The sequence below is a fragment of the Brevibacillus brevis genome (assembly GCF_900637055.1).
Taxonomy (GTDB): domain Bacteria; phylum Bacillota; class Bacilli; order Brevibacillales; family Brevibacillaceae; genus Brevibacillus; species Brevibacillus brevis.
The window spans coordinates 2,271,120-2,328,790 of record NZ_LR134338.1 but is presented as its reverse complement, the minus strand read 5'-3'; the positions used below and the strand labels follow the sequence as shown (position 1 = coordinate 2,328,790).

Genomic DNA, 57,671 nt, shown 5'->3' with positions numbered 1-57,671 from the left:
TTGCTCTTGTTCGAAGTGACGGTCCGGGACTGCTCTTTAGATGTCCACACAGATCCTTTTTTGTTTTTCTCTGCTTGACTTGCGGGTTTTGCTTGTGGAGATTTGGCCTTTACATTGATAGAGACCTTTACTTTGCTTTGAGTCTTACTTGACTTTTTGCTGTTGCTTTTTGAAACAGTAGAGCTTATTACCCGCTTTTTATTTCGACCAACGTGTTTTCGTGGTTCTGTTGTAACGAGTGGCGCTGATGGCGTAAAAGGAACATTTCCCGAAAATGCGATTCGAGTTCTGCGGGTAGTGCTGCTTTGTTCTGACTCTGCCCCTTTTTGCTGGCTTTCTTTCGATTTAATTGGCTTTTGCTCGGAAGTCGGAAGTGAAGCGGCTACCTGTTCGCGTGCAGGCTCCTTGATTTTGGACTCTTTGTCTTTGGATCCCTTGACCTTTGACTCTTTATCCTTAGACACTTTATCCTTAGACGCCTTATCCTTAGACACCTTGATCTTAGTAGACTTTTTGTCTTTCGGTTTCTCGACCAAAGCCTCTGTTGCTGGTGTAGACACCGCAACAGGTAAGAATTCCTTGATACCTGATGCCACCCTTTGCGGTTCTACCACTTCCGTTATTTGGTCATAGTTGCCAGGTTCGTATTTGCTGATGTCTTTCGCGAGCTCTGCCAATGCCGCATCTTTCGTTTTATCCCCCGTCAAAACTCGCTGCAGAATGCCTTCTGCTTCCGTCGACAAAAAGATCTCGGGATCATAAAACATCTCTTTGAGATGCTTATAAAATTCGTTTGGTACTGCCATATCATTTAAGAGCACTTCGAACGATTCGCGATCCAGTGGATTTGCCTTATGATAGGCTTCGATCATGCCGCGCATCCAGGTAACATCCCAGACTCCCATATCATCCATCGTACTGGTGATGAGCTTGCGCAAATCCCGAAACGGCAAATCGTATGACACGCCATCCAGGTCAATCACCCAAAGCCCTCCGGGACCATTTTGACCATTTGACCAGCCGTAATCCTGGTGCACCAATCCCCAGTGCGCCTCTCCCATTTTGATCATTTTCGGATAGGCAGATGTTTTTAATTTCTCTAAGGCTGCCCATGCTTGCTGTTCATAGTGATCGACGACGGCCAAAATGGATTTACTTGCTGGGGTTTCACTGTAGGCTTTCGCTACTTCCCGCATCCACCCGATTTTTTTGGCAATCTTTTGATAGTGATTGGGCCAACGATATAAGCGGGAAGAGTTTTTGGCTCCTGCGGGCGGAACATAGCCTTTCGAATGACGATGGAATTCACCAAGACCATAGCAAAGCTCTTGCGCGCCTACCAAATCTACTTTTGTTGCCGGTTGCAAGGCAATCCAATCGGTAACAATCCAGAGTTTCCCGCCTTTTTCCACATAAAGACTGCCATTTCGGGCAGGAATCAGTGCTGGTACCCTTGCCCCCTGTTTGACGACGTATTCTTGGAAAGCCACACTATAGAGACTGCGTTCAGGCGTACGATGCAGTACCTTTAGGCTGCGCGGACCTTTATCTGTCTCGATGCGCCAAATAGCCCCGCCTTTGTCTGGCTTGGAAGTAATGAGCGTACGACTCTTCACCGACATGTCATACTCTTTGATCACTTGTTCTGCGATCGCATCTACTTCCGGTGGCACTGTCAAATCCCAGTTAGCCGGCGTTTCCACATTCCCTTCTCGGGTATCCCATGGCTTAATCACATAGTGTTCCATTCCATTCCCCCCACACTTCTGTGGTGATGCCTTCGTCCTTCTCCATAAGCTATTCGCTCTGTTCTTTTCTCGAACCGGACAAATATCATTGGGAGTCTGCCAATTCGTTATTCGCACAGGGATAAAGTCTCGCAAAAAAACAGCTTGACTCCTCGCATGGTAGCTATAGTCAAGCTGTTCGTGTTAAATCATCAGCAATTCGCGTATTTCTTGCTCGGTTAAAGATGAGATTGCTTCTTGCCCCGGTGTAATGATTTCCTCGATCAAGTTTTTCTTTTTTTGTTGCAGCTCGTACATCTTCTCTTCGACCGTTCCCTCTGCAACAAGCCTGATCACTTGAACGACGTTTTTTTGTCCGATGCGATGGGCACGATCAGCTGCCTGTTGTTCCACAGCGGGATTCCACCACAGATCATACAAAATCACGGTGTCCGCTCCCGTCACATTCAATCCTGTTCCCCCAGCTTTCAAAGACATGAGAAACAAATCCCGCTCTCCCTCGTTAAATCGGTTGCACAAATCTAGTCTCTCTGCTACTGGCGTCTGTCCATCCAGATAGAAAAACGGGACACCGTGATACCCCAGCTCGCGTCCGATTATCCCTAGCATCTCCGTAAATTGAGAAAAGAGCAGAACGCGCTTCCCAGCGTTTTTGCATTCACCGATAATCTCGAATAGCTGTTCGAGCTTGGCTGACCCTCCGTCATACTCTTTGACGAACAACGCTGGATGACAACATATTTGCCGCAGTCTCGTCAAGCCTGCGAGAATTTTGATCCGATTTTTTTGAAAACCTTTATTGTACAGGTGCTTCACTGTTTCCTGTTGGAGCTGCGCCAAGTAGGCCACATACAGTTTTTTCTGTTCTGGCAAGAGTCTTGCGCTTTGCAGTGTTTCAATTTTGGCTGGCAATTCCTTCAGTACCTCGGTCTTGAGCCTGCGCAATAAAAATGGACGCGTCCGCTTCGCAATCGTCTCTCGCGGCAATTCGAGAAATTCCTTTCGTGCCGGAAAAAGCTCAGGGAAAACAGCATCGTAGATGGACCACAGCTCCTCTACCCTGTTTTCCACAGGTGTTCCTGTAAGGGCAAAGCGATGCTTGGCTTTTATACGCTTTACTGTCTGAGCTGTCTGAGTGACATAGTTTTTGAAGGTCTGCGCTTCATCCAAGATCAAGGTGTGGAAGGAATGCTCCTCGAACTTGGCATGATCACGACGCAGGAGCGGATACGAAGTAATGAGCACATCGATTTCTGACAGTTCGTTTACGATTTGATTCCGCTCTTCCTTCGTGCCATCCACAATAACGCTACGGATATTTGGCGCGAACTTTTTGATTTCATTGTGCCAATTGTATAAAAGAGAGGCAGGAGCCACGATAATCGCTGGGAGCTTTTGTTCTCGGATTTCGGGCAGAACAGAGAGAAGAAAGGTTATACTTTGCAATGTCTTCCCCAGGCCCATATCGTCTGCGAGAATTCCCCCAAAGCCGTAGTGTGCCAGTGTTTTCATCCATTGATAGCCAAACTTCTGATAATCTCGAAGTGTCCCCTGCAAAGACTCGGGTACTGGAAAGTCCAGATTATCAGGGTTACGCATATTCTCCAAAAACTGGCGCAATGATTTGCCTAGCTGAACAGACTGTCCCTGCATAGGTATATCGAGCAAGCGCAGCCCGCGAAAAGCAGGAAGTTGAAAACCACTTCCCATTTGCTCAGCATATTGCATGCCCATCTCGTCTAGGAAACGATTGATTTGCTCAAATTCCTTTGTCTCAAGCGGCAGAAGCGCTCCATTCGACAGCCGATGATATCTGCGCTTTTCTTCTACCGATTGGATCACACTTCGGATCTCGGACTCGGGTATTCCATCCATATCAAAGCGAAAATCCAGCCAATTTGTTCGCTCATCGACATCCACTTTTACTTTTGGTGGTAGATGGAGAGGCTGAATCCTGATTTTTACGGAAGTTGTCGCGTATACCTTTAACAGCTTTTCCAGCTTAGGGACGACGTGGTAAAGGAAGTCGTACTCAGCTTCCTCGTCATCTAGAAAATACCCTCCTTCCGTGCGGGTAAAGGCACTTTCCTCCATCAGCTCTAAAATCTGCCGCTCCTTCTCCCCGTCACGCATCAAAATCAGCTCACTGCCACGTTGCCCTCCTCCTTCATACCCTTCCAGCGGATTGATGACGATATCACCATATTGAAACTCAAGCCCCGCCAGCAGCCGGTCCCTTACCCTGTCCAAATACAGCTTGGCTTTTAACTGGAATTGCACGACTCGTTCCGAGACAGCCTTTGCAACTTGCACGTTCCCTAGTTTCATCAAGGCCGGGATAACCTGCACCATGAATGGCTCGATTTTTTCCGCGGGAATGTGAATCCGCTCACTGCTATGCGATTCTAACAAGTGCTTCAGCTCTGCCAAACTGTGGCATTGTTCCTTTGGCAGTCGGTGCCATTTGCCATCTACGAGCAACAATCCGTAAGCTTCCAAGACAGTGATTCGCTTGAATCCTTGGACTTCCAACTGATATTGATCAGTTTTTGTCTGGTCAAATTCGAAGTGGAGTGGTGGCGGCTCATCGATACATGCAAACGTTGGATACATTTGGTCATGATGCTGAAGGTGAACAGACGGTGCGGTAAGTAGCAAAGCAAATAATCGCTCCCAGGTAAATGGTGGAACAAGTAGAACCCGTTCCCCACCCACATGCTTCTGTTCCTGATAATGGTAGCTTGCTGTCTCTCGATATATTTTTTCCGTGCGGTAAATTTGCAGGAGTTCACGAAGGATGGCTTCATGCTCTGGCAAAAAGCGATGCAAATTCGGATCATAGGTAAATTGGCTAGAGAAACGATACACTTGCTGCTTATCGACCCGGTCTAAAAACGCGCGAATGTCCTTTACGATGTACAACCTCTTTGGCCCTAGCTTCAGCTCTATTCCGATCATGCTCTTGCGAAAGCCGTACGGTACGATTTTACATATGATTTCCAAGGCAAGCGTTGTTCGCGAATCCAGTAACACGCGATTATGGCTTGTCCGAATCGGCCGGTCCACGAACAAGCCGAACAGTCCCTCTGTCAGTTGGGAATCGGCCTGTGTTGTCATGCCTGCTTGTCTCGTTGCAAAGGAAGTGGAATAGCTGCCAGGATGCTCATCTACTTGCAGATCACGCATAGTTAACAACGATGCTGCGATATGTTGGCAGTAATGATCATACGACGCTAAAGTAGGGCAGCTGCACACGGCTGCCATGCCAGACTCGTCCAGTTCAATCGTGACTTGATAGTTATTTTTTCCTGCGTTCACTGTCGTTTTGATCCAGGCAGGCTCCTGTTGAAAATGCTCCACAAGCACGTTCCCAGAACGGTAAAAAGTCTTTCCTCTTTCATAAGAAAGGCGACCGCACCATTCTTTTATCGTTTGATGACTCACTTGAAAGCTCATTTTCTGTTCCATCCTCATCATGAAATATGTTTAATATTACAGAATGCAACAGAAAAAAGATACGCATGTACGCGTATCTTTTTTCAACCATACAAACGATTAGTCGTCGTCATCTTCGTCTTCGTCTTCATCTTCATCTTCGTCCTCGTCTTCGTCATCAGATTCCTCGTCATCAGATTCCTCGTCATCAGATTCTTCGTCATCATCGGATTCTTCGTCATCGGATTCTTCGTCGTCATCTTCATCATCTTCTTCATCACTGCCGAAGTACAAATGTCTCGTGGTACCATCTTCGTATTCGATTTTCACTTCCAATTCTTCTGCACCTTCGCCGATGGCATCACGTAATTGCTCCAACCATTCTTCCATGTAAACTACACCTCCTGGCTATAGATGATTACTTGGTATGCCAACATTTTTCTGTCGACTTTGATACTATATGACGCGTTCCTTTTTCTTGTATGGACAGTTGTCTCCTTACTCAAAGAAGTTTTTTACACAACTTGGAATACCGCTTCATTTGCGCTTCGGCCCTCGTTGCTGTTGCAGATGTACGTTTACATATTTGGAAGTAGACTGGACAAACTTTTGATGGAATCGACTTAAATACATCATGACTTCGCTACAGAAGGGAGAGCTTCTTATTGAAAAGACGATTTATCAAAAGCTTGTTGATCGGGATTAGCTTGTTGCTTACAAGTGCCTTGCCAGTTGACTCGATTATGGCCTCACCAGATCACCCGTACCATTTTGGATTTAAAAAGAGCAAAAATGGTCAGTTACCCTCTATCAACGAGGAAGGCTTTAAAGGCATTGTAGATCGTCACGGTGCGGTTTTTTTAGGAGATACCACGAAAAAAGAGCTTTACTTGACGTTTGATAACGGTTATGAAAATGGCTTTACGCCAAAGATTTTAGACACACTTCTCGCGAAAAAAGTCCCTGCCATTTTCTTTGTGACAGGTCATTTTGTGAAGGAACAGCCCGAGTTGTTAAAGCGAATGGCACAAGAGGGACATCTGATCGGCAACCATTCCTGGAGCCATCCCGATATGACAACCGTATCGAATCAGAAAATCAAAGACGAACTGACGAAAGTAAGCGATGCGGTCCAGCAGGTGACCGGACAAGCGAACATGCGTTACTTGCGACCTCCTAGAGGGATTTTCAGCGATCGCACACTTGCTGTAACCAAAGATTTGGGCTATACCAATGTCTTTTGGTCGGTTGCCTATAAGGATTGGGATACCAAAGTCCAGCGTGGGGCAAAATATGCCTATGATAGCGTGATGGCCCAATTGCATCCTGGGGCTGTTATTCTGCTCCATTCTGTCTCCAAAGACAATGCAGAGGCTCTCGGGATGATGATCGATGAAGCACGCAAGCAAGGCTATGAATTCAAGAGCTTGGATCAGCTTCCCAAAAAGTAGTACAAGCCCTTCCTTTGCAAGCAAAAACTCCCGCTGCTTCGCATGTGCAAAGCGCGGGAGTTTTTTGGTTTAGTCGCGATCCAGCAAGGATGCTCCAGCAATACCTGGATGAGTCATTTCAAATGGATCGAGAATCAAATCCAGTTCTTCTTCTGTCAGTACATTGTGTTGCAAGCACAGCTCACGCACAGACTTTCCTGTCAAAATGGCTTCGCGGGCAATGCGTGCAGCAGTCTCATATCCGAGATGAGGATTCACCGCAGTGATGACGCCTACGCTTTTTTCCACGTATTCTTTCATGCGCTCGCGGTTTGCTTCGATTCCTTCCAAGCAGTGACGCGTAAAGACATCGAATGCATTGTCCATAATGCTGATCGATTGCAGCAAGTTGAAGACAAGCACAGGCTCCATCACGTTCAGTTCTAGCTGACCTGCCTCGGATGCCAAACAAATCGTATGGTCATTTCCGATGACTTGAAACGCTACCTGGTTGATGAGTTCTGCCATGACAGGATTGACTTTTCCTGGCATGATCGAGGAGCCCGGCTGACGTGCTGGCAAGGAGATTTCTCCCAGTCCAGCTCGAGGTCCTGATGCCATCAAACGCAAGTCATTCGCGATTTTAGACATATTCATCATGCAAACTTTCAGTGCTGCTGATACTTCTGTGTACGCATCTGTGTTTTGTGTAGCATCCACGAGATGCTCCGCACCTGTCAGCGGGAAGCCTGTGATATCGGCAAGATGCTTGACTACTGTCGTAATGTAACGAGGGTCAGCATTCAATCCCGTTCCTACCGCAGTCGCTCCCATATTGACTTCGTACAAATGCTGACGAGATTGCTTGATACGCTTGATGTCGCGCTCAAGCACACGACGGTATGCTTCGAATTCTTGGCCCAAGCGAATCGGAACCGCATCCTGTAAATGCGTTCTGCCCATTTTAATGACATCATCGAATTCTCTTGCTTTTTGGCCAAATGCATCATGCATCTTATCCATCGTCACGAGCAGCTTTTCCAACAGGGTCAGTGTTGCAATATGAATCGCTGTCGGGAAAGCATCATTGGTCGACTGAGACATGTTGACATGTGTATTTGGACTTAAGTGGAAATAATCGCCTTTTTTCTCACCAAGCATCTCAAGACCGCGGTTCGCGATCACTTCGTTGGCATTCATATTAATAGAAGTACCTGCTCCGCCCTGGATCGGATCGACGATAAATTGATCATGCCATTTTCCTTGCATGATTTCTTCCGCCGCAGCAACAATCGCATTGCCTAACCGCGGATTCAATCTGGAAACTTCCATATTTGCCATCGCAGCTGCCTTTTTTACCATTGCCATTGCATTGATGAGGGAAAAATGAAGACGATACCCGGTGATTGGGAAGTTTTCCGTTGCTCGCATCGTTTGCACGCCATAATAAGCATCTACTGGAATTTGCTTCTCGCCAAGAAAGTCTTTTTCCACTCGAAACGTCTGTTGTTCCATTCTTATCAGACCAGCCTTCTAGGAATAATGGTTGCTACTTCCTCTCCATTCTATCATAGTTTATGCAGGAAGACTCATCCACCTGAAACACTCTTATTTGTTTTTACGTCTTATTATTTGTAGGTACCATTTCATACCAGACAGAATCGAGGGATACCATGAAAAAAATGCTTTTGCTGCTGTTGACGATCGGCTTGCTGCAAGGATGCACGAGTGGCACAGATAGCCCATCCACTCCAACAGAACAACAGAAGCCACCCGTTGCAGCCGAGCCCGAGACACCTGCTTCTGAGCCACCCGCAACCACGCAACCACCTACAACGCCTGAGAAGCCAACAACGGAACAACCAGCTCAACAGGAGACTGTCTATGCCAATGATATTTTCCGCAATGTCACTGTGAAGAAAACCGCCCAAGACACATTCGAAATCAAAGGACAGGCGCGCGTGTTCGAAGCTGTACTCAATTATGTCGTAGAAGATGGACATAACGAGTTGACGCAAGGTTTCGTGCAAGCTTCGACCGCTGCTCCTGATTGGGGAGATTTTACCCATACACTGAAAGTGAAAAAAGCGGAGCCGAACAGCACACTGACACTGATCTTGTTTGAAACAAGCATGAAAGACGGCAGCCGAAGAATGGAACTCATCATCCCGCTCCCGGAATAAGGCCTGCAAAAAAATCAGGCCCTCTCAATTAAAAAGAGAGGGCCTGATTGAAAGGGTCTATTATTAGATAGCAGTAGACAGTCAGTTGCCGTATGCCTTGCTTTACTTTTATTCGCCTTGTTCTTCCTTGAAGCATTCCATGCAGAGCGCACCATTGTTCTCGATTTCATACTCGGTCAAGCGAGCCTGGCAAGACTTGCATTGTTTTTCCGTGAGCACTAAGTTCAAGACTATATCTCCTCTCAATGATGTAACGTAGTCTATTTATATTATAACCAAAGATTTATATCAGAAAAATAGTTATCTGTTAAAATTTCGTGAATTTTCAAATATAAAAAATAATAAACAAAAAGGAGCTCATCATGACCTCACCCTATTTGTCACTTTTCCTGACAGGGGAGCCGTTTCGTCTGTTTTCCACTTCACACGTTATCACCTTGATTCTTGTGCTCTGTCTGGTCGTTCTCACCTATTTATTTCGGCAAAAGCTCCAAGCCCCGACAAATCGACTCGCCACACGTTACGTGCTCGCAGGTGTCTTACTTTTGTCAGAGGCTTGTTATCAGCTTTGGCATGTTTATACCGTGAGCTGGACAGCTGCCTACACATTGCCCTTGCAGCTGTGTAGCGTGACTCTCCTTCTATCTGCCGTGATGCTGATGACGAGAAGCTACGGGCTGTATGAGATTACGTTTTTTGCCGGGATTGGCGGTGCCATGCAGGCATTGCTTACACCCGAGTTGTTTTATCCATTTCCGCATTTTCGCTTTGTGCATTTTTTTGTAGCCCACGCAGGAATCATTCTTGCTTGCCTGTACATGACGTGGGTAGAAGGCTACCGTCCGACTGTCCGTTCGATTTGGAAAACGATGGGCTTTTTAAACCTGCTTTTGCTCGTCGCACTTTTCGTCAACCAATGGACGGGCGGAAATTATTTATTTGTCTCGCGCAAACCGGACAATCCCAGTCTGATTGACTTTTTGGGCCCGTATCCGTGGTACATCGTTTCGTTGGAAGGAGTAGCGCTCGCGTTGTTTTTCTTGCTGTACCTGCCCTTTGTCCGAAAGCAGCCACTGGCGAAGGAAGTCAGGAGCGATTTGTCTGTCTGAATTACGCCTGCTGCTCGTTTACCCAATCGGTTACAAACTGCAAGAAGCGTTTGGCAGCCGGTGATTGCTTGGAAAAAGAGGTTGCTGCCACCCCCAGCGAACGGTAATGCTCCCCTTCAAGCGGGATCATCCGTATATTTGCAGGCAAACGGAACAAAATCATTTCCGGAAGAATGCTGATCCCGAGTCCATTTTGCACCATGGCAATAATCGCGTGATCATCTCCCACTTCATATTTGATTCGGGGCTCGATCTGATACTGGGCCAGCAAGCGCTGTATATCATTGTCACAGCCTGTCTTCGGCATGATAAATATCTCTTCGGCCAATCGGCTCACATGCACCCGCTCCTCTTTGTAGAGCGGGTGTTCCTCTGTCACCAGCAAATACATCTGATCCTTTTTTAAAGGGATACATTCCAAATCCTCTGTTGTTGGTAAGGAGACGAAGCCGAAATCAATCTCTCCTGTTTGAATCCAGCTCTCAATTCCATCGTAATACCCTTCCATCAGCCTAATCTCGATCTCCGGATACTGATCTTGAAACCGCTTGAGGATTCCGGGAAGCCATTGCGTGGATACACTCGTGAACGTTCCAATTCTCACCGTTCCGACCTCCAACCCGTTGATGGCAAACACCTCTTGTTTCATACGCTCATGACAGCGCAGAGTCTCACGCATGTATGGAAGCAGTCGCTCCCCATTACTCGTGAGGCTAATGCCTGATCGTCCTCTGGTCAAAAGTGAAAATCCAAATTCCCGCTCCAGACTCGCTATCGCATGGCTGACCGCTGATTGTGTCAGACCTAATATTTCTCCAGCTTTGGTTAAGCTCCCCGACTCAATAACGGTGATCACTACCTCAAACTTGTTCAAACTCACCTTTCTTCGTCCCCTTTACATGAATCCGATTCATGAAAATCATCACAAACATTCATTTTTCTTATTTAAACGATACTCGTATACTGTTTATGGCGCAACACTGATTAGGACCCGCTTTTTCCCGGGGAAGGAGACTTATCCATCATGAAACCGCAAGTGAAAGCCGATTTGGCTATGATTTTGGTCACCCTGTTTTGGGGAACCTCGTATGTGTTTATGCAAATGGGATTGAAGGATTTGGAGACTTTCAATCTGATCGGCATCCGCTTTGGCATTGCTTTTCTACTGGCAGCCGCCTTGTTCCATAAACGCTTGCGTAGCACGAATCGAAAAACATTGCTTCATGCATTCGTACTTGGTGCTCTCCTTTTTGGGGTTTTTGCCACCATTACGAACGGAGTGAAATCAACGACGGCTTCCCAGGCAGGCTTTCTCGTTAGCTTGACCGTTATCTTTGTTCCGCTCTTATCTATTCTTTTAAGAAACCGTCCTGAAAAAAGAGTCTTTGTAGGCGCTGGACTGGCTATGATCGGCATCGGCCTGCTCACACTAAGCGCTGACTTTCGCATCAGCCAAGGAGACCTTTTGTGCATCGTTGGCGCCCTCTTTTACGCTACACATATTACCGTAACAGGTCGATGGGCCAATCAATCGGATACGATCCAGTTGGGGATTTACCAGCTTGGCTTTACGGCTCTGCTGGGCATTGTTTTTTCATTTGCGCTGGAGACTCCTACATTGCCGCAGACGACAGAGGCTTGGATCGCCGTGCTCGCCCTTAGCGTATTGTGCAGCGCAATTGGCTTTGTGGTACAAACGGTGGCCCAAAAATATACGACCGCCACGCACACGGGTGTTATTTTTTCCTTGGAGCCAGTCTTTGCTGCCCTGTTTGCCTTCTTGGTCACAGGCGAAACACTGTCTGTTCGCGGGTACATAGGCGCAGGTCTCGTTTTGATCAGTGTGCTGATTGCAGAAATCGATGTGAAGAGCTTGCTGCGCGGAAAGCAGCTGACCAAAAACCCGACTCACTTGTCCTGAAGGGACAGAAGTTTACTCTAAACCCGGGCGGTACATGGCAGTTTATCATGCACGGTCCTGATGGCGTTGATTTTCCCAACACCAATGTCTTCGTCGAGATCGTTCAACTTGAGCGAATCGATTGAAGAAACTGCCGCAGTATTCGATAAGGTGAAAACATATGCCGTCCCAGGTGCCGAACAGACCATGGATCGTCTTGAGGAGCATCTGGCAAGTACGTCTGAAAAGTAGATCCCACCATAAAACAGCGGCAGTCCAGGACTTTACTTTCTTGTCCAGGGCAGCCGCTGCTCTGATTTTCGGGTTATGTTTTCAAGACGTGTAGCAAACTTTTCCGCCAATGATGGTCATCATGACCTTTGTCGAGAGCAGCTCGTCTGGATCGATGGTAAACAGGTGCTTCGAATAGACGGTCATATCCGCATATTTTCCACGAGACAGTGTGCCTTTGACATGCTCCTCATTCGTCACTTGCGCACTGCCCAATGTAAACAGATGAATCGCTTCCTCCATCGTCAATTTCTCCTGCGGGAAGTAGCCATCGTGTGTTTCACCCGGTGCTTTGCGTGTGACTGCTGCGTGTATTCCCAACAGAGGATCGATTGGTTCTACCGGTGTATCCGAGCCCGCAGCGCAAATGATTCCGTAATCCATCATCGTTTTCCAGATGTACGAGTGTTGAATCCGCTCCTGTCCTACGCGATCCATCACCCACGGGAAGTCTCCTGCAAGAAAACGCGGTTGGATATCTGCGATCCGATGAGGATGCTTCAAGCGGTCCAGCAGGTCTGGCCGCAAGATTTGTGTGTGAATGAGGCGATCCCGATAGGCGACTGCCGGGAACTGATCCAAGCTGTCCAGCACCATTTCCAGTGCTTTGTCTCCAATGGTGTGTACGGCAATGGGCATTCCGAGTCCACGCGCTTGTCGAACCAGCTCTGTCAGCTCGTCTTGCTCATGCACAGGATAACCGCTGGTGCTCGGATCATCAGCGTATGGAGCAGACAGATAAGCCGTCCTGCGTCCCAATGCTCCATCTGCGAAAATTTTCACCGCACCAATTTGCACATGAGCGTTGCCGTAACCTGCCGTCATGTTTAAGTCGCGCAGTTCATGCATATGCGGATAGTAGACAAGCAGGTTGCTGCGCAGCGCAAGCTCTTCGCCATTGATGAGCTCATCATAGAGCCGATACGTTTGCGCAAGTCCGCCCAATTCACGCAGATCCTCCGTATGTGCCCCTGTCAATCCATGCGCCATTGCATAGCGAATCGAGCTGCGCAGGCTTTGCTTTAACTGATCGTAGTCAGGTCTCGGAATATGCTTCGTAATCAGGTTGGAGGCTGTTTCTAATAGCATCCCCGTTGGCTTTCCGCTTACAGGATCATGTACAATGACTCCCCCCGCAGGCACCTCCATGTCACGATGATAGCCACATAGCTCCAATGCCTTGCTGTTTACCAGATTCGCATGTCCACATATTCGTGCCAGTAGAATCGGGCAATGCGGTGCAGCTTGATCAAGCTCTTCGATGGTAGGAATGCCGCCGCCATCCGCAAACAAATTCTCATCCCAGCCGTAGCCCTGTATCCACACATTTTCAGGTGTGGCTTGCGCTTTTTCTTTTAAGAGAAACAGCATCTCGTCCTTGGAGCGAGCTTTACTCAAATCCAGCTGCAAAAAGGTGAGACCGAGCCATCCCAAGTGCAGGTGGCTGTCAATCAATCCCGGCGTAGCGGTATATCCTTGCAGATCAATGACCGTTGCATCACTGCCTCCGTATTGAAGAAGCATGTCCGCATCGCTGCCCAAGTCATGTACAATTCCATCTCGAACGACCAGTGCTTGTACGAACAAATGCCTGGAATCTCCTGTGTAAATGCGTCCATTTCGGAAAATGGTTGTCGCCATCTCGTGACCTCTTTTCTGTTCGCTTCTGTATTTTCGTATGACTATCCTCTCTTAATTTGTTTGCTGCTAGTCGTTTTCCTCCCTGAAAAGAAATAACGTTCAAAAAATTGCGATCTTCGCTTTTCCTCTTGGAAAAACATGGTCTTCACTCACTTCTCTGTTGAAAGCAGCAACGGTAGGGCACGTTATGTTCATGTCCTATTTTTGCGCGGAGGGAACGTATGCAGCAAAAAACAAAAAAACGCCTTCCATCCTTCCTTCAAATTCAGGAGTCCATTGGTCTGAAAGTGTCCCGCGACGAGCCTTCTCAGCAAAAGCAATCAGGTCGTCTGGACAATCAAGCCAAGCTGCTGCTTTTGGTCAACGCTGTATTCATTGCCGCTGGCGCCCTTTCTGGTACGTTTGTAAACGTCTATTTGTGGAAGGTAAAAAGTCAATTTGCTCCGATTGCATGGTTTACTTTTTCCGCCCATCTCGCGGGTGCTCTGACCTTCTGGCTTGCAGGCTGGTATGTAAAGCAACTGAACAAAATGAATGTCTTACGTGCTGGGATGGCGGTTTCTGCCCTCTTTTATTTGCTCGTTCTTTTGGCGGGTCCCCAAGCTGTTACTTACGCTGTCCCACTTGGTCTCGTTCAGGGCATGGCGAGTGGTTTTTTCTGGCTTTCTTTTAATGTGGTGTACTTCGAAATCACGAATGCCGATAACCGCGACCTTTTCAACAGTTGGGCCGGGTTGCTTGCTTCCATTGGCGGCATGCTCGCTCCATGGATATCAGGTATGCTCATTACGCGGCTTCCGGGCAATAGCGGCTACTCCCTTATTTTCGGGATCTCGCTTGCGCTATTTGTCGTCGGCGTTTTCATCAGCTTTTTTCTGAAAAAACGCCAATCGGAAGGGACGTATTCTTGGAGCTTTTCCTTACGTTGCTTGCGAGAGGAGCCCAAGTGGCGCTGGGCGGCAGGCGCTTTGGCTGGTCAAGGACTGCGTGAAGGCGTATTCGGCTTTGTGATCGGCCTACTCGTTTACATTTCCACGAGAAGCGAGATGACTCTCGGCAACTATTGGCTGACTACATCTGCCGTCGGACTTGTGAGCTACTTCCTGATCGCCAAATGGTTCGCTCCTCGCTATCGCAAGTGGGGAATGCTCACTGGTTCTGTCATTATGTGGGGGATTCTCTTCGTATTTTTTTGGCAGGTGAGCTTTACGACACTGCTTATTTTCGGGATTGCCGTGTCCATCGCGTATCCGCTGTTTTCTGTGCCCATGCTCTCTACGATTTTTGATCTGATTGGCACAAACGAAGAGAGCGCACGCAATCGGGTCGAGTATGTCGTGCTGCGAGAGTTCGCTCTGGACGTTGGTCGGCTGGTGGGGATTCTGGTCTTTCTTCTGGTAACGTCCTTGAGCGTCTCTCCTCTTACGCTGAACTGGTTGATCCTGTGTATCGGAATCGGCCCACTCATCGCGTGGGTGTGCATGACCAAGCTATTCCGCAACGTCCCTGCGACTAAAAAAACGGATAACTGATAGGGAGAGTTCGCCCATGACAAAACCCGCTTCGGCTGACTTGCCCCGCGGGTTTTGTCACTGATTTATGAAGACAGTCTCCAGCCGCCTGTCGCTTGCTGCAGCTTCCACAGCCGTGCATACAAACCGTTTTTCATCACAAGCTCATCATGCTGTCCCGATTCGACGACCGTGCCATTTTCCAACACGTAGATGTTGTCAGCATTACGAATGGTTTTCAGACGATGAGCAATAGCAATAACCGTTCTTCCCTCGATAAGCGTATCGATCGCTTTCTGAATTTGCGCCTCATTCTCGGGGTCTAGTGAGGCTGTTGCTTCATCCAAGAGAATGATCGGCGCATTTTTCAAGATCGCTCGGGCAATGGAAATGCGCTGTTTCTCCCCGCCTGACAGCGTGCTTCCTCCTTCTCCTACGAGCGTATCGTAGCCATCGGGCAGCTTCATGATGAAATCATGGCAGCACGCTTGTTTGGCCGCCTCCTCGATCTCAGCTTGTGTCGCATCCCTTTTTCCGAACCGAATGTTGTTTGCAATCGTGTCCTGGAATAAATACACGTCCTGAAACACCATCGACACGCGGGAGAGGAGTGCTTCCGGGTCCATATCGACAAGTGGTTGATCGCCTAGCAGAACAGTGCCTTTCGACGGGTCATAAAATCTGGCAATCAGCCGCATCACGGTGCTTTTTCCACTGCCGGACGGCCCGACCAACGCTGTAAATGAACCGACTGGCATGTGCATGCTCACGTTGTTCAATACGTTCTTTTCGATATAGCCAAAAGAGACGCCTTCGAGCTTCACGTCGTTTTCCGCAGGCGGTTGCTGCACGCCTGTCATGATCGGCTCCGCCAGCAACTGGACAATCCGCTCTCCCGCCTGTTCGTGGTATCGGAATTCTGCATAGTTGACGAGTGCAGCTGTCAATGGATCAAAAATACGTGTCCCAACAAGCAGGAACATGACAAACGTGATCAGGTCTATGCTACCCGCTACGAGCAAATACACGCCGACCATGACCATGAGTGTAAGGCCAGCTCGGATAAAAGCGATGGCGGCGAGCACAATCGATCCCAGCAACCCTTCGATCCGTATACTCTGTCGCATGAACTCCCGAAAGGATTGTTCCAGCCGTACAAAGCGTTCACCCGTCAAATTGTACGCCTTGATGACGCGAATGCCGTTCAAATATTCCTGCAAGCGATTGGCGGCGTCAATTTTGGCCCGCATGTGCGTCGCTCCGAGCCTGCGTTGAAGTCCTGATGTCATCAGCACCAAGAGAATTGCTATGGGAAACGCAGCAAACAAGGCCAGTGCCATGCGCCAATCCATGAAAGAAAGACCTACGATCGCCATGACAGGCATGATGATCGCCCCTAACATTTGCGGTACGAGATGGGAAATACCGTGCTCCACCATCGTAAAATCTCCCATCATCATATTGGCCAAATCCCCTGGGTCTCTTTTGTTCAAGTAACCGAGTGACAGCTTGCGAAGGTGCTCTGCGAGCTTGGTTCGCCCCTCGGCAGCCGTACTGTAGGCACCGCGAAACTGCGAGCGATACGCTGGAATTTCGCATAGAAACAAAAGGAGCAACGAGACGACCATCCATCCGCATACCCACCAGAGTCGCTCGCCGTTCAAGGGGGCACCCGGCTGGGCAAACGGCTCAAAAATCAATCGAGCAGCCTCCACGAGCAAGGCAAACGGCAATATTTGCGCAAGGTTGGCAAGTGTCGTGTAAACAACGGGTTTGATCAGCGCCCGCGGTTTACCTGCTGTGATATTGTTCAACATACTCATCTGCATCCACACTCCCCTTTCCTTCGCCCATTTTCCAGTCTTGCGCATCGGTGTAAGCCTTCCACATCCGGGCATAAAGCCCATTCGCCTCTACCAATGATTGATGCCTGCCCTGTTCGATCAGCTGCCCTTTCTCCAGCACCAGAATTTGATCTGCATCCCGAATCGTTGACAGGCGATGGGCGATGACAATGACGGTTTTGCCCTTCATCAGCTCTGCCAGAGCCAGTTGCATCTCATACTCATTTTCAGGATCGGCAAAGGCAGTCGCCTCGTCGAGGACAAGAATCGGTGCGTTTTTCAGGATCGCCCGTGCGACCGCCACACGCTGCTCTTCTCCCCCGGACAAGTAGACTCCCCCTTCTCCGATCAGGGTGTCGTAGCCTTGCGGGAGCTTTTGAATAAAATCATGGCATTGGGCTGCCTTCGCCGCTGCATAGACCGATTCTGGCGTTGCATCCGGCAATCCGATGGCAATGTTGTTGTAAACCGTGTCGTAAAACAAAAACGTATCCTGAAAGACAAAAGCAACAGTGTTCATCAAATCCGTGCTCGACAGCTCCCGCACATCTACCTGCCCAATGCGAATCGCTCCCTCCGAAACATCCCAAAATCTCGGAATGAGATTCGCTACCGTAGATTTCCCTGCACCAGATGGACCGACCAGAGCTGTCACCTGCCCTTGCTTCGCCAAAAAAGATAGGCGAGAAAGTGCCTCTCCTCCTGTTCTTCCCTCTGCTGCATAAGAAAAAGAGACGTTTTCAAATGCGACATCAAAGCTCTGTGGACGCTGGGAGCTAATCGGTTCAGCAACGGGTTGCTCTGCCAAAATCCGATCCATGCGCTCCACCCCCTCGCCAATGTCACGCAGAGTAGAGGTCAAAAACAAGAGCTTAAACATCGGTGCAGATACACCTGGCGCCATTACGAGAAAAAAGAGCAGAACTGATGCAAACGCGACATTTTGCGGGTCTTGACTTAGCATGAACACCCCTACCGGGAGAATGAAGGCCGCAAATGAACTCAGGATCACCTTGAACACCAAAAATCCGTTTTGAAAATCATCGCTATGCTTGACGCAATAGTCTCGATAGCTGATCATATCCGTATAAAAACGCCGGAAGGAATGAACCGTCTGCCCAAACACCTTGATCGCTGGCATTCCGCGTACATACTGGACAGCAGATCCGTTCATCCGTTCTAGTGAATCGTAGTACCTCTTGATATTTTCTTTTGTTTTTGTCCCGGAAAAGGTAATGATCTGCACAATCAGTCCTAGGATGATCGGCACGACGCAGGCCAGCGCCAACCAGACGTTCAAGTAAAACATCACGCCGATCATGAGCACCGTCGTCACGACTACATGCACCAAATCCGGAAGCTGATGCGCGACAAACGTCTCGACTTTTTCCACATTTTGCTCCAATGTTTTTTTGACTGCACCGGTAGACGTTCCGTTCAGCCAGCCAAGCGGCAAACGGCCGATATGCGAAGCCAATTTGACCCGCATTCCGTATAAAATGCGAAACGCAGCGATATGAGACACCATCCCGCCTGCATACATCATGACCAGACTTCCCACGAGTCCCAAAAGCGCAATAACTCCCCACCGAATCATGTACGCCCCGTCTGCCATCGCGGGAGACGCTGCATGCGTTAACAGTTCGCGTAAAATGAAGTAGGCGGATGCATAAGGTACCAACATGCCTATTGCGCTCAAGGAAGACAATATTGCCGAGACGACGAGCAATCCGCGCTTCTCATCCGCAATCTCCAGCAAGCGACGCACGCCTTTTTTTGGCTGCATCCCCTCTTTGCTCTCCATTGTCGTCATTCCTGTTCTCCTCTCTCCTGCTTGCTTCTTTTGTCCTACCCCTTATCATAATGTGACCTTCTGCCTTCTACCGCCGATTGCCGGATAGATCTTGCCCCTAGCCGGAGTATTCTTTTTTTAGGAACAACAAAACGGTCATGACCGTTTTGTTTGACCGCAAGCGGTTGCATCCACCTTTATGAAAAACGTCGAGACGTCTTTCACACAAAAAAACCTTTCCCACTTGGAGGCTAGCTCCCACAGGAAAGGTTGCGTTGGTTTTTCAATTATGGTTGGACTACTTTTTCTTTCGCTTTCGTTACGATGTGGTGACCGAGCGGCAAGCCGCGCTGCTCCAGCTCTTCAGCTGTCACAATATGGAGCGTCTCACTTTTACACGGCATGGGCATCAATCCGCCCAATGGACTCATCACTCTTCCGATCGTGTCTGTCTCAATGAGCACGTACAGGCCTTTTTCCTCCAATTGTTGCATGAATTCTCCCCAACGTTTGGAAGTAATTTGATCGGCGTGCTTGGTGAATATGACACCCATTTCTTGTGCTAGCATGCAAAATCTCCTTTGTTCTATCCGTCAAATATATGCTTCAAAAGATAATCTAACAATACAGGGAAACCTCCCTTCTGGCAAAATCCGTGTAAGCCAAAAAAAGACGAAAAACGGTTGTTTTTGACCGCTTTTCGTTTCAGGAATCTCACATCTTCTTCGCACACACCGTTTCAGCATGGCACGCAGTTTTTTGCGACTTGCCTTTTTCAAAGGCGCCCTTTTTTTCATTATAGATAGCTAAGAGCCTGTTTACCCAGTGCTTCCCAGCTCGTTTTCATGGAGGTATGGGGCACCTGCCGCTGTTTGACTCCGGTAAGCGGATCATTGACATAGGCGTATTTTTCGTCATATCCGACCAGAAGAACGGCATGTTCATCAAAAGGAGCGACCACTTTTTTCCCGTCCTTGTACCAGCTCTCCCATTCCGTCGGCAATCTGAAATCCCCGGTAGTCCAGACGACGACAGGATGCCCCCCTGCAACACTATCCAAGAGAGCCTGATACGACCCTCCTGTCAAATTGACCGTCCGTTCGCCCATATACCGTCGCAGCAACTCTTCCAATGGCTTGTTATAAACAGCAAACCCTTTGCGAGCGCCAGTAATGTCTCCGACAAACCCTTTATTCGGATCTCCCCATTCTTTGATGTCACCCTTTGTTTGTACTAATGGCTCCGGATCTTTTTTGACCTGCTCGGCCAACAGCTGCTTATCTACGTTTTGACCCGCATATTGGAGCAGCATCGCCAGGCTCGTTACCTCACATCCATATTTCAGTTCTGGTTTCTGGTTGATGATCGGAACGTCCAGAATCATTTTCGCTGGTCTCGCTTTCTGTTCCGTGTTTAAAGAGGATGGCGTCTTTTCCTGCTGCATGCGTGCATGCGGAACGGAAAGCTGGGATTGTTCCATTCCCTCCTGCGGAGCCGTACAGCCTGAAGACATTGCGAGCAAGGCGGCCAAAAACAGTTTCCCTGTCCTTTCCAATTCGTGACACTCCTTTGGATGTTTGTCAAAGGGTTCCCGACTAGACAGGGTCTCATGTATAGAGCGCCTAGAAAACCGCTGCCAGTTCCACATGCAGCAGTCGGGCAAAAGGAACCCAGTGAATCTCGGAGCCTGCCCGAAGTTTGAGGCGTCGCGCTGCTTGATCAATATGGATAACGTGGGCGGACAGGCGTCGTGGCTCTCGCCCGTCATAATAGGTCAGCGTCAGGATGCTCTCTGTCTGGAACGCCTGCCATACCAGCTCGCTCAATGCACTGAGCTGCTCCTGATCCAGCTCGGGCGGTACATAGCGGCGCTCTTCTTCCTTTATGCGCAAATACATTTCCCGATGCTCCGGCAGTACAAACCGACTGGCCACGAATACATTTTCCTTTTTGGACACGCGTTTTTCCCTCATCGCTTGTTCTCTCCTCGCTGTTCATATCGGGTCCACAAATGGACGAGCTCCTGACACTCTGCCCGCAATACCTCAATCGTATAGATCGCTTCTCGCACGTACCCGCGTTGTCGATAGTGGACGACATACATATGTCCCTGACGTCGTGAGCTGACGACTGTGCACCCTCGCTGACTCAAGATGCGACGCAGCTGGTGATGCTGTCGTTCCGCCCACCGCGAAAGCTCATCGAACATCATCTGATAAGAAAACTTCAACGGCACAATCCGCATCTGCCCCAGATCGGCCATGACTGCCCGAAACAAAATGCCAAATAAAATATACTGGCGTATCAATTCCTGCTCGTCTGACACCATCGGCTCCGTCACTTGTAGTGTCCTCCGATCTTACGTGCGCGCTCTTTCGCCTGTCCCGCTTCCATGACAGAGGCAGCACGCAAAATCGCGTCCTGACCGTATCGGCTCCGGATGTCATCCATTGCTTGTGCCAGCGAACGCCGCTTGTGATTATCCGTAAACAGATTCAGCTGGACGACGTTGTCAGGGACAAGCTGCCCCAAATTGACTCCGATACTGCGGACGGGCGTTTCCTGCCAGTGACGGTCAAACAGAAAGCAGGCCGCTTCGTACAAAGTCATGGCATCATTCGTCTGTTCCGTGAGCTTCATCTGCCGACCAAAGCCCATTCCAGCAGCCAAATCGGCTCCACGACAGCCCACAGACAGAACGGAGCCCATCAGCTCCTTTTTCCGCGCCCGACGGCACACTTCCTCGCACAGCTCGAGCAGCACTACTTTGATTTCCGCTGCGGTATGGTAATCCCGAGGCAACGTCATGTGATGACCGATCCCTTTTTGTGAATCATAGGAATCCAAAGCCACAGGTGAATCATCGATTCCGTGAGCCGTGCGCCACAGCACTTCCCCATTCACTCCCCAATGTCGGGTAAGGATGGCTGGCCTCATATCTGCAAGCTGCCCGATCTGATAGACGCCCATTCGATGAAAATGACGCTTCATGCGTGAGCCTACCCCGAACAGCTTTTCAATTGGAAGCTTCCAGAGCGTATCCGCTAACGTTTCCCGCTTGAGCCAAAAAACGCCTTCTTCCCGTTTCTTGGCGAAATTGTCGCACGCCATCTTGGCCAGTACCTTGTTCTCTCCGATGCCTACCCGACAGTTGATTCCCGTCTCCATCCAGACGCGCTGCCGAATTTGTGCGGCCATCTGCAACGGATCACCAAACAGATGGACGCTGCCTGTCACGTCGAGAAACTGCTCGTCGATCGAGTACGGCTCCACCTTGTCAGTAAATGCCTCGAATATGCGAGTGATTTGCATGGAGATGCGAATGTACATCTCCATGCGCGGACGAACAACGACGAGCTGGCGACACTTTTGCTGCGCCTGCCACAGCGCTTCGGCCGCGACCACTCCGTATGACTTGGCAATCGGACACGCTGCCAGCACGACTCCGCTGCGCCGCTCTGGATCACCCGCGACGACAATCGGTTTGTTTCGCAGCGCTGGATTGGCCCCTTTCTCGATACTGGCATAAAAGCTCTGCATGTCGATCAAAAACACGATCCGCTTGTTCGCATTGGACACACGATCATCCCCTAAATAAGAACTTATGTTCTCTTGTTGCTTTGTTCTTATTATAGCAAACAAACGTTCGCTTTTATGCCTGTCTCGGGTAAAAAAAAGTTGGTAATTATTTCTTCCCGGATAAGCACACATCGGTAGGGGTTCCGCAAGCGAGAGCGAATCCAATAAGGGGTTACTTTTTCATGACGGGAATCCAAATTTCGCTTCGGAAGGTTGGTGATGAAGTGTCTTTATTTTCGTTCCACAAAATCTCTGGACCCTCAGCCTGTTCATAACCGGAGGATAAAAACCATTCCGAATAAATCCGGGCCCAGACATCTTGCAGCGTATCGGGAAAAGGACCTACGACTTCGAAGACGGCCCAGGTGGAAGCAGAAACCTCCAGTGCTGTCAAATTTTCCGGACATTCCTTTGTAGTGGCTACGCCAATATAGTGATCGAGCTCGCCATATTCCAGCCGACCTTCTGAAAAGTTCGTCGATGCACTGAGCAGTCCTAATGGTTCGACATCGGATAGCGATTTCAATTGATGAATCGTCCCCATATCGAGCGAAGCCCACATGGCCGCAATCTCCGGATTGACCCCGTGATAAATCAACGGGACTCTTTTTTTCAAACCAACAATGCGAAATGCCTCTTTTTCTTCCATACGGTAGTTCATGGCACTGCCTCCTTTAATGGATAGATGAAAGGTCATTCGCGGATAAGCCTTCAAGGAATGGCCAATGTGTCTGGCTTCTGTCGGAGTGACTCCATGCACATTCTGAAAAGCTCTGGCAAAGGAATCAGCCGATCCGTATCCGTATTTGATCGCAATGTCAATAACCCGCTCGTTGCTGTCCGCAAGCTCAAAAGCTGCAAGCGTAATACGCCGACGCCGGATGTATTCGGATAGCGGAACACCAGCGAGAAAAGAAAACATCCTTTTGAAGTGATACTCGGAGCAGCAAGCCACCCGAGCGATTTCTTTGTAGTCAATCTCGCTTGTCAAATGGGCTTCGATGTAGTCCAGAGCCTCATTCAGCTTTGCAAGCAAATCCATGGTAATGACCTCCCTTTCTCCCTCAGAATAGCAGATGCAAAATCGGGCGATCCGACATTTCGTGCACGATTATGACGGGTCGACCTTGTGAAAAACACCTATTGAAAGGAGCTCTATCGCAATGACAACCACTTCCCCCCTGCTCCCCCAAATCGGAGCCATTTTTGTAGCCGTCAGCGACATCGAGCGCGCACGCGACTGGTACTGCCGTCTATTGGGCATTCCCGCAGACAGTGAGATTATGTTCGGGCATCTATACTGCATTCCCTTGCAAAGCGGACTGACACTCATTCTGGACAGCAAAATCTTTCCGAAGCGCATCATAGATGATGCTCCTTTGTTTCATTTCAACACACAGGATATTGAAGCCTCTTATGCATTTCTCAAGGAGAGCGGAGTCGAAGTCGTCGTTCCTATCCAGCATGGCCACTGGTTCAACTTCCGCGATCCCGACGGCAATCTGATCATGGTAAGCCAATGTTAAACGGAAGAGGAGATACACGTATGACCATCCACTTGCGCCGCACTACACCGGCAGACATTCCCTTCGTTTGCGAAGTTGAAAATGCGCCAGAGAATACCCCGTTCATTATTCCGTGGAGCGAAGTTCGGCACCACAACGCTCTTGGCGACCCGGACATCCTCCATATGATTGCCGAAAAAAAAGAAACAGGCCACCCCGTCGGCTACGTCATCATCGCCGGGCTGACCAATCCTCATCAAAGTATTGAACTTATGCGTATTACGATCGCAGCGAAGGGGGAAGGCTACGGTCGCAACATCCTGCGTCAGATCAAGCATTGGGCATTCATCGAGCAAAAAGCCCATCGACTCTGGCTGGATGTAAAAGAAACGAACGACCGCGCTCGCAGCCTTTACCTATCGGAAGGGTTTCACATAGAGGGCACCTTGCGCGATTGCCTGAAATCAGGGGATACTTATGAATCCTTGATCATTTTATCGATGCTGGCAACGGAATATGACGCCTAGGGGACAAATGCGTCCGGAGTCGTGACATACAGCCATTTTCCGTCGTTGCTAGCTCCCAAAATCGATACACTTGCTGGCAGTCCTTTCACCAGCACAGATTGTTGCTTGCGATCAGCATCGAACAGGAAGAGCGACGACAAAGACTCCGCTCCCTGCTCAGCTTTTTCCCAATCGATATAAACCAAATGGTGAGTGCCTGGAATCCATATCGCTTCTGGCTTCATTTCCATCAGTTTAACGTTGCCCTTAAACACCCCTGCATTCCAATACATTTGATAGGCGCCATCTGTCGACTGGATATAGCCAGACCACGCTTCTTTGGGAACCGGTGGATTCCAGCTGATCACCTTGCCTGACTGCCAATCGTAGCGTTGACGGAGCTCTTCAAAGCTTTCTTCCTCTATCCTCATTTCAAACGTCGCGTAACGACCATCATCCATAAAACTGACGGGCTGGACTTGCCCATTCATCTCGTCTGTTGGAACCCATCCTTTGATGACACCTGGGAGGCGCCGTTCTTTTCCAGCTGCCAAATCGTACACGACCAGATCGAGATCCTTTTTCTGTTCGGTCTTGCCTACTGCCATCAATACATACTTGCGATCATGGCTAAAGCTGGCTCCGTGTACGTATCCATCTACCTTGACACGAGTGGCAAACTCGCTTTTCGGTACATCTGTCCCTTTCGGTGGATGAGCGAAAAAGAAGCCGCGACGATCTGCCATGAAGTCGCCTGCACCGCTATAATTGTCAGTCAGCTCCACTGGATACGCGGTCAGTTCTTTTGTCTGTGTGTCATAAATCGAATACAGCATGGGGAAACGGGCATCGCACTCACAATATTCTGTAAATCGCTCCAGCAGCACATACCGTTCCTCAGGGTCGATAAACTCCATGGGAGTCCTGACGGCAAAGTCCGTCATTTTTTCTTTCACCTTGCCATCGACTGAGACTCGCCAAATCTGAGACGGAACAAACACCACCGCCGAGAACTCATTCGTATCGTCAAACACAGTTCCCTTTACCGTCTTCGCTCCTGCTACGTTTACAACATATTCCGTCCAGCTTCTATCTTTGGCAAGTGTATCAGGAAGAGTCGCCAGCAATTGCAGTTGACGCTCGTGCACCCAGTGAAACGTAAAAATCGGCTCCACGAAACCCAAGTCCTCTTTTTTGGTCTCTTCCTGGGCATTTTTTCGGATGGCTGCTTCGACTGTTCCTCGGTTCACGGCTTCCTTAAAAAAGAGGGTGTATGCCTGTGGTGCAGGTCCCACTACCGTTCTTCGAGGAGAGCGGAGCTGTGGAGCGTCGTTTAGCTGAATGACCACGTCTTCTTTCATCGCCGCGTAGTCGTAAGGCAGTTCCTTTTGCTTCCATTCCTTTGTCATTTGGCTGGTCGTATGGGATGGGCCAGTCTGAGCAATCCGACTGTCCGTGGAAGTTGCTTGCGCGAAGTCGGATCCTGTCATGATAAGCAATGCGAACACAATGGACATACTCATTCCCCGAATTTTTCGCAAAGACAAAAAACTCGCCTCGCTTCCTAGAAAAATTTACCTTACAGAGGATAGACGTCGATAGCCCGCTTAAGGTTTCACCCCACAAAAGAAAAAACCTACCCACACGCTTGAAGTGGGAAGGCCTTCCTACCTTTCTTAATCGAAGACGACGCCATCCAGCACGCCCTCATTCTTCAAATAGTCACGCAGCCAGTGATACTTTTCGTCGCGCCAGAAAGAGTCCTCTGCTACCAGCTTGACAGTCTCCTGTCTCGCTACCTCCAGCGCTTTGTAATCACTTAATAGATCAGCGACCTTAAACTCCGGCAAGCCGCTCTGCTTCGTGCCGAAAAAATCACCCGGTCCGCGCAATTCCAAATCGCGCTGCGACAGCTCGAATCCATCCGTTGTCTCGCACATGACACGCATCCGCTCTTTTCCGATCTCGGATTTCGGATCGGCGATCAGCACACAATACGACTGTTCAGAGCCACGTCCTACGCGTCCACGCAATTGGTGAAGCTGAGCAAGACCAAACCGCTCCGCATCATAAATGACCATATAGGTGGCATTCGGCACATTCACACCGACCTCTACGACCGTTGTACTGACCAGGACATCGTGCTCTGCCGCAAGAAAGGCTTGCATGACTGCATCCTTTTCCTTCGCTGGCAGTCGCCCATGCATCAGGCCTACGCCAAATTCAGGGAAAATGTGTGTGAGCTGAGCATGTACATCAATCGCATTTTGCACATCGAGCTTTTCGGATTCCTCAATAAGCGGACAAATCACATACGCCTGTCGTCCTTTGCGCAGTTCATCCCGCATTTGCTCCAGCACAGCCGGAAACTGATCATGCTTTTTCCATGTCGTCTCAATCGGTTTGCGCCCCGCAGGCATTTGATCAATCGTCGAGACGTCCATGTCGCCAAATGCCGTAATTGCCAGTGTTCTCGGAATTGGCGTTGCAGTCATAAACAAGACATCGGGTGACAAGCCTTTATTCCGTAAAATTCGCCGCTGCTCCACACCGAATCGGTGCTGCTCGTCCGTAATCACGAGACCAAGACGGGAGAAAAAGACGTCCTCTTGAATGAGCGCATGGGTGCCGACTACGACATCGATTAGCCCCATTTGCAGAGAGCCGATGACTTCGCGTCTACGTTTCGCGGTCAGTGAGCCAGATAAGAGCGCGACCTGAATGCCGTAATCGGACAAGAGCTTCGTCAACGACTGCACATGCTGCTCGGCGAGAATCTCCGTCGGTACCATCAGTGCTCCCTGATAACCTGCTTTCACCGCAGCAATCAGGGCGATCGCAGCTACGACGGTTTTCCCAGAGCCTACGTCCCCTTGCAGCAGCCGATTCATCGCATGAGGGGCACGCATGTCGTCCAATATTTCTTTTACCACTCGTTTCTGCGCATCTGTCAGCGGGAACGGTAACCCTTTGACAAATTCCCGTACCTCTTCCATCGGAATCGCCAAAGCAACACCTTCCGTTTGCTGCCGATTAATTTTGCGCAGTGTTTGCATTTTCAACTGGAATAAAAAAAGCTCCTCGAACATAATCCGTCGCCGCGCTTGACGGCCATCTTCCGCATTTTCCGGAAAATGAATCGAATGAAAGGCATGCACCCGCGGCATCAGTCGGTAGCGCTCCACAATATCCGCAGGAAGGATCTCAGGAATCTCCTTGCCATACTGACGCAACGCCTGTTGAATGGTTTTGCGCAGCAGTGTATGCGTCACATCGCCGCCAAGTGGATAGACAGGGGCGAGCTCGCCTCGTTTTGTCGCACGTTCGGAGTCTACTTCTGTCATTTCGCTCACAGTGATCTGTAGCTTGTGCTTGTCCCATTTTCCTGTGACGAGTATTTCCTTGCCGGGCGACAGCCTGCTTTTGACAAACGTCTGATTGAACCAGACAGCCGTCACCACGACACGATCCATGACAATCTTGACCGACAGTCGTGATTTTCTTTTTCCATAAAAACGAACAGAGGGTTCGCCGTACACCGTACCTGCCAGCGTGACCCTCTCTCCGTCTTTTACTTCTGTCAAATCGCGCACACGGTAATCTTCATAGCGAGACGGGAAATACTCCAGCAAATCACCAATGCTGTTGATTCCCAATCCTGCAAATGCCTTCGCCCGCTCTTCCCCTACCCCGTGCAAAAGGGAGACGGGCGATTGATATGCACCAGCCATCTTACTTCTCCATCCGTACGCCGAACACTTTGGCTTCGATCATGCGGCCCGTTTGCGTGGCAGCAAGACCACCCTGTGCGGTTTCCTTCAGCGCAGTCGGCATGGCACAGCCGATTCGGTACATGGCATCGATAACTTCATCTGTCGGGATTACGCTCTTGATGCCTGCCATTGCCATATCTGCGGCTACCGTCGCAATCGCTGCTCCCATCGCATTTCGTTTGACACATGGTACTTCAACCAGTCCGGCTACGGGGTCACAGACCAGACCGAGCATATTTTTCAACGCGATCGCCACTGCTTGGGCAGATTCCTCAGGCGTACCGCCAGCCATTTCTACAATCGCCGCAGCAGCCATGGCTGTTGCAGAGCCTACCTCTGCCTGGCAACCACCCGCAGCACCCGAAATGAATGCGTTATTGGCAATGCAATACCCGATAGCGCCTGCCGTGAACAAATAATTGACCATTTCCTCACGGGTCGGTTGCAGCTTGTCGGATACGGCAAACAGCGTCCCTGGTACAATGCCGCATGCTCCTGCTGTAGGCGTTGCGACAATCGTACCCATTGCTGCGTTTACTTCGTTAACCGCCACAGACATCGAGACGGCATTCAAAAGTGTGGGACCGGACAAAAACGTCTTGGTCTCCATATATGTTTGCAGCTTCTTCGCATCGCCGCCCGTCAACCCGCTATGCGAACGAATATCTTCGGTAAGCCCGCGACGCACTGCTTTTTCCATCACATCGAGGTTGGCGTACATATCTTGCATAATGGCATCCCGACTGCGCTGGGAAACTTCCATTTCTGCTTCAATCATCACCTCGGAGATCTTCTTCCCCTGGGATTCGGCCAACTCTACTAGTTCAGCCACATTACGAAACATCTGGTTGTTCACTCCTCTAATCCTGCTCGTCCTTTTGCTTAGTTCAATGCGAGCAGGGATACGTCAAAGATATGGGGGATTTGACGAATTTCCTCCAGGACTTCCGGCGAGATCGTCGAATCCGTTTCGATTGCCATCAAAGCACGGGAACCGCGTGTGTGACGAGACACTTCCATGAGCCCCACATTAATACTGTGTTGGGTCAGTACTTTTGCCACAGCCGCAATCATCCCAAAGCGATCCTCATGCAAGACCAAGAGCGTCGGTGTATCGAAGCCCAACTGAAAGGAAAACCCGTTCAATTCCAACACTTCGATCTTCCCGCCACCAATAGAAACACCGACGAGTTCAATTTGATGCTCATCATCGGACAGCTTGATCCGCGCTGTGTTCGGGTGTTCTGTCAAAACCTCAGAAGTGGTCAACTCCACTTCCATGCCGGCTTTTTCTGCAATCACCAGCGAATTTTTCAGACGCAAATCCGACGTGTCAAAGTCAAGAATTCCTGCCACTGTCGCCACATCAGAACCATGTCCTTGATACGTTTTTGCAAATGAGCCGTAAAAAACAATTTCTGCTCGCGAAGGCATTCTGCCAAACAGCTTGCGAGCCACACGACCGATACGGGCTGCACCAGCCGTATGGGAGCTAGATGGCCCAACCATAATTGGACCGATAATATCAAATACGCTTTTGTACTTCAACCGGTTCTCCTCCCGAATCACAAGGGGTTCAACAAGATTCACTCTCATTGTATCCTACAGCCTTTGAAAGCGCTACAGAGGAAACTGTACGTAAAGCAATCATAACCGATTTACGCAGACAACATGCGGTCAAATCAGGATAAATGAAAAAACTCCCTCTAAAAAGATGGTGTTCGTCAGGGATCGTCGAGCAGGTATCTTTTGGGTCCCACAACCAACATGTAATCGTGCAAACTTCATGAATTTCATTTTATTTCTTTGGAAGTGAAATTAGGAATACCTTGACGGGATCTAGTTCTCGGTTGAAATCTGCTTGAACATCAATTCCTTCGTTTGCTGTTTCTACTATTGGAATTCCATCATGATAAGGAAAGTGAATAAACTCGTTAATGATTGGTTCAAGCTCATCAAGGATTTCAATCTTTCCGCTAAAAGGGAGTCTTTCATGAATCTGAGATATAAGATTAAATCTTAGTTGCGAAGCCTGCCAATCGAACCAAACATATAACTGCATTCCATGATCACTATTTGATTTTAAAATTTGCTGTTGTCTATTCTCTATCACTTTATGGAAAAAGTTCATGAAATCAGAAACTGTGAACTGACTAGCTAACTGCATACTTAAAGAAATAGACCACCTATTAGCAGAAATTTCTTTGTTCAAATCATCTTTATGACCGCCAATAAATAGAGAATCATACACAATATCCTCCAACTCAATAAGGAAATCATCCTTATTCACCAAAACCTCCCCCTTATTTTTTATGACTTTTAAATAGTTTTAACAGTACCTCTCTATAAAAAAGAAGCCCCCTACCCTCAGGGAAGCTCCTCTCCAAACTATATAAGCTTTACTTATCTTTTACCATGACGATCCCAAGTAGCCCTGGACCTGTATGCGTACCGATCACGGGACCAATCTGTTCCAACCAAGAATCCGTTACCGTAAACTCTTGCTTGAGTCGCTCCAAGAGCTCAGCCGCTTGATCTGGAACACTGCTGTGCAACATGGCGACTTTCACAGGCTCGCCTTGCGCGTATTCCTGCAAAGCTTCAAATACACGATTCAGAGCTTTCTTTGTCCCTCTTACCTTGTCAAAAGCAGACACGTACCCGGCGACATCCAGTGTCAAAATCGGCTTGATGTTCAAGAGCGAGCCGATGACGGCAGATGCTTTGCCAATTCGACCGCCTTTTTGCAGGAACTCCAGTGTATCCACAATAAAGTATACCTGCACCTCATCCAAATAACGATCAATCTGATCCAGAATCTGCTCCTTGTTCTTGCCTGCTTGTGCGGCTTTGGCAGCCTCCACGCAGATCATTCCATGAACAAACGAAGCTTTGCGAGAATCGATCACCGTAATGTCGATATTTTCATCCAACATCGACTTGGCGATCATCGCTGATTGATACGTACCTGACAAGGAACCGGACAAGAGGATGGCAATGATTTGCACGTCCTTGCCATATTTCTCATAGATCGCTTTGTACGCTTCGGCAAATTCAAGCGGAGACGGCTGCGAGGTCGTCGGCATCACACTCGATTCCTTCAGCTTATCGAAAAACTCCGAAGACGAGATAGTGACTGCGTCCACATACGTTTCCGCCCCAAACATGATTTTCAACGGGACGGCCACGATCCCCAATGACTGCCTCTCAGACGCATCGATATCAGACGCGCTGTCGGTAAGAATCACAATTGGCATTCTCGATCGCTCCTCTCCCTATTCGTTCTTGTTCAATAAGATGGCGTTTACTCGACGGAAAAAATGAATGGATACAACGGCTGACCGCCTGCCTGAATCTCTACTTCCACATCCGGGTAGGCATCGGCCAAAGCTTTTTCTAAAGCATGAGCCTGATCTTCTGTCGCATCTTCTCCCAAGAATATCGTAATGATTTCGGAGTCTTCATCCACCATTCCCAAGAGCAGCGTTGTTGCGCATGCTAGCAAGTCGGGGCCTGCTGTGACGATTTCTTTCTCAGCCATGCCGATAAAATCGCCTTCTTTGATTTCTACCTCACCCATTTGCGTGTCTCGAACCGCATGCGTCACCATACCCGTTTTCACTTGGGCAATCGCCTTGGTCATTGCTTGCACGTTCGTTTCCGGCTGGACATCTGCACGGAAGCTGACCAATGCTGCCAATCCCTGCGGAATGCTCTTCGTCGGTACGACAGAAACAGGAACTTCAGCGAGCTCAGATGCCTGCTGTGCTGCCATGATGATATTGCTGTTGTTTGGCAGGATGATGATGTGTTGGGCATTCAGACCTGCGATGGCCTTCATAAAGTCCTCTGTGCTCGGGTTCATCGTTTGGCCACCCTCTACTACCACATGCACACCCATGCTGCGCAGAATTGTAGCGATTCCCCCACCAGCAGCTACCGCGATCAATCCGTATGGAAGCAGCTCTTTGGCAGGTTGAGCAGCTGATTCTGGCTTCGCCTGTCCTTTGCTCTCTTCCGCTTTGAGAATGTTCGCATGCTGCTCGCGCATGTTTTCTATCTTCAGTCGATGCAGGCTGCCGAATTGCTGAGCGTATTGCAGTACGCTTCCCGGATGCTCTGCATGAATATGTACCTTGACGACTTCATCATCAGAGACGACAAGCAATGAGTCTCCCATCGTATCCAGATGGTTTCGGAACATCGCTTCTGAGAACGGCTTTTTGTTCGGCTCAGTGCTATGTGCGACATGAACCATAAACTCCGTGCAGTACCCGTACTTGATGTCTTCTGTTTTCATGTGAATTTGTGCATGATGCTGCTCGGAAATGAGCTTGTCCAGCTCTTCTTGGCCGATTTTGGGTACCGAACGCTCACGATCTGCGGATAGCTCTTCCCCGCGCAATGCTCGCAAAAACCCTTCATAAATAAACAAGAGACCTTGTCCACCTGAGTCGACTACGCCCACTTCTTTTAGAACAGGCAGCATTTCCGGCGTACGCAACAGCGTAGCTTGCGCCTGCTCGTATGTTTTTTCCATGACAGAGATAATATCATCTGACGTACGCGCTGCACGCACAGCCATCTCCGCCGCTTCACGGGCAACAGTCAAAATCGTGCCTTCTACCGGCTTCATCACTGCCTGATACGCAGAGTCAACTCCAGCTTTCAAGGCATCGGCAAACTGACGGGCGTTAACCTCGTCTTTTCCATTGACTGATTTGCTGAAGCCGCGGAATAACTGGGACAAAATCACGCCGGAGTTACCGCGCGCGCCCATTAACAGACCTTTTGCCAAAGCAGCTGCCGATTCAGTGATTCGGGGGGATTCTTTTCGAGTCAACTCCTCCACACCGGAAGAGAAAGTCAAATTCATGTTTGTCCCCGTATCGCCATCCGGCACAGGAAAGACGTTTAATCCATCCACTACTCTGACGTTGTCGGATAAAAGGTTCGCCCCCAGGTAAACCATCCGGCTAAACAGCACGCCATCTAGACGCGTATGTACCAACTGATGTTCCTCCTTACATATCCCTGTCTGTACGAACTCCCTGCACAAAAATATTAACAGCAGTCACATCAATGCCTACTGTTTGCTCCAAGGTATAGCGAACACGGCGTTGAACGTTGCCTGCCACCTCGGAAATTTTCACGCCATAGCTGACGATAATGTGCATGTCCAATACTACTTCGCCATTTGTGTTATGAACGACGACACCTTTGCTCAGGTTATCTCTTCCTAACAACTCAGCGATTCCATCTTTCAATGCTTTGCGAGAAGCCATGCCCACAAGTCCAAAAACTTCCATGGCCGCTCCTCCAGCAATCCGTGCGATCACGTCTTCTGTAACATCGATCTTTCCTAGCGATGTATTCATTTCCACTGTCATGCAAGGACTCCTCCTCTGTTAAACAGCTTGACCGTCATAGGTAAGCGTAACCATGCTTCCTTACAATTCTACACTAACACAAAAGAGAAATGAAGCGTTTTGTCGATCCTATCAACCCTACGAGAAAGACTGGGTAAATCATCTTGTCAAGTATTGCAATTGACAGCAATGTTGTGCTAATATAGTCAAGTATTTGTATTTCCCACAAAGGAAATCCCGTTTAGATGTAACAAGGGAGGTGGATCGTAATGGCACGTCGTTGCTTTGTAACAGGTAAATCTGCTAAAGCTGGAAACGCTCGCTCCCACTCCATGCGCGCAACTCGCCGCACCTGGGGTGTCAACGTACAAAAAGTGCGCATTCTCGTAAATGGAAAACCGAAGCGCGTTTATGTAAGTACTCGAGCACTGAAATCCGGTCTCGTAACTCGCGTATAGTTGCTCTCAACTATGCGAAAAAAAGCACCCTCGAGGTGCTTTTTTACATTTCTCCCGTTTCTCCACTCTTCTCCTAAAGGAGGCTCGGGGCCGAAGCGTCACTTTTTCTTGTTGAACGCCTCGATAATGCCCCGAATCATGCCACCCAGGAACTTCGGCAACTTGATGGTGTAAAACCGCATGCTACCCCTCCTCACCGAAATTACTACACACGATACAAATACACGCCGGCCCCTATGAGTGCTAATGCCAATAGGCTATACCAAACCCACGGAGGTGCCCAATACAGGAAAATGGTGATTCCCCCGACAGCCAACGCAACCCCGAGAACACGTCGCAAGGCGCCCCCCTGTCGCAGGCGATAGGAGCGCAATCCCATTTCGCGTAAGCACCTCCTTTAGGTGTTCTCAAAAACGTGCATATTACATCATATTCTGCTGTCGGATAAACATGTATCCTGCCACATGAAAAAAGTATGTGTCTAAGAAGTAAAAAATCAGGCAACGGAACTCGCTGCCTGATTACATTATGTGGATAGTTTGTACATGATACCGATTTTTTCCTATTTCTTACGCAACTCGATCGCGTGCGGGGAACAACAGCTGTGATGCGCTGCTAAGCACAACGGTCAAGACGACTCCCGCGATAATCATTTCTGGCAACAGATACGTGATGTTATAAATGAGGGAATATTGCCAGACTGGTACACCTTCTGGCGCGTAGCTGCCAAACCAAATAATACCCGATAGAAAATGGCAGACAAATCGACCAATCACGCCGATGAACAAGCCGCTCCACAGTACCATGATTCGCTGCTTCGTTCCTTCGTAGCCAGACAGGCGAACGAGACCAGCCAAACCCAGCACCCCAAATGCAAGCGGATAATCGAGTAGCAGCTGTACCGGATGGACAACCGTACTGCCCAGCAGCAATTGCAGAAAGCCGACAACAAGACCTGTAATAACACCTGCGGCGAGTCCGCGGCGAACTGCAATCAGCGCGATCGGAACCATCACCAGGGACACAGAGCCGCCCTGCGGCATATCGAAAACCTTGATTTGACTAAATACAATTGCAAGAGCCGCCATCATCGCCATTTCCAACAAAATGACCAACCGTTGACGATCCAAAATAGTCACTCCTCAAAATAGAATAAATAAAAAATTTTTTACACTGATAATGTTTCTGATTCTAGCCCAAGTCTATGCTCGTGTCAAAGAAAAAAGCCGCTGCCTCATCGGCACTGCGGCTAGTTTTATTACCGAACCTTCTCCAAGAACTGCTGGGCACGTTCACTTCGTGGCTTTTTGAAAAACTCTTCTGGTGGCGTATCTTCCAAGAGACGACCATCATCGAGGAACAAAATACGGTCTGACACCTCTTCGGCAAAGCGCATTTCATGCGTGACGATTGCCATGGTCATTCCGCTATCAGCCAGCCCCTTCATAACCTCCAAAACCTCCTTGACCATTTCTGGGTCGAGGGCAGAGGTCGGCTCGTCAAACAGCATGATTTGTGGCTCCATCACAAGCGAGCGGGCAATAGCTACACGCTGCTTCTGACCGCCTGACAAGCGCGATGGAAAAACATCCGCTTTGTCTGCCAGGCCTACACGGGCCAATAGCTCGCGAGCCTTCTGTTCTGCTTCGGCTGCAGACATGCCTTTTACTTTCATCGGAGCATAGGTCAAGTTTTTCAATACCGTCATATGCGGAAACAAGTGAAAATGCTGAAAAACCATCCCGATTTGCTGACGAATGCCCATCACGTCAGCCTTTGGAGCCGTGATTTCCTGTCCGTTGATCGTAATTGCACCCGTCGTTGGTGTCTCCATCAGGTTGATGCAACGCAATAGCGTTGACTTCCCCGATCCAGATGGACCGATGATGGCGACAACCTCCCCTTTACCGATGTTCGTCGTGATGCCCTTCAACACATTCAGTTGTCCAAATGACTTCGTTATGTTATCGATCTTAATCACTGAGTCTCATCCTCCGTTCCAATACGCGAGCTACCCAAGTCAGGATCATAACCATGACATAGTATAGGATACCGGCGATCATGTATGGCTCAAAATAGCGGAAGATGGTGCCTTTGACCACATTCGCGTTCTGCATGATGTCTGCAAGACCAATCGTGGAAACGAGTGCGGATTCCTTCAAGAGTGCAATTGTTTCATTGACAAGAGCAGGCAAGATATTTTTGACAGCCTGCGGCAAAATAATGTCAAGCATCATCCGATGATAAGGTACACCAAGCGCTTTGGCCGCTTCCCACTGCCCTTTATCGACCGCCAAAATTCCACCGCGAATCGTCTCGGAAATGTATGCTCCTGAGTTTAGTGTAAACGTCAGTACAGCTGCTTCCAGTTGCGAAATGTTGTAGCCAGTAAGCTGTGGCGTTGCAAAATATACAAAGGTCAGCTGCAAAATCAAAGGTGTCCCGCGGAAAACAGAGGTATAGGCAACCGCGAGCCAGTTCAGCAATTTTACATTCGAAATTTTAATGAGTGCGAGGATGGAGCCCCAGACAAAGCCCAAAACAACAGAAATCAACGTAACGAGAAGCGTGCCCTTAATCCCTTCCAAAATGAAAGGAATATAGGGCACGATTTGTGCAAAATCCAAATTCATGCCCGTTCTCCCCTCTTGCTGCTAATACAGGTAGTCTTTGTTGAATGAAGAGATTATTGACCGAACCATTTTTGGATCAGCTTGTCCATTTCTCCATTGTCTTGCATCTTTTTAATCACTTCATTAAACTTCTCTACGTGCGGAGATCCTTTAGGGAACGCTACAGCAGAGCCATTCTTTTCATTTTCTTCCATTGTGGTGAATTGCAGAGAGTCATTGTTTGCCACGAAGCCTTTCGCTACCGTGTCCTCAATAATGGCAGCATCTACACGGCCCGCTTTTACTTCTTCGACAATCTCAGGCAGCTTGTTCAGCGAAGTGATCTGCAAGCCGGAAACAGTCTTTGCAAGCTCCTTTGCTGCCCCTTCCTGAATAGAACCGAGCTGTACCGCCACTTTTTTGCCAGCCAATTGCTCAGGCTTGGTCAGATTGCTGTCTTTCTTTGCTACGATCGTATTTTTCGCATCGTAATAGATGGTGGAGAAGTCAGCGTTCTTCTCACGCTCAGGTGTTGCTGTCATGCCAGCCATAACGAAGTCCGCGCGATTCGTTTGCAGTGCCGGAATAAGCCCGTCAAAGTTCATGTCATTAATTTGCAGTTCGTAGCCGAGCTCTTTTGCAATGTATTTCGCGATATCAATATCAAAGCCGACGATTTCATCCTTACCGCTGCTCAGGTCGTGATATTCATACGGCTTATAGTCAGCAGAAGTAGCCATGACCAGTGTTTTCTTGTCGCCAGCAGAAGCCGCAGGTGCTTGTCCTGTTGCGGTTTGATTGCCTGTACCGCATCCAGCGATTACGACTGCCGCAAGCATGGAAGTAAGTGCAAGTGAAATGAACGATTTTTGTTTTTTCATGATGAACCCCCGTTGTTATGATTTCCTGCATAAAGCAGTCTATTTGAAGCATTAATTTGCACAAAAACTTATATTTATGCATCACAATGATTATTTTACTCATAATCTGAACAATTTCAATCATTTTTTACTCACATTTTAAATGCGGAATATACAGAATTTTATGTGCAAATCTTTATTTTTGTGGCAGAAAAGCAAACAAGGCTTTATAGTGCTAGTAAAAGGAATCACAGGAGGCTGACATGGAGAAAAATTGGACGTCCTATTTTCGGCAACAGCTCCCAGAAATTATCGAGGAACTGCGTACTTATGTAGAGATGGAAACACCCACCCATAACAAGCAAGCTGTCGATCAATTGGGCAGCCTGATTGCAGAACGCTTTCGCCAATTAGGGTGTCGGGTGGAGAGCCTGCCACAAGAGCAATACGGAAATCAGCTGCGAATGGAGTATGGAGATGGCGACGAACAAATCCTCATTCTCGGTCACTTCGATACCGTAAAAGAGATTGGAACACTAGCCGTTGAGCCTTGTCGCGAGGAAAATGGCCGACTCTACGGGCCTGGTACATACGACATGAAAGCTGGGATCGTTTTTAGCTATTTCGCCCTGCGCGCCATGATGGAACACAAGCTTTCACCCAAAAATAAGCTTGTCTTTTTTTGGAACACCGACGAAGAGATTGGCAGTGTTTCCTCCGAAATGCTCATTAGAGAGGAAGCAAAAAGAAGTAAATATGCATTGGTACTGGAGCCTGCCGCTGGAGATGGCTCTTTGAAAACAAGCCGCAAAGGCGGCGGAGACTTCATTTTAAAAGTAACAGGCCGTGCTGCACATGCAGGCAATGATCACGCCAAAGGAATCAATGCGATCGCTGAGCTGGCTCACCACGTCCTCGATATTCAATCGTTTACGAATTATGAGGCGGGCACAACCTTGTCTGTCGGTACCATTACAGGCGGAAGTGCATCGAACGTCGTACCTGACTTTGCCATGACAGAAATTGATGTGCGTATCCAAAGCCGCGAGGAAAGCGAACGTATCACCCGATTGATGAGTCAGCTGACCCCTGTTCATCCAGAAGCCAAGCTGATCGTAGAAGGTGGAATCACCAAGCCTCCTATGGAACGAACAGCTGGTACCGAGCAACTGTTCTTGCATGCACAGGAACAAGCGCGTCTGGAAGGTTTTGAATTGACGGAGCAAGGTGTCGGTGGAACAAGCGATGGAAACTTCGCCGCTGATGCAGGAACACCAACACTTGACGGTTTGGGACCTGTTGGTGATGGAGCCCACGCTTCCCACGAGCATATCGTCATTGACGCCATTCCTGGCAGGATTGCCGTGATGCTGCGGATGTTTTTAACCTTGTCATAATAAATTTACAGGTGTATAATTTTATGGAAATTTAAGGCTCCGTCTACTTAACGACGGAGCCTTATCTGCACTATTTTCGAATGGGCAGTCATATATATTCCTATTCGAATAACAAGGAGAGGGAAAACATGGAATCAATCGCCACATTGCCGAGCAATCCCGTAGGATTTTGGCGCCGGCTCGGTGCCGGTCTGCTAGATGCACTCATTATCGGACTACCGCTACTACTGATCACCTATATCATTACAGGCAATACAGAAGACAATCTTGTTACCAATATCATCTCCTCGCTGTACAGCCTCCTCGTGCCTGTATTTTGGCATGGCTATACGGTGGGCAAAAGAATTGTCGGTATTCGCATCGCCCGAATCGATGGAGAGCCTGTTGGTATCGGAACCATGCTGTTACGCAACTTGGTCGGAGGAATCGTGTATGTCATTACACTTGGTCTTGGTGTAATCATCAGCGCCATCATGGTCATTGTTCGTCAGGATAAACGCTCGATCCATGATCTGATCGCGGGTACGTATGTAACATCGAATCATCCTTAATTTACCAAAATAGCCTGTCTCGACTAAAAAAAGTCCGGATGAATTATCTCCGGACTTTTTTCATTTCTATCCATTAAGCAGTTTATCGGAACAACACTTTATCTGTTTTTGCATCCATAAACACCATGGTTGTGTACGGCGGAAGGCTTGCACGCACAATGATATAAGGTGTGTGCACCGCTGGCATTGTAATATCTTCTGGTGCAGGATTTGTCAGCTCTACATAAACCGTGACCATTTCCCATCCTTGCTGAGTTCCAACAACCTTCAAACTATAGCCAGAGGTAGGCATTTCACCACGGGAGACTACATACAGGTCGCCTTGGCGATGTACACCCTTCTTCGCTTTTACTTTTCCTACGAATGCTCGTTCAGCCGCTGACAATGTACCTTCTTTTTCGATAGATAATTTTTTCGTTTGCACGTCTACTTGAGAACTCGAGATCGGCTCCGAATGTTTTTGTTCAGCGTGCACGGCAGTTTGTGAAAATGGCAGAATGGAGAGAATGGTGAGAACCGCTACACTGTTTTTCCATAACGATTTCATACATGATCAACTCCTGATTTTTTTAGAGGGCGACAACATTTCTTGATACTGGCCAGTATCTCTCAGATAGGAAATATTTACCACTATCTGGATAATTTGATTTAATCATTATATTTATTAAAAAGCAATATTTTCCAAAATGTTTTATTTTTGTTAATTAACCTTTACCACATATCGCCAGTAATCCTTGTTGGAGTAAGATTAATTCGATTTTATTCTATTTGTAGTATGAACTATAATTATACTTTTATTTTTATTATTAATTGATTTATCACATAATTAGTTATAATATTCAGATGATTACGAACGAACTATCAACAGAGGAAAGCACAAAAAAGCTGACGCCGATTGCATATCGTCGTCAGCTTACAGCAGCTAAGTGTTATTCCTACTGTCCACGAATCGCAGCGATTGCTTGACCGCGATCTGCTTGATTGAATACTGCGCTTCCCGCAACGAGGACAGTCGCTCCTGCTTCCTCGCACAAACGTGCTGTTTGAGCATTGACACCGCCATCGATTTCGATCTCCACATGCCCCAAGCCACGCTCGTTCAGCATTTGACGCAACTGGGCAACCTTTGGTACAACGCTGTGAATAAATTTTTGTCCACCAAAACCAGGGTTCACTGTCATGAGGAGAACCATATCCAAATCGGCAAGGACTGGCTCGATCGTGGAAATCGGTGTGGCCGGGTTCAATACTACTCCCGCTTTCACACCTTGCTCCTTGATCAAGTGCAGCGTGCGATGCAGATGACGGCATGCTTCCTGATGAACAGTAATCCAGTCTGCCCCACTTTTCGCGAATTGCGGAATGTAACGATCTGGTTCCTCGATCATCAAGTGTACATCGAGAGGCAGCTTGGTCACTGGGCGAATCGCTTCCACAATCAGAGGGCCGATCGTAATGTTTGGAACGAAGTGTCCATCCATTACATCCACGTGAATCCAGTCTGCTCCTCCCTTCTCGACATCGAGAATTTCTTCACCCAGACGGGCAAAATCAGCAGATAGGATAGAAGGTGCGATTTTTACCATGGTTTGTTCCTCCGTTGGTATTCTTTTAGCTCTTCGCGGAATTGTTTGTAGTGTTCATAGCGCTGTTCACTGATCTCACCGGCTTCCAGTGCGGCCTGCACAGCACAGGCTGGCTCACTAACGTGAAGACAGCCACGGAACTTGCATTCCGAGCTGCGGTCGGCAAAGTCCCGGAAGGCTTCCGCCAGATCAAGCTCGGAGAAATCGATAAACTCCAGTGAACTGAAGCCCGGTGTGTCTGCCACATATCCGCCGCCCTCAAGCGGAATCAGCTCCACGTGACGCGTTGTATGCTTTCCGCGTCCGAGCTTTTGGCTGACATCTCCTGTCTGCAGGCTGACACCCGGAAACAGCATATTGATCAGGGAGGATTTGCCTACACCTGACTGACCTGCAAAAACCGAAATACGGTCCCGTAAAATCTCACGCACGTCCTCCACACCGCGTTCATCCTTTGTTGAGGTGGGAATCACGCGGTACCCGATCGCTTCATACGTCTCCACGATTTCGGTTACCTCTTCTTCCGACACTTGATCGGCTTTCGATAGGACAATCACGGAATCAATCCCTGCATGCTCCGTGTGCGTCAGGAACTTGTCCAACAGTAACGGACTAAACATCGGCTTGTACATCGAAAAGACGAGTACCGCCTGATCCACATTGGAAATGGGCGGACGAACCAACTCATTCGTCCGTTCGCCCACCTCCATGATATAGCCTTCTTCCTCATTGATCGCATCGTAGACGACCCAATCCCCAACCAGTGGATTTACTTTTGCATCTTTTTTCTTAAAGAGCCCTCGTGCACGGCAACTGTAGATTCGCCCTTCGTCGGCTACATAATAGAAACCGCTGAGCGCTTTCACAATCCGTCCTTCTGGCATTCATGTCCCTCCACTACACTATGGCAAGCTGCTATAGGAAATCGAATACTTTTGTGCCTCCATAAAGTTGTTCATGTTCGGCCCTTTGACCAACAGCCTGATCAACGCATCTTTTTGAGGCGACACTACGTATGGCACGTTGTATTCTTTGCTTTCGGATACAGGCTCAGTCAGCACAACCTTCGTTCCGCTAGCATCCGTTACTTCAATTTGCACTTCCAACGTATCACCTGGCATCACATCCACATAGACAGGTGAAGTTCCAGTCTTGGCGTCTTGCGGGTATTGGCCATTGCTGACCTCAAGCGGAATCGCTACGTCCTTTTGCACATCCATTCCCGGATCGTATGGGTGAGTGCTGAGAACAATGCCTGGTTTGTCGGTCGTATAAGTAGGCACTTCGGTGATTTTCCCGACAGACAGCCCTTTTTTGAACAATTCTACTTGCGCAGCCTCTACAGATTTATTCCGGACATCCGGCATTTTCACGAAGGCTTTTCCTTTACTAATCGTGACTGTCACATTCGTTTTGGTCGGGAACACCTTTTCATTTGCGGCTGGAGACTGCTTGATAACCGTTCCTACCTCGGCCTTGTCGTCTTCTTCCTCTACAAAAGTGACATTCTCCAGTTTGAAGCCATTGCTTTTCAATGCTTCCTCTGCGGTTGCTCGCGGCAACGTAACCAAATTCGGCATGCTGATCTCTTGTTGTCCTTTGCTTACAAACAAGGTCACAACGGAATTTTCCTTTAACCGCATGGGAGGTGCAGGGTCCTGGCGTATCACCATTCCCTTTTCTATCGTATCATTGGCTTCTTCCACGATACGGGCGACAAGTTTGGCATTCTGAATCTCCTTCTCCGCGAGCGACACTTCTCTACCTTCCACATGAGGTACATTCACCTCTGGAACGGTCGGGAACAGATTCAACAGTAAGTTAAATCCGAAGAATGCCAGTACGAAAAATAGTCCAATACCGCCAACCCACATCAGGGCTTTGATCCACCATTGTTTCTTGGCTGGTTTGTCGTCCTCTTCTTCCGAACGTTGCTCATAGCGGCTACGCCCCGCTCCTCCGGTTTTGCCATTGGTATGGCCTTCGAGCATGTCAGGTGTGATGATCGGCACCACTCGCGTCATCTCTTCATCCACCGGGAACGTCAGCTTTTCTTCGTTTAATCGTTCTGGGAACAGGCAGGTCTCCAAATCTTCTAGCATTTCACTCGCAGATGCGTATCTGAGAAACGGATCCTTTACCAGCGCCTTCAAAATGACATTTTCCACACTCTGTGGGATAGCCGGATTGACTTGGCGCGGCTCTGGAAGCGGCTCCTGCAAATGCTTGAGCGCCACTGATATAGGGGAATCACCGGAAAACGGCAGTTCACCTGTCACCATTTCGTACAAGACGATCCCCAGCGAGTAAATATCGGATTTTTCCCCGGTAATCCCACCGCGCGCCTGCTCTGGTGAAAAATAATGGACAGAGCCAAGCATCGCATTCGTATGCGTAATCGTTGCTGAAGTAACGGCTCGCGCAATCCCGAAGTCCGTAACCTTCACCCGACCATTTTTTCCAATCATAATGTTATGCGGCTTGATATCTCGATGAATGATCTGGTTTTGATGCGCATGATCGAGTGCATCGCAAATTTGCTCGGCGATCCGCACTGCCTCTTCTACCGGCAGCGCACCACGTTGAATGATGACCTCTTTCAACGTATAGCCTTCTATGTACTCCATCACCATGTAATGGGTATCGCCTTCCTGACCGACATCATACACCCCAACCACATTGGGGTGAGATAAGCTCGCCACCGCCTGCGCTTCACGTCGGAAACGATTGACGAAATCTTCGTCCGTACCAAACTGTGAACGCAGCACTTTGACTGCCACTGGACGATTCAAAATTAAATCTTTGGCCTTGTATACAATGGCCATACCGCCCCCACCGACGCGGGATTCTATTTGGTATCGTCCTCCCAGTCGTTGACCTTCCATCTCTCTCACCCCTCTTTCTGACCGGCATCAAGCGTATTTCGTACGGCAACCAGCGTTATGTTATCTTCCCCACCGGCATCCAGTGCTTCCTGCACCAAACCGTCCACCTTCGCTTGTAACGATATCTGTTTCTGCATACTTTCTTCTAAGGAAGGATGACTGACCTTGTTGCTCAGTCCATCTGAGCAAATCAAGACGATATCACCCTCTGACCATTCAAACTGCCCAAGATCAATGAGCACATCCGGTTCAGTCCCGAGCGAACGCATAATAACGTTGCGGTGAGGGTGGACAGACGCCTCCTCGGATGTAATCTGTCCACTTTTCACCAGCTCATTTACAAGGGAATGGTCTTCTGTTTTCAAGACCAGTCCGTCTTGGTTGTAAAAATACAGACGGCTGTCGCCAATATGCGCGGTAATCACGGAGGATTGGTCGAACAAGGCAGCAACCACGGTTGTGCCCATGCCACTGCACTCCGGATGTTCAACCGCATATTCATAGACTTCTTTATTCGCAAGTAGGACGGCGTTCATCAATTGCTCACGCACATCCTCTGCTTCGAGGTCCCCATCTAGGTGACGCAGTTCTTTTACTATTCGCTCAACAGCAAGGCGACTGGCGATATCACCAGCCTGATGGCCACCCATACCATCTGCTACAATGGCGAGCACGCGTCCGTTCAAATCGGTCACACAGGCATAATAGTCCTCATTAACCTGACGAACGCGGCCAACATGGGATTTCATCGCGATTTCCATGGCATCACCCCACGGTTTCTTTAGCGTGTTGTGCCCTCAATTGTCCGCAAGCAGCAGCAATATCACTGCCTTGCTCGCGTCTGATGGTCACATTGATTCCTTTTTCCTCTAAAATGCGTTTGAACTGAAAAATCTCATTGCGTGGCGTACGCACATAATCACGCTCTGGTACGTAGTTCACCGGGATCAGATTCACGTGGCAAAGCATGTCGCCAATGAGTTCGGCCAGTTCCTCTGCATGCTCAGGCTGATCGTTTTTCCCACCAAACAGACCATACTCAAAACTAATGCGGCGCCCTGTCTTGTTAATGTAATGGTGACATGCTTCCATCAGCTTCGCAAGCGGGAAGCCGCGGTTGATCGGCATCAGCTGGCTTCTCAGCTCCGTGTTTGGAGCGTGCAGGGAAATCGCCAGGTTCACTTGTCCGCCTCGCTCAGCGAACTCATAAATCTTCGGCACAATTCCACTTGTGGAAACCGTAATGTGTCGAGCACCGATATTCAGTCCACGGTTATCGTTGATGACGGACAAGAACGCCATCAAGCTCTCGAAGTTCTCGAAAGGCTCCCCGATCCCCATGACGACTACGTGACTGACACGCTCACCTTCCGCATCCAATCTGCGTTGTGCTGTCAATACTTGAGAGACGATTTCACCTGCATCCAGGTTACGCTTTAATCCACCTAGTGTAGACGCACAAAACGTGCATCCAATACGGCAACCAACCTGTGTCGTAACACAAATGCTGTTTCCGTAGTTATGACGCATAATCACGGTCTCAATCGCATGGCCATCGACAAGCTGGAACAAAAACTTGATCGTCCCATCCTGCGACTCCTGATGCGTGATTTCTTTGAGTGGCTCCATGCGGAATGTTTCTGCCAGCTTTTGGCGCAACTCCTTGGACAAATTGCTCATCTCTTCAAAAGAAGTGACGCGCTTTACATATAGCCAGTCAAAAATTTGTTGCGCGCGAAATGCTTTGTCGCCGGCACTAACCAGCCATTCCTTCATTTCATCTTGCGTCAAACTGTAAATAAGCGGCTTTGCGCCAGTAAATGTCGTTAATGGCATTCTATCTCCACATCCTCAAAATCATTGCTTGCCTAAATCCATTCTATCATTGTACCTCGTGGGGCGTCTCGCTTCAAACGGTTTTGACATCCAGATTCATAAATGCGTCACTTTTCCTAGTGTAAACCAATCCGAGCGCTCGCAAACAAAGGCAAAGGAGTGGCATTTTCCACCAGTTGGTGCGCCACCCCTTGTTTGTACGTCCGTTTCCTTACCCTCTTCGTTTCAATCGCGCGATAAAGAATCCATCACTCTCGAAATGGTGAGGCAAAATTTGTACGCAGGCTCCGGTTTCATCGATATGCACTCTGACAGCCTCAGGCAGGTCTTGTGCCAGTGTATCATCGAATACGAAATCAGGGTGTTCTTCGACAAAGCGGCGAACTATCTCCTGGTTTTCTGCCGGCTCGATCGTACATGTGCTGTAAACCATCACACCACCCTGAGCAAGCATTGGCGCCAATGTCTTGAGCAGTTCGTACTGTAGCTGAGCAATCGCACGGACATCCTCAGGCGTTTTGTTCCATTTTAGATCAGGCTTGCGACGAATCACGCCAAATCCGGTGCATGGCGCATCCAGAAGGATTCGATCGAAAGTTCCCAGTGCTTTTTCTGGTAGGTCCAGCGCATCACTAACGATTGGCTCGATGATCGTAATTCCGAGTCTTTTCGCTGCAGTCGCAATCAGATCGCGTTTGTGCGGATGCACGTCACTCGCAATGATTTGCCCGTGGTTTTCCATCATTTCCGCTATGTGCGTTGTTTTTCCACCAGGTGCCGCACAAGCATCCAGTACACGCATGCCTGGCTGGGCAGCAAGAGCTGGTGCTACGAGCATGGAACTCTCATCCTGGATCGTGAAGTAGCCTTCCTTGAACAAGCGAGAGCCTGCTGCATGTCCGCCTTCCATCAGAATGGCATGAGGACTGACAGACGATGCTTGTCCTTCCAGTCCTTCCTCCGCCAGCTTGTCCAGCACTTGATCCTTCGTCGTTTTCCATGCATTGACCCGGACAGAGCTATGCGGAGTTCTGTTGTTGGCTTCGCAAATCGCAATCGTCGTCTCTTCGCCATATACGGCAAGCCACTGGCGCACAAGCCATTCTGGATGAGAATAGGCTACGGCGATTTGCAAGGCACGGCCGCCTTTTGGCTGACGCTCCCACACATCCGGCTGGCGCAATACATTGCGCAAAACACCGTTGACCATCGAAGCAATCCCTTGATGACCGCGTTTTTTGGCAATTTCAACCGCCTGGTGTACGGCAGCACGCTCAGGAATACGGTCCAAAAAGCGAATTTGATACAAGCTGAGACGCAGCAAATTACGGACCCAGGTCTGGACCTTTTTATTCCCGACAAAATGGGACAGGACATGATCCAGCGTCAACTTGCGCTGAATGGTACCGTACACAAGCTCTGTCACCAGCCCTGCATCTGCTGCACTGAGATTTTCCCGGTCCAAAACATTGCGCAGCTCAAGATTGCTGTAGGACTTATGTTCTTCTACCCTGTTCAAAACATCGAGGGCAATATCGCGAGCTCCCTTTTTTGCCACGGACTATTCTCCTACCTTTGTGCCGATTTTAATGCTGCTGCCCGCTCCGCGCAAAAAGTCGAGTGCACTCATACGTTTTTTGCCTTCTGGCTGCAATTCGGTTATTTTCACTGCACCGCTACCGCAAGCGACAACGATCCCGTCTTCCTCGCGGGCGATGATCGTTCCCGGCTCTTTTCCTTCACCGGACGAAGACATTTTCTCTACCCACCACAACTTCCAAATTTTACCTTCGCATGTGGTAAATGCGACAGGCCACGGATTCAAGCCGCGGACTTGGTTGTAAATCTGTTCCGCAGAACGGCTCCAGTCAATTTTTTCGTCTGTACGCTTAATATTCGGGGCAAAAGTCGCTGCCGAATGATCCTGTTGCTCTGCTGCGAGCTCACCAGCCAACAGGCGCGGAACGGTAGAAATCAACAGCTTAGAGCCTGCCGCAGCCAATTTGTCATGCAAGGTCCCCACGGTATCGCGCTCCTCAATCGGCACGACTACCTTGGACAGCATATCCCCTGCATCGAGAGCTTCCACCATGTACATGATGGTCACGCCTGTTTCCGCTTCTCCCTCGACAATCGATTTATGAATCGGGGCACCCCCGCGATATTTCGGCAAAAGAGAGGCGTGCACATTGATGCAGCCATATTTCGGTGCATCGAGCAGTTTTTTAGGCAAAATCTGTCCATACGCCGCAGTAATGATCAGATCAGGCTCGAGCGCCAACACTTCATCCAAGGCTTCTTCTGCCTTGATTTTCTCCGGTTGCAATACCAAAAGTCCATGACGCAAAGCCGCCTCCTTCACGGGGGGCGGCGTCAATACTTGCTTGCGTCCAACGGGACGATCGGGTTGTGTTACGACTCCAATCACGTTGTAGCCTGCTTCGAGTACAGCCGTAAGACTCGATACAGCAAAGTCAGGCGTACCCATAAACAGGATGCGAGCATCTTTCAAATGGTTATTCCCCTTCCTGGTTCGGGTTTACTTTGTACACCTTGTCAGCTACATCGATAAAGAGGACACCGTTCAAATGATCGATCTCGTGTTGAGCGCAGCGGGACAACAGGTCGTCTGCCTCGAGCTCAATCACATTCCCGTCACGATCATGACCGCGCAGCTTGATCCACTTGTGGCGGCGAACGTCTCCTTGCAGACCTGGAATGCTCAGGCAACCTTCTGGATAATCGTATTGCTCCCCTTCATGCTCCACGATTTCCGGATTGATCATTTCAATCAGTCCATCACCGCAATCCATCACGATGACACGCTTGGAGATGCCCACTTGTGGAGCAGCCAAGCCAACACCGTCTGCATCGTACATCGTATCTGCCATATCATCAAGCAGCTTGTGCAAGTTGGAATTAAATTTGGTTACAACCATTGCCTTTTCACGCAAAATCGGATCTGGATGTTTTACAATTGTGCGAATAGCCATGTGTTTCATATCCTCCCTAAAGCAGTACGTAAGGGTCGACGTCAATCGTCATCAATACTTTCTGCTGTTTGTTCCATTCTTCAAACGCAGCCGTCGCCTGAGCGAGCAAGTCTGACAGTTGCGGTTCATCCCGATATTTTAGCATGATCTGAAAACGAAATCTATCCTTCACCCTTGCAATGGGCGAAGCGACTGGGCCCAAGAGGATTGTTGTCTGTGCCAAACGCTGCCGCAAATAGTCAGCCATTGTATGCGCACCGCGGATAACAACAGGTACATCCTCGTGGCTAAACGTAATTAATACGAGACGGAAATACGGCGGGTAGCCTGTTCGTCTGCGCTGCATCATTTCATCCTGATAAAATGCGGGATAATCATGCTTGGTCGCATGAACAATGCTGTAGTGCTCTGGCGTATACGTCTGAATTACGACATCGCCGTCCAGCTCATGCCGTCCTGCCCGTCCACCTACCTGCGTCAGGAGCTGAAATGTCTTTTCCGCTGCACGGAAGTCAGGCAGATGCAAAGAAGTATCCGCTGCAATAATTCCTGCCAGCGTTACTCGTGGAAAATCAAGGCCCTTGGCAATCATTTGGGTACCGAGCAAAACGTCGCCTTGACCCGAACGGAATTTGTTTAGCAGCTCTTCGTGAGAGCCTTTTCGCGAGGTCGTATCCACGTCCATTCGGATGACCCGGATTCCAGGAAACAGTTTTGCCAGCTCCGCTTCCACCTTTTGCGTTCCGGTACCAAAAAAGCGTATATGCTCACTCTGACACTCCGGACAATGCTTGGGCTGTGCGATGGTGTATCCACAGTAATGGCAGCGCGCTGTATGATTCGTTTTATGGTAAGTAAGCGAGATGTCACAATGCACGCAGCGCATCGTATAGCCACAGGAGCGGCACATGACAAAGGTAGAAAAGCCTCTTCGGTTAAGGAAAATGACCATCTGTTCTTCTTTTGCCAATCGATCCGCAATCATCTCATGCAGCTTCCGGCTGAACATCGAACGATTCTGGGCCTGAAGCTCCTCGCGCATATCTACAACATGTACCTCCGGCATCGGGCGATTCCCGACACGCTCCGGCATGCGCAACAGCTCGTATCGGCCTCGTGTAGCCAGTGCATACGTCTCCAAGGCAGGAGTCGCGCTTCCCATAACGAGTACACCCTGATTTTCTTTCGCTCGCCACAGGGCTACTTCCCGTGCATGGTAGCGCGGGGTCTCTTCTTGCTTATACGAGCTCTCATGCTCTTCATCGATCACAATCAGACCAACATTCCGAAACGGAGCAAAGATGGCAGATCGTGCACCTACCACCACTTTGACCTGATTGCGAATGATTTTGCGCCACTCGTCATAGCGCTCTCCTTGTGACAGCGCACTGTGCAAAACAGCTACGTCTGCACCAAAACGAGCTTTGAAGCGCTCCACCATTTGCGGAGTCAGTGAAATTTCCGGAACGAGAAAGATCGCCTCGCGACCTTTTTCCAACGTGCGTTCGATCGCTTCGAGATACACTTCTGTCTTACCGCTTCCAGTGACGCCGTGCAGCAAGTAAGAAGCATAGGTTCCCGATTCAATTGATTGCAAGATAGGTGTCAGTGCCGCTTCCTGTACCGGGGTAAAGACAGGCTTCTGCTTATCCTGGAAACGTCGATTGGCGTACGGGTCCCGGTAGACCTCCACTTGCTCGATCGCGATCCAGCCTTTTGATTCCAGGCTTTTTAGCGGAGAGCGCGTAATTCCGTATTCATCCCGCAGCATTTGTACAGATAAGGACTGCTCCTTGTGCATGAGCATCAGTTGAAGGACACGGCGCATCTGCTCTGCCCGTGCTGGCAACGAACCAATCGCTTCTTCCAGCTTACCTTCATCCAATAAGCTCCGCACAAATGATTGCTGCTTGCGGGTAATTTTGTCCCTTACTTGATACTCCGTAGCAAGCAGACCACTCTGTATCCAACCGGGAACGAGCAAATACTCCTCTGCAAATTGTTTCTCCACTTCAGTCAGCGGAATTTGCCGTTTGCGAAACATTTCCCACAGAAGCCCCGATCTCCCGCATGCTTCTTCGTCTAATGCGTCTGTCGCCGTCAGCCACTTCTCCGACTTCCCTTTTAGCACAGCCGGAAGCATCGCCTGTACAGCTGTTACCCACGGACACAAGTATTGCTTGGACATCCATTCGCTCATCTTTAGCAGCTCTGGCGTAAGAGGAGGAGTGTCGTCTTGTACTTGCACAACATCTTTTAGACGCGAACGATCTGGTATGGCTTCGTCATCCTCTACAATCCCGATGACATAGCCTTGCAGTTGGCGGGGACCAAAGGGGACAACCACACGACTGCCAATGCGAATCAGTGGACGCAGCCAAGGCGGAACATGGTAATCAAAAGGTCGATTCGTTCGATTGACCGGTACGTCCACGATAATTTGGGCAATCATGACAGGTCTCGGAGCGGTTTATGCTCTTGCACGGCAAGGACAGCATCAAACAGCTTGTCTGCCACAGCCCGCTTGCTCAATTTATCCAACGCCAGTTGCTCTCCGCCACGGGTTAGCAAGGTCACGATATTCGTATCGCTCCCCATTCCTGCTCCCTCAAGCAATACGTTATTGGCTACGATCATATCGAGGTTTTTTCGCTCCAGCTTGGACTGGGCATGCTGTAACACATTTTGGGTCTCTGCTGCAAAGCCCACGACGAATTGCTTCGTTTTCCGCTCACCAATGGTCTTTAAAATATCGGGTGCTTTCTCTAGCGAAAGTTCGAGTGGACCATCACCCTTTTTCATCTTATGTTCAGCTACATGCTTTGGTCGATAATCGGAAACGGCTGCTGATTTGACGACGATGTCACAGTGCGGCAACTGCTCCATAACGGCATCAAACATTTCTTGTACCGATTCCACCGCGATGAATTCTACTCCATCAGGACGTGCCAAGGTAGTCGGCCCACTTATCAGTGTGACCTTCGCCCCTCTGTCTCTTGCCGCTTCCGCGATGGCGTAGCCCATTTTTCCTGAAGCATGATTGGTTATGTAACGAACGGGATCAATTTTTTCACGAGTCGGTCCCGCTGTGATCAGTACGTGCTTATCCTGCAAATCTTTTTCTCGGATCGTTTGTCTGGTCTCATCGGAAGCAAACCACTGACGAACAGCTTCGACGATTTCCTCTGGCTCCGCCAAACGTCCTTTGCCAATCCAGCCACATGCCAAGAGCCCGACACCCGGTTCAACAAACCGATAACCATAGGCCGTAAGCTTATCCATATTTGCGATAACCGCCGGGTGATTGTACATATTGACGTTCATGGCGGGTGCGACCATGACAGGCGCCTTCGTAGCCAGTACTGTCGTCGTCAGCATATCATCCGCAATGCCATTCGCCATTTTGCCAATCACGTTGGCCGTTGCTGGCGCGATTAAAACAAGATCAGCTCGATCAGCCAGTTCGATATGGCTAATCACATGCGGATCTGGCTCCGTAAACGTATCTGTATAAACAGGCAGGTGAGACAAGGCTTGAAACGTCAAAGGCTGAATAAACTGTAAAGCGCTCTCTGTCAAAATGACATGCACCAATGCACCTGCCTGTGTCAGCTTGCTGGTCAGTGCAGCAGCCTTGTAAGCAGCGATGCCGCCAGATACTCCAAGAACAATTCGTTTTCCTGCAAGCGAATGCATCTGCACTCTCTCCTTTCTCCCCTATCCGAAATCCGAAAAAAACAACCTCGTGAGGTTGTTTTTAAAGGTGACTGCTTATTTGCGACCGTCCAAAAACTCGTGAACGAGCTCGTCGGAGATGAACTCTTCCAGTGCCAAACCTACAAACTTTTTGGATTTTGGTCTCACCACTTGAATTTCGCTGTTTTCGCGAAGCTGACGCGCACGCTTGGATGCTACTGTCACCAGGATGTACTTGCTCTCCGCTTTTTGGGTCAATTCGTCAATAGATGGATACAACATAATTCTATTCAACCTCCTGTAACCATTTGCGATATTTGTGAACCTGACGATCTTTTTTCAGATGCTCCGCTGTAATAATCGCTTGAATTCGATCGCAAGCCGATTCGATGACGTCATTGACAACTACATAATCGTAGTGGTCCATGAGCTCGATTTCAGCACGCGCCACTTCCATGCGCTTGCGAATGATCTCTTGTGATTCTGTCCCGCGTCCCACGATCCGGTTTTCCAGTTCGTTTAAATCAGGCGGAGCCAGGAACAGGAATGTACCTTGCGGGAATCGCTCTTTCACTTGAAGAGCACCCTGAACTTCAATCTCAAGAATAACATCGCGCCCCTCATTCAGCATATCGTCCACGAACTGACGAGGTGTTCCGTAGTAATTCCCTACGTATTCTGCCCATTCCAGAAGAGCATCTTCTTCAATCATCTGCTTGAACTCTTCCTGGCTTTTAAAAAAGTAATTAACTCCTTCCACCTCTCCAGGACGCGGCTGGCGTGTGGTAGCGGAAACAGAATACACCAGATCAGGCATTACTTCACGAAGTGCCTTGCAAACTGTTCCTTTTCCCACACCAGCTGGTCCGGAAAGAACCAAAAGGAGACCACGATCAACCATACTCATTGTTTACACTCCTACTTTATTCGTCCGATTCGTCATCCTTCGTAGTCAAACGCTGTGCCACTGTTTCTGGCTGTACCGCTGACAAAATCACGTGATCGCTGTCTGTAATAATTACCGCACGTGTACGTCTCCCATAGGTCGCGTCCACTAGCATGTTGCGATCACGCGCTTCCTGGATGATCCGTTTGATAGGAGCGGACTCCGGACTTACAATTGAAATAATGCGGTTGGCATTGACGATGTTGCCAAAACCGATATTGATTAGCTTGATTGCCATGACGGCCCAGCCCATCCTTTCATGCTACTCAACATTCTGTATCTGCTCCCGCATCTTCTCCAGTTCTGTCTTGATCTCGACAGCTAGATGCTGAATGCGCAAATGATTCGCTTTGGAAGCAATTGTATTGGCTTCCCGATTCATTTCCTGGAGCAGAAAATCCAGTTTTCGACCAATTGCTTCTTCTTTGCCTAATTGATTGGCAAACTGTTGGCAATGACTATCTAAACGGGTCAACTCTTCACTAATATCACTTTTATCAGCGAAAAAGGCAACCTCTTGCGCTACACGAGCAGGGTCCAATTCAAAAGGTGTCAACCCGGCCCACTCACTTACACGTTGCTCAAGTCGGCCCTTATAATCTTCCCTACAAAGTGGGGCCAACTGGGAGATCTCCCGCGTCCATGTGTTGACGGCAGTCAGGCGACTGGCTAGATCAGCGTGCAGCAGATTACCCTCGGTCTCTTTCATCGAAACGAGATCCATTGCCGCGCCCCTGACCAGGTCTTGGAGCCACTCTGCCAGCTCCTCCACATTGTCTTCTGACTCTTTGGTATGTATCACGCCAGGAAAGTGCAGCAGATCCTTGACGGTTAAAGGCGTCTCTAGCGAAAAACGCTGAGTCATCTCGCGGGAAATGGAGACTAGCTGTTCAGCTACATCCCAGTCAATGTCCATAACCGTAGCAGAAGAACTTTTTCCTTCCACTGAGACAGTGACATCGACTCGTCCTCTTCTGACGTACTGTGCGACCAGCTTACGAATCGAATCCTCAAGCATATTCCATGCTTTGGGCAGGCGCACGACAATCTCAGAAAAGCGGTGATTCACTGCACGAATCTCGACTGTTGCCCGAATGGAGCCTCTGCTATCTTCTTTTCTACCGTAACCAGTCATGCTTCGAATCACAAGTTTTCACTTCCATAGACGCAAAATCGTTAATTTATTATAGGAGACAACTCTTGGCAGTGTCAACCGAAGCAACCCCACCACGATAAGATTCCTCCTTGCTCTGACTTATGCTACACTGTGACTGGCAGCTCTCTATCTATTATTCTAGCCATTTTTTTGATCTGAGGTGACCTTTGTGGCATTTGATGGCGTAGTAACCCGCTCCGTTGCGCGGGAATTACATAAACTGGTAGGAGGACGCATCTCGAAAATCCACCAGCCCCACCATAGCGATATTATTATGCAAGTACGGACACAAGGAGAAACAGTAAAGTTCCTCCTGTCTGCAAACCCGACCTATCCGAGGCTTCATATCACGACAGAAGAATTCACGAATCCGCTGGAAGCTCCGATGTTTTGCATGCTATTGCGCAAGCATTGTGAGGGCGGCGTAATTGAATCTGTCCAGCAAATCGGGATGGAGCGAATCATTCACATCGACGTACGCACCCGGGATGAGCTGGGTGACACGGCTGTCCGCCGAATTATTGTAGAGATCATGGGCAAGCACAGTAACATCATCCTCATCGATCCTATAACCGGAATGATTTTGGATAGCGCCATGCATGTGACGCTCGCCATTAGCCAATACAGACAAGTTACGCCTGGCAGACCTTATGTCTCTCCTCCGAGCCAAGATAAACGCGACCCTCTCACTGTAACCGAGCAAGAGTTTATTTCTTCCCTCGACTGGAACGGCGGCCGTTTGGACAAGCAAATCGTAGAAGGCTATACCGGGATTAGTCCCTTATTGGCAAAAGAAATTTTGCACAGAGCTGGCCTCGCGAATCGTGAAACACTGTGGGCTGCCTTTTCACAGGTGATGAAGGCAATCAACGCTCATGAGTATGTGCCATCCATTGTAGAGGCAAACGGCAAAGCGTATTTTCACGTCGTCGAGCTGACTCATCTCTCAATCGGAGTTACCACCCCCTATTCTTCCGTCCAAGAATGCTTGCAGGCATTTTACGAGGGAAAGGCACTCCGTGACACAGTCAAACAACGCGCGCACGATTTGATTCGCTTTGTCACCAGTGAGCGCAATAAAAATGAAAAGAAAATCGAGAAGCTCGAGCAAACGCTGCAAGATGCGCATGAAGCAGATCAGTTCCGCCTGTACGGTGAATTGATCACCGCCAATATGCACCAAATGAAGCGAGGAGATCGCGAGCTCGTCACAGTCAACTGGTATGACGAGGCGGGAGGCACCATCACGATCCCGCTCGATCCGTTAAAGACCCCTTCGGAAAATTTGCAGTCGTATTACAAGCGGTATAACAAGGCCAAAAACAGCCTTTCCGTCGTGAGTGAGCAGATTGAGCAAGCGCAGGCTGAACTCTTGTATTTGGATGGCGTATTGGTTCAACTGGAACATGCCACCTTAAAAGATGCCGAAGAAATTCGTGAGGAGCTCGTTGAGCAAGGCTACATGCGAGATCGTAAAAAGCGCGGCCCGCGCAAGAAAAAAGATACCAGACCAGAGCTCGATACGTACCTATCTTCGGACGGCATTGAAATTTTGGTCGGTAAAAACAATAAGCAAAATGAATACTTGACCAACAAGCTCGCATCGTCGCAAGAAACATGGCTGCACACCAAGGATATCCCTGGGTCCCATGTCGTCATTCGAGCGCGTGAATTTTCGGATGAGACGTTGCTTGAAGCAGCGAATCTGGCGGCTTATTTCAGTCGTGCCAAAGAGGGCAGTCAAATTCCCGTAGACTACACGCTCATCAAGCATGTAAAAAAACCAAGCGGAGCCAAGCCTGGCTATGTGATCTACGAGCAGCAGCGAACGCTGTATGTGACACCAGATGAAGCACTTATCCGGCGTTTAAAATCAAACACCTCTTCTACGAATAGTGCGACTACCTAAGTTCATACTAAGGGCATGAAAGGTGGTGTTCGCTCTTTGAACATCGTTCTCAAGCTCTTGTTTAACGGAATCATTGCCATTCCAGGGCTTTGGTGGTCGGGAACGTCCCTTATGTTTGCAGTGCTCGCAAGCGTGATTGTCAGTTTACTGGGTTATGTCCTTGATTTGACGTTCCTCCCCCGAACGAACAATACGTTTGCGAGCTCCGCTGATTTCTTGTTCGTGTTTGCCTCCTTGTGGCTTGGCTGTTACTTGTTTGGTCAGACCATATCCTTATCTGGTTTGTTGTTGACGGCATTTGCCATTACGGTGGTGGAATACTTTTTCCATGGTTATCTACAGCGGCACGGTGTCCATCATTCCAAACATCCGGGCTGAAGCATCATTTCTATTTTGGAAGGAGGATCAGGATGAACGTCATTGGCATCATCCAGACCGATCTTAACGAATTCAACGTGCTGTTTGAGCAGCAAGGCGGACAAGGCGGAAACGGACAAGGACAGCAATCACAGGACAGCGGACAAAACAACCAACAAAACCAAGACAGCGACTCGATGTTTCTCAGCTTTCTCGATGAGCAGCCCAGTTCAAATGAAAACAGCGGGCAAGGGAACAGCCAAGGCGGACAGCAGCAAAATGGCAATAGCCCGCAAGAGCTGACCGTTCGCATTAAAGGAATTCCTGAGGGACAAAAAGCTAACTTCCTGCAAATGTATCAAATTCTCCAAGATGCCCAAGACTCCCAATCACTTGAAAAAGACCTGACCATAGTTGATCACGGAGACCAAGACCAGGGTAGCCAAAAACAAGGACAGGGTCACGGCTCGGGCAAGCAAAACAAAACCACCCATTAATCTAGGTACAAAAACAAAAACCACCTGGAAGCAAATTCCAAGTGGTTTTTGTTTTTGTACTATCGGCAATTCATTACATTCATAAACGGCCAAGTCCCCGCTCTGCCGTTGACCTCATGTTTCTATAACCTGCGCTCACACAGGTGGGCGACCCTTCTGCACTTCAGCCTTCCCATGCATCCAAAAAGGAGGTGGGCCTGACATCCATCACAGTTTCCGTCTCCCAAAAAACACGTATAAGGTTAGAAACATTTACGGCCTATCGTACATCGCAGGATCTTGATATCCCTACTTTATCACAGAATGGTCCTTTGCT

Annotated in this window: 56 protein-coding genes, 1 other RNA gene and 1 pseudogene (1 of these 58 only partly in view); 14 read left to right on the top strand and 44 right to left on the bottom strand. The window is 48.9% G+C overall.

The annotated features are described in order from the left end of the window. The 3 genes from EL268_RS11670 to EL268_RS32750 all read right to left on the bottom strand — a co-directional run. Window positions 1–1,748 carry the 5' portion of a CotS family spore coat protein gene (locus EL268_RS11670; protein ID WP_106653354.1) on the bottom strand. 94 nt of this gene lie to the left of the window's left edge, so only the first 1,748 of its 1,842 coding nucleotides appear in the window; the start codon lies at window positions 1,746–1,748; its stop codon lies beyond the left edge, outside the window. A 183-nt stretch (window positions 1,749–1,931) separates the two neighbouring features. Beyond that, the gene (locus tag EL268_RS11665; RefSeq protein ID WP_106653353.1) at window positions 1,932–5,204 is read right to left on the bottom strand and encodes a DEAD/DEAH box helicase; all 3,273 of its coding nucleotides are present in this window, start codon (window positions 5,202–5,204) and stop codon (window positions 1,932–1,934) included. Between the two features lie 99 nt (window positions 5,205–5,303). Then, window positions 5,304–5,573, bottom strand: a complete 270-nt coding sequence (locus EL268_RS32750) for a DNA primase (RefSeq protein ID WP_164724459.1) — start codon at window positions 5,571–5,573, stop codon at window positions 5,304–5,306. A 275-nt stretch (window positions 5,574–5,848) separates the two neighbouring features. On the opposite strand from EL268_RS32750, the gene pdaA reads away from it, so the two are divergent. Beyond that, complete coding sequence (gene pdaA, locus EL268_RS11660) at window positions 5,849–6,634, top strand: delta-lactam-biosynthetic de-N-acetylase (protein WP_106653352.1); 786 nt, start codon at window positions 5,849–5,851, stop codon at window positions 6,632–6,634. Window positions 6,635–6,703: 69 nt separating this feature from the next. Here pdaA and aspA read toward each other — a convergent pair whose 3' ends face one another. Then, on the bottom strand, window positions 6,704–8,128 hold the full coding sequence (gene aspA, locus EL268_RS11655) for an aspartate ammonia-lyase (protein ID WP_370511668.1): 1,425 nt from the start codon (window positions 8,126–8,128) through the stop codon (window positions 6,704–6,706). 158 nt (window positions 8,129–8,286) lie between these two features. Between aspA and EL268_RS11650 the strand changes: the two genes are divergently transcribed. Further along, entirely contained in the window at window positions 8,287–8,796 is a 510-nt protein-coding gene (locus tag EL268_RS11650) for a Gmad2 immunoglobulin-like domain-containing protein (protein WP_106653350.1), read from the top strand. A 362-nt stretch (window positions 8,797–9,158) separates the two neighbouring features. Then, window positions 9,159–9,905 (top strand): YwaF family protein, encoded by a 747-nt coding sequence (locus tag EL268_RS11645; RefSeq protein ID WP_106653349.1) that lies wholly within the window; start codon window positions 9,159–9,161, stop codon window positions 9,903–9,905. Between the two features lies 1 nt (window position 9,906). Here EL268_RS11645 and EL268_RS11640 read toward each other — a convergent pair whose 3' ends face one another. After that, complete coding sequence (locus EL268_RS11640; RefSeq protein WP_106653348.1) at window positions 9,907–10,785, bottom strand: LysR family transcriptional regulator; 879 nt, start codon at window positions 10,783–10,785, stop codon at window positions 9,907–9,909. Window positions 10,786–10,929: 144 nt separating this feature from the next. Between EL268_RS11640 and EL268_RS11635 the strand changes: the two genes are divergently transcribed. After that, window positions 10,930–11,826, top strand: a complete 897-nt coding sequence (locus EL268_RS11635; RefSeq protein ID WP_106653347.1) for a DMT family transporter — start codon at window positions 10,930–10,932, stop codon at window positions 11,824–11,826. After that, window positions 11,808–12,057: pseudogene (locus EL268_RS11630) on the top strand (SRPBCC domain-containing protein); the annotation flags it as partial. The gene EL268_RS11635 and the pseudogene EL268_RS11630, both read left to right, overlap by 19 nt. Before the next feature lie 81 nt (window positions 12,058–12,138). Here EL268_RS11630 and EL268_RS11625 read toward each other — a convergent pair. Continuing rightward, window positions 12,139–13,737: an amidohydrolase gene (locus EL268_RS11625; RefSeq protein WP_106653346.1), complete on the bottom strand. Its 1,599-nt coding sequence runs from the start codon at window positions 13,735–13,737 to the stop codon at window positions 12,139–12,141. 221 nt (window positions 13,738–13,958) lie between these two features. Here EL268_RS11625 and EL268_RS11620 point away from each other — a divergent pair, with 221 nt between their 5' ends. Continuing rightward, complete coding sequence (locus tag EL268_RS11620; RefSeq protein WP_106653345.1) at window positions 13,959–15,269, top strand: MFS transporter; 1,311 nt, start codon at window positions 13,959–13,961, stop codon at window positions 15,267–15,269. 65 nt (window positions 15,270–15,334) lie between these two features. On the opposite strand, the gene EL268_RS11615 is transcribed toward EL268_RS11620, so the two are convergent. From EL268_RS11615 to EL268_RS11580, 8 genes are all read right to left on the bottom strand, one after another. Then, window positions 15,335–17,071 (bottom strand): ABC transporter ATP-binding protein, encoded by a 1,737-nt coding sequence (locus EL268_RS11615; protein ID WP_106653556.1) that lies wholly within the window; start codon window positions 17,069–17,071, stop codon window positions 15,335–15,337. Further along, complete coding sequence (locus EL268_RS11610) at window positions 17,040–18,878, bottom strand: ABC transporter ATP-binding protein (protein ID WP_164724572.1); 1,839 nt, start codon at window positions 18,876–18,878, stop codon at window positions 17,040–17,042. Before EL268_RS11610 ends, EL268_RS11615 begins: the two co-directional genes overlap by 32 nt. 293 nt (window positions 18,879–19,171) lie before the next feature. Further along, entirely contained in the window at window positions 19,172–19,453 is a 282-nt protein-coding gene (locus tag EL268_RS11605) for a hypothetical protein (protein ID WP_106653343.1), read from the bottom strand. 227 nt (window positions 19,454–19,680) lie between these two features. Further along, on the bottom strand, window positions 19,681–20,439 hold the full coding sequence (locus EL268_RS11600) for a C39 family peptidase (RefSeq protein WP_232030389.1): 759 nt from the start codon (window positions 20,437–20,439) through the stop codon (window positions 19,681–19,683). Between the two features lie 67 nt (window positions 20,440–20,506). Then, a complete protein-coding gene (locus tag EL268_RS11595; protein WP_106653342.1) occupies window positions 20,507–20,857 on the bottom strand; it encodes a YolD-like family protein in 351 nt (116 codons plus the stop codon). Beyond that, on the bottom strand, window positions 20,854–21,225 hold the full coding sequence (locus EL268_RS11590) for a YhjD family protein (RefSeq protein WP_106653341.1): 372 nt from the start codon (window positions 21,223–21,225) through the stop codon (window positions 20,854–20,856). The genes EL268_RS11595 and EL268_RS11590 overlap by 4 nt, the downstream gene beginning before the upstream one ends. Continuing rightward, the gene (locus tag EL268_RS11585; RefSeq protein ID WP_106653340.1) at window positions 21,222–22,463 is read right to left on the bottom strand and encodes a DNA polymerase IV; all 1,242 of its coding nucleotides are present in this window, start codon (window positions 22,461–22,463) and stop codon (window positions 21,222–21,224) included. Before EL268_RS11585 ends, EL268_RS11590 begins: the two co-directional genes overlap by 4 nt. A gap of 172 nt (window positions 22,464–22,635) precedes the next feature. Further along, on the bottom strand, window positions 22,636–23,505 hold the full coding sequence (locus EL268_RS11580; protein WP_106653339.1) for an AraC family transcriptional regulator: 870 nt from the start codon (window positions 23,503–23,505) through the stop codon (window positions 22,636–22,638). Window positions 23,506–23,626: 121 nt separating this feature from the next. On the opposite strand from EL268_RS11580, the gene EL268_RS11575 reads away from it, so the two are divergent. Next, window positions 23,627–23,989 (top strand): VOC family protein, encoded by a 363-nt coding sequence (locus EL268_RS11575; RefSeq protein ID WP_106653338.1) that lies wholly within the window; start codon window positions 23,627–23,629, stop codon window positions 23,987–23,989. A 20-nt stretch (window positions 23,990–24,009) separates the two neighbouring features. After that, complete coding sequence (locus EL268_RS11570) at window positions 24,010–24,495, top strand: GNAT family N-acetyltransferase (RefSeq protein ID WP_106653337.1); 486 nt, start codon at window positions 24,010–24,012, stop codon at window positions 24,493–24,495. Here EL268_RS11570 and EL268_RS11565 read toward each other — a convergent pair. The 8 genes from EL268_RS11565 to EL268_RS11530 all read right to left on the bottom strand — a co-directional run bounded on the left by EL268_RS11565 (window position 24,492) and on the right by EL268_RS11530 (window position 33,637). Continuing rightward, the gene (locus EL268_RS11565) at window positions 24,492–25,991 is read right to left on the bottom strand and encodes a hypothetical protein (RefSeq protein WP_106653336.1); all 1,500 of its coding nucleotides are present in this window, start codon (window positions 25,989–25,991) and stop codon (window positions 24,492–24,494) included. The genes EL268_RS11570 and EL268_RS11565 overlap by 4 nt on opposite strands. A 159-nt stretch (window positions 25,992–26,150) precedes the next feature. Next, a complete protein-coding gene (gene recG, locus EL268_RS11560) occupies window positions 26,151–28,205 on the bottom strand; it encodes an ATP-dependent DNA helicase RecG (RefSeq protein ID WP_106653335.1) in 2,055 nt (684 codons plus the stop codon). A 1-nt stretch (window position 28,206) separates the two neighbouring features. Next, window positions 28,207–29,091: an L-serine ammonia-lyase, iron-sulfur-dependent, subunit alpha gene (gene sdaAA, locus EL268_RS11555; RefSeq protein ID WP_106653334.1), complete on the bottom strand. Its 885-nt coding sequence runs from the start codon at window positions 29,089–29,091 to the stop codon at window positions 28,207–28,209. A 38-nt stretch (window positions 29,092–29,129) separates the two neighbouring features. Beyond that, window positions 29,130–29,795: an L-serine ammonia-lyase, iron-sulfur-dependent subunit beta gene (sdaAB, locus tag EL268_RS11550; protein ID WP_106653333.1), complete on the bottom strand. Its 666-nt coding sequence runs from the start codon at window positions 29,793–29,795 to the stop codon at window positions 29,130–29,132. Window positions 29,796–30,045: 250 nt separating this feature from the next. Beyond that, a complete protein-coding gene (locus tag EL268_RS11545) occupies window positions 30,046–30,537 on the bottom strand; it encodes a hypothetical protein (RefSeq protein ID WP_232030385.1) in 492 nt (163 codons plus the stop codon). Window positions 30,538–30,646: 109 nt separating this feature from the next. After that, window positions 30,647–31,504 carry a DegV family protein gene (locus tag EL268_RS11540; protein ID WP_106653331.1) on the bottom strand — a complete coding sequence of 286 codons (858 nt, stop codon included), beginning with the start codon at window positions 31,502–31,504 and terminating at the stop codon, window positions 30,647–30,649. A 47-nt stretch (window positions 31,505–31,551) separates the two neighbouring features. Next, window positions 31,552–33,258, bottom strand: coding sequence for a DAK2 domain-containing protein (locus EL268_RS11535; protein WP_106653330.1), 1,707 nt, complete (start codon window positions 33,256–33,258; stop codon window positions 31,552–31,554). 13 nt (window positions 33,259–33,271) lie between these two features. After that, on the bottom strand, window positions 33,272–33,637 hold the full coding sequence (locus EL268_RS11530; protein WP_007728362.1) for an Asp23/Gls24 family envelope stress response protein: 366 nt from the start codon (window positions 33,635–33,637) through the stop codon (window positions 33,272–33,274). Between the two features lie 248 nt (window positions 33,638–33,885). Between EL268_RS11530 and rpmB the strand changes: the two genes are divergently transcribed. After that, window positions 33,886–34,074, top strand: coding sequence for a 50S ribosomal protein L28 (gene rpmB, locus EL268_RS11525; RefSeq protein ID WP_005831020.1), 189 nt, complete (start codon window positions 33,886–33,888; stop codon window positions 34,072–34,074). A 98-nt stretch (window positions 34,075–34,172) separates the two neighbouring features. Here the strand turns inward: rpmB and spoVM are convergent, their stop codons facing one another. The 6 genes from spoVM to EL268_RS11500 all read right to left on the bottom strand — a co-directional run bounded on the left by spoVM (window position 34,173) and on the right by EL268_RS11500 (window position 37,567). After that, window positions 34,173–34,256 carry a stage V sporulation protein SpoVM gene (gene spoVM / locus EL268_RS11520; protein ID WP_005831022.1) on the bottom strand — a complete coding sequence of 28 codons (84 nt, stop codon included), beginning with the start codon at window positions 34,254–34,256 and terminating at the stop codon, window positions 34,173–34,175. 23 nt (window positions 34,257–34,279) lie between these two features. Beyond that, a complete protein-coding gene (locus tag EL268_RS32745; protein ID WP_007728365.1) occupies window positions 34,280–34,453 on the bottom strand; it encodes a hypothetical protein in 174 nt (57 codons plus the stop codon). 190 nt (window positions 34,454–34,643) lie between these two features. After that, window positions 34,644–35,204, bottom strand: coding sequence for an energy-coupled thiamine transporter ThiT (gene thiT / locus EL268_RS11515; protein WP_106653329.1), 561 nt, complete (start codon window positions 35,202–35,204; stop codon window positions 34,644–34,646). A gap of 128 nt (window positions 35,205–35,332) precedes the next feature. Then, window positions 35,333–36,055, bottom strand: a complete 723-nt coding sequence (locus EL268_RS11510; protein ID WP_106653328.1) for an amino acid ABC transporter ATP-binding protein — start codon at window positions 36,053–36,055, stop codon at window positions 35,333–35,335. Then, on the bottom strand, window positions 36,048–36,707 hold the full coding sequence (locus tag EL268_RS11505; protein WP_106653327.1) for an amino acid ABC transporter permease: 660 nt from the start codon (window positions 36,705–36,707) through the stop codon (window positions 36,048–36,050). Before EL268_RS11505 ends, EL268_RS11510 begins: the two co-directional genes overlap by 8 nt. Window positions 36,708–36,760: 53 nt before the next feature. Then, entirely contained in the window at window positions 36,761–37,567 is an 807-nt protein-coding gene (locus EL268_RS11500) for a transporter substrate-binding domain-containing protein (protein WP_106653326.1), read from the bottom strand. A gap of 242 nt (window positions 37,568–37,809) precedes the next feature. Here EL268_RS11500 and EL268_RS11495 point away from each other — a divergent pair, with 242 nt between their 5' ends. Together EL268_RS11495 and EL268_RS11490 are read left to right on the top strand one after the other, a co-directional pair. Next, the gene (locus EL268_RS11495; protein WP_106653325.1) at window positions 37,810–38,943 is read left to right on the top strand and encodes a M20 family metallopeptidase; all 1,134 of its coding nucleotides are present in this window, start codon (window positions 37,810–37,812) and stop codon (window positions 38,941–38,943) included. A 128-nt stretch (window positions 38,944–39,071) separates the two neighbouring features. Then, window positions 39,072–39,494 carry an RDD family protein gene (locus tag EL268_RS11490; RefSeq protein WP_106653324.1) on the top strand — a complete coding sequence of 141 codons (423 nt, stop codon included), beginning with the start codon at window positions 39,072–39,074 and terminating at the stop codon, window positions 39,492–39,494. A gap of 82 nt (window positions 39,495–39,576) precedes the next feature. Here EL268_RS11490 and EL268_RS11485 read toward each other — a convergent pair whose 3' ends face one another. From EL268_RS11485 to EL268_RS11415, 15 genes are all read right to left on the bottom strand, one after another. Then, window positions 39,577–40,041: a protease complex subunit PrcB family protein gene (locus EL268_RS11485; protein WP_106653323.1), complete on the bottom strand. Its 465-nt coding sequence runs from the start codon at window positions 40,039–40,041 to the stop codon at window positions 39,577–39,579. A gap of 388 nt (window positions 40,042–40,429) precedes the next feature. After that, complete coding sequence (rpe, locus tag EL268_RS11480) at window positions 40,430–41,080, bottom strand: ribulose-phosphate 3-epimerase (protein ID WP_106653322.1); 651 nt, start codon at window positions 41,078–41,080, stop codon at window positions 40,430–40,432. Beyond that, window positions 41,074–41,964, bottom strand: coding sequence for a ribosome small subunit-dependent GTPase A (rsgA, locus tag EL268_RS11475; protein WP_106653321.1), 891 nt, complete (start codon window positions 41,962–41,964; stop codon window positions 41,074–41,076). The genes rpe and rsgA overlap by 7 nt, the downstream gene beginning before the upstream one ends. Window positions 41,965–41,982: 18 nt before the next feature. Then, window positions 41,983–43,965 (bottom strand): Stk1 family PASTA domain-containing Ser/Thr kinase, encoded by a 1,983-nt coding sequence (gene pknB, locus EL268_RS11470; protein ID WP_106653320.1) that lies wholly within the window; start codon window positions 43,963–43,965, stop codon window positions 41,983–41,985. 5 nt (window positions 43,966–43,970) lie between these two features. After that, window positions 43,971–44,726, bottom strand: a complete 756-nt coding sequence (locus EL268_RS11465; protein ID WP_106653319.1) for a Stp1/IreP family PP2C-type Ser/Thr phosphatase — start codon at window positions 44,724–44,726, stop codon at window positions 43,971–43,973. Window positions 44,727–44,730: 4 nt separating this feature from the next. Next, complete coding sequence (gene rlmN / locus EL268_RS11460; RefSeq protein WP_106653318.1) at window positions 44,731–45,801, bottom strand: dual-specificity RNA methyltransferase RlmN; 1,071 nt, start codon at window positions 45,799–45,801, stop codon at window positions 44,731–44,733. 211 nt (window positions 45,802–46,012) lie between these two features. Beyond that, window positions 46,013–47,359: a 16S rRNA (cytosine(967)-C(5))-methyltransferase RsmB gene (gene rsmB / locus EL268_RS11455; protein WP_106653317.1), complete on the bottom strand. Its 1,347-nt coding sequence runs from the start codon at window positions 47,357–47,359 to the stop codon at window positions 46,013–46,015. Between the two features lie 3 nt (window positions 47,360–47,362). Continuing rightward, window positions 47,363–48,313, bottom strand: coding sequence for a methionyl-tRNA formyltransferase (fmt, locus tag EL268_RS11450; protein ID WP_106653316.1), 951 nt, complete (start codon window positions 48,311–48,313; stop codon window positions 47,363–47,365). Between the two features lie 4 nt (window positions 48,314–48,317). Continuing rightward, on the bottom strand, window positions 48,318–48,794 hold the full coding sequence (def, locus tag EL268_RS11445) for a peptide deformylase (RefSeq protein ID WP_106653315.1): 477 nt from the start codon (window positions 48,792–48,794) through the stop codon (window positions 48,318–48,320). Window positions 48,795–48,810: 16 nt separating this feature from the next. Then, window positions 48,811–51,246: a primosomal protein N' gene (priA, locus tag EL268_RS11440; protein WP_106653314.1), complete on the bottom strand. Its 2,436-nt coding sequence runs from the start codon at window positions 51,244–51,246 to the stop codon at window positions 48,811–48,813. Then, the gene (gene coaBC / locus EL268_RS11435) at window positions 51,243–52,490 is read right to left on the bottom strand and encodes a bifunctional phosphopantothenoylcysteine decarboxylase/phosphopantothenate--cysteine ligase CoaBC (RefSeq protein WP_106653313.1); all 1,248 of its coding nucleotides are present in this window, start codon (window positions 52,488–52,490) and stop codon (window positions 51,243–51,245) included. The genes priA and coaBC overlap by 4 nt, the downstream gene beginning before the upstream one ends. Before the next feature lie 75 nt (window positions 52,491–52,565). After that, the gene (gene rpoZ / locus EL268_RS11430; RefSeq protein ID WP_106653312.1) at window positions 52,566–52,772 is read right to left on the bottom strand and encodes a DNA-directed RNA polymerase subunit omega; all 207 of its coding nucleotides are present in this window, start codon (window positions 52,770–52,772) and stop codon (window positions 52,566–52,568) included. A 4-nt stretch (window positions 52,773–52,776) separates the two neighbouring features. Beyond that, window positions 52,777–53,397: a guanylate kinase gene (gene gmk / locus EL268_RS11425; RefSeq protein WP_047068199.1), complete on the bottom strand. Its 621-nt coding sequence runs from the start codon at window positions 53,395–53,397 to the stop codon at window positions 52,777–52,779. A 16-nt stretch (window positions 53,398–53,413) separates the two neighbouring features. Continuing rightward, on the bottom strand, window positions 53,414–53,674 hold the full coding sequence (remA, locus tag EL268_RS11420) for an extracellular matrix/biofilm regulator RemA (protein WP_015891999.1): 261 nt from the start codon (window positions 53,672–53,674) through the stop codon (window positions 53,414–53,416). A 24-nt stretch (window positions 53,675–53,698) separates the two neighbouring features. Further along, window positions 53,699–54,583 carry a YicC/YloC family endoribonuclease gene (locus EL268_RS11415; RefSeq protein WP_106653311.1) on the bottom strand — a complete coding sequence of 295 codons (885 nt, stop codon included), beginning with the start codon at window positions 54,581–54,583 and terminating at the stop codon, window positions 53,699–53,701. Between the two features lie 178 nt (window positions 54,584–54,761). On the opposite strand from EL268_RS11415, the gene EL268_RS11410 reads away from it, so the two are divergent. Genes EL268_RS11410 through EL268_RS11400 form a run of 3 tightly spaced genes read left to right on the top strand, consistent with a single transcriptional unit; the run spans window position 54,762 to window position 57,355 of the window. After that, window positions 54,762–56,501 carry an Rqc2 family fibronectin-binding protein gene (locus EL268_RS11410; protein ID WP_106653310.1) on the top strand — a complete coding sequence of 580 codons (1,740 nt, stop codon included), beginning with the start codon at window positions 54,762–54,764 and terminating at the stop codon, window positions 56,499–56,501. A gap of 36 nt (window positions 56,502–56,537) precedes the next feature. After that, on the top strand, window positions 56,538–56,879 hold the full coding sequence (locus EL268_RS11405) for a DUF2512 family protein (RefSeq protein WP_106653309.1): 342 nt from the start codon (window positions 56,538–56,540) through the stop codon (window positions 56,877–56,879). A 32-nt stretch (window positions 56,880–56,911) separates the two neighbouring features. Further along, window positions 56,912–57,355: a hypothetical protein gene (locus tag EL268_RS11400; RefSeq protein WP_106653308.1), complete on the top strand. Its 444-nt coding sequence runs from the start codon at window positions 56,912–56,914 to the stop codon at window positions 57,353–57,355. A 90-nt stretch (window positions 57,356–57,445) separates the two neighbouring features. On the opposite strand, the gene ssrS is transcribed toward EL268_RS11400, so the two are convergent. Continuing rightward, a non-coding RNA gene (gene ssrS / locus EL268_RS11395) (6S RNA) lies at window positions 57,446–57,636 on the bottom strand. Window positions 57,637–57,671: the final 35 nt, after the last annotated feature.

Excerpts from the sequence above, each read along its gene's own strand:
- rpe (WP_106653322.1), bottom strand. The coding sequence starts at position 41,080 with ATGGTAAAAATCGCACCTTCTATCCTATCTGCTGATTTTGCCCGTCTG.
- priA (WP_106653314.1), bottom strand. The coding sequence starts at position 51,246 with ATGATTGCCCAAATTATCGTGGACGTACCGGTCAATCGAACGAATCGA.
- EL268_RS11595 (WP_106653342.1), bottom strand. The coding sequence starts at position 20,857 with ATGAGGGAAAAACGCGTGTCCAAAAAGGAAAATGTATTCGTGGCCAGT.
- EL268_RS11620 (WP_106653345.1), top strand. The coding sequence starts at position 13,959 with ATGCAGCAAAAAACAAAAAAACGCCTTCCATCCTTCCTTCAAATTCAG.
- EL268_RS32750 (WP_164724459.1), bottom strand. The coding sequence starts at position 5,573 with ATGGAAGAATGGTTGGAGCAATTACGTGATGCCATCGGCGAAGGTGCA.
- EL268_RS32745 (WP_007728365.1), bottom strand. The coding sequence starts at position 34,453 with ATGGGATTGCGCTCCTATCGCCTGCGACAGGGGGGCGCCTTGCGACGT.
- aspA (WP_370511668.1), bottom strand. The coding sequence starts at position 8,128 with ATGGAACAACAGACGTTTCGAGTGGAAAAAGACTTTCTTGGCGAGAAG.
- remA (WP_015891999.1), bottom strand. The coding sequence starts at position 53,674 with ATGGCAATCAAGCTAATCAATATCGGTTTTGGCAACATCGTCAATGCC.
- EL268_RS11500 (WP_106653326.1), bottom strand. The coding sequence starts at position 37,567 with ATGAAAAAACAAAAATCGTTCATTTCACTTGCACTTACTTCCATGCTT.
- sdaAA (WP_106653334.1), bottom strand. The coding sequence starts at position 29,091 with ATGTTTCGTAATGTGGCTGAACTAGTAGAGTTGGCCGAATCCCAGGGG.
- def (WP_106653315.1), bottom strand. The coding sequence starts at position 48,794 with ATGGCTATTCGCACAATTGTAAAACATCCAGATCCGATTTTGCGTGAA.
- EL268_RS11465 (WP_106653319.1), bottom strand. The coding sequence starts at position 44,726 with ATGGAAATCGCGATGAAATCCCATGTTGGCCGCGTTCGTCAGGTTAAT.
- recG (WP_106653335.1), bottom strand. The coding sequence starts at position 28,205 with ATGGCTGGTGCATATCAATCGCCCGTCTCCCTTTTGCACGGGGTAGGG.
- EL268_RS11540 (WP_106653331.1), bottom strand. The coding sequence starts at position 31,504 with ATGCCAATTGTGATTCTTACCGACAGCGCGTCTGATATCGATGCGTCT.
- coaBC (WP_106653313.1), bottom strand. The coding sequence starts at position 52,490 with ATGCATTCGCTTGCAGGAAAACGAATTGTTCTTGGAGTATCTGGCGGC.
- pknB (WP_106653320.1), bottom strand. The coding sequence starts at position 43,965 with ATGGAAGGTCAACGACTGGGAGGACGATACCAAATAGAATCCCGCGTC.
- EL268_RS11490 (WP_106653324.1), top strand. The coding sequence starts at position 39,072 with ATGGAATCAATCGCCACATTGCCGAGCAATCCCGTAGGATTTTGGCGC.
- rpoZ (WP_106653312.1), bottom strand. The coding sequence starts at position 52,772 with ATGTTGTATCCATCTATTGACGAATTGACCCAAAAAGCGGAGAGCAAG.
- EL268_RS11635 (WP_106653347.1), top strand. The coding sequence starts at position 10,930 with ATGAAACCGCAAGTGAAAGCCGATTTGGCTATGATTTTGGTCACCCTG.
- EL268_RS11530 (WP_007728362.1), bottom strand. The coding sequence starts at position 33,637 with ATGACAGTGGAAATGAATACATCGCTAGGAAAGATCGATGTTACAGAA.
- EL268_RS11575 (WP_106653338.1), top strand. The coding sequence starts at position 23,627 with ATGACAACCACTTCCCCCCTGCTCCCCCAAATCGGAGCCATTTTTGTA.
- EL268_RS11605 (WP_106653343.1), bottom strand. The coding sequence starts at position 19,453 with ATGCTAGCACAAGAAATGGGTGTCATATTCACCAAGCACGCCGATCAA.
- rpmB (WP_005831020.1), top strand. The coding sequence starts at position 33,886 with ATGGCACGTCGTTGCTTTGTAACAGGTAAATCTGCTAAAGCTGGAAAC.
- gmk (WP_047068199.1), bottom strand. The coding sequence starts at position 53,397 with ATGAGTATGGTTGATCGTGGTCTCCTTTTGGTTCTTTCCGGACCAGCT.
- EL268_RS11505 (WP_106653327.1), bottom strand. The coding sequence starts at position 36,707 with ATGAATTTGGATTTTGCACAAATCGTGCCCTATATTCCTTTCATTTTG.
- EL268_RS11580 (WP_106653339.1), bottom strand. The coding sequence starts at position 23,505 with ATGGATTTGCTTGCAAAGCTGAATGAGGCTCTGGACTACATCGAAGCC.
- EL268_RS11650 (WP_106653350.1), top strand. The coding sequence starts at position 8,287 with ATGAAAAAAATGCTTTTGCTGCTGTTGACGATCGGCTTGCTGCAAGGA.
- spoVM (WP_005831022.1), bottom strand. The coding sequence starts at position 34,256 with ATGCGGTTTTACACCATCAAGTTGCCGAAGTTCCTGGGTGGCATGATT.
- EL268_RS11615 (WP_106653556.1), bottom strand. The coding sequence starts at position 17,071 with ATGAGTATGTTGAACAATATCACAGCAGGTAAACCGCGGGCGCTGATC.
- rsgA (WP_106653321.1), bottom strand. The coding sequence starts at position 41,964 with ATGCCAGAAGGACGGATTGTGAAAGCGCTCAGCGGTTTCTATTATGTA.
- EL268_RS11645 (WP_106653349.1), top strand. The coding sequence starts at position 9,159 with ATGACCTCACCCTATTTGTCACTTTTCCTGACAGGGGAGCCGTTTCGT.
- EL268_RS11485 (WP_106653323.1), bottom strand. The coding sequence starts at position 40,041 with ATGAAATCGTTATGGAAAAACAGTGTAGCGGTTCTCACCATTCTCTCC.
- EL268_RS11495 (WP_106653325.1), top strand. The coding sequence starts at position 37,810 with ATGGAGAAAAATTGGACGTCCTATTTTCGGCAACAGCTCCCAGAAATT.
- EL268_RS11570 (WP_106653337.1), top strand. The coding sequence starts at position 24,010 with ATGACCATCCACTTGCGCCGCACTACACCGGCAGACATTCCCTTCGTT.
- EL268_RS11665 (WP_106653353.1), bottom strand. The coding sequence starts at position 5,204 with ATGAGCTTTCAAGTGAGTCATCAAACGATAAAAGAATGGTGCGGTCGC.
- EL268_RS11565 (WP_106653336.1), bottom strand. The coding sequence starts at position 25,991 with ATGTCCATTGTGTTCGCATTGCTTATCATGACAGGATCCGACTTCGCG.
- EL268_RS11625 (WP_106653346.1), bottom strand. The coding sequence starts at position 13,737 with ATGGCGACAACCATTTTCCGAAATGGACGCATTTACACAGGAGATTCC.
- EL268_RS11400 (WP_106653308.1), top strand. The coding sequence starts at position 56,912 with ATGAACGTCATTGGCATCATCCAGACCGATCTTAACGAATTCAACGTG.
- rlmN (WP_106653318.1), bottom strand. The coding sequence starts at position 45,801 with ATGCCATTAACGACATTTACTGGCGCAAAGCCGCTTATTTACAGTTTG.
- EL268_RS11610 (WP_164724572.1), bottom strand. The coding sequence starts at position 18,878 with ATGCAGCCAAAAAAAGGCGTGCGTCGCTTGCTGGAGATTGCGGATGAG.